This window comes from Cellulomonas telluris (assembly GCF_004886325.1).
In the GTDB taxonomy this organism is placed as follows: Bacteria; Actinomycetota; Actinomycetes; order Actinomycetales; family Cellulomonadaceae; genus Cellulomonas; species Cellulomonas telluris.
Genome location: NZ_QXFN01000001.1, coordinates 744,498 through 799,811 on the forward strand (window position 1 = coordinate 744,498; position 55,314 = coordinate 799,811).

General features: G+C 76.0%; 56 protein-coding genes, 1 tRNA gene and 1 other RNA gene (2 of these 58 running past the window's edge). 34 read left to right on the forward strand and 24 right to left on the reverse strand.

The genetic code is table 11. From position 1 onward, the window contains the following. From FB586_RS03555 to cspE, 4 genes are all read right to left on the reverse strand, one after another. Window positions 1–412, reverse strand: the 5' portion of a protein-coding gene (locus FB586_RS03555; RefSeq protein ID WP_136517913.1) for a hypothetical protein. Its footprint begins 332 nt before the window's first position; 412 of the gene's 744 nt are visible here — the first part of the coding sequence; its start codon is at window positions 410–412; the stop codon falls past the left edge of the window. Window positions 413–468: 56 nt separating this feature from the next. After that, window positions 469–1,218, reverse strand: a complete 750-nt coding sequence (locus FB586_RS19690) for a hypothetical protein (RefSeq protein WP_187697835.1) — start codon at window positions 1,216–1,218, stop codon at window positions 469–471. Then, window positions 1,215–1,598, reverse strand: a complete 384-nt coding sequence (locus tag FB586_RS03565) for a PadR family transcriptional regulator (protein ID WP_246036394.1) — start codon at window positions 1,596–1,598, stop codon at window positions 1,215–1,217. The genes FB586_RS19690 and FB586_RS03565 overlap by 4 nt, the downstream gene beginning before the upstream one ends. A gap of 147 nt (window positions 1,599–1,745) precedes the next feature. After that, on the reverse strand, window positions 1,746–1,949 hold the full coding sequence (gene cspE / locus FB586_RS03570; RefSeq protein WP_136517914.1) for a transcription antiterminator/RNA stability regulator CspE: 204 nt from the start codon (window positions 1,947–1,949) through the stop codon (window positions 1,746–1,748). Window positions 1,950–2,207: 258 nt separating this feature from the next. Between cspE and FB586_RS03575 the strand changes: the two genes are divergently transcribed. Next, window positions 2,208–3,209: a P1 family peptidase gene (locus FB586_RS03575; RefSeq protein WP_136517915.1), complete on the forward strand. Its 1,002-nt coding sequence runs from the start codon at window positions 2,208–2,210 to the stop codon at window positions 3,207–3,209. 4 nt (window positions 3,210–3,213) lie between these two features. On the opposite strand, the gene FB586_RS03580 is transcribed toward FB586_RS03575, so the two are convergent. Further along, window positions 3,214–3,723, reverse strand: coding sequence for a mycothiol transferase (locus FB586_RS03580; protein ID WP_136517916.1), 510 nt, complete (start codon window positions 3,721–3,723; stop codon window positions 3,214–3,216). 153 nt (window positions 3,724–3,876) lie between these two features. Between FB586_RS03580 and FB586_RS03585 the strand changes: the two genes are divergently transcribed. Further along, complete coding sequence (locus FB586_RS03585) at window positions 3,877–4,890, forward strand: CPBP family intramembrane glutamic endopeptidase (RefSeq protein WP_136517917.1); 1,014 nt, start codon at window positions 3,877–3,879, stop codon at window positions 4,888–4,890. Window positions 4,891–4,903: 13 nt separating this feature from the next. Here FB586_RS03585 and FB586_RS03590 read toward each other — a convergent pair whose 3' ends face one another. The 9 genes from FB586_RS03590 to FB586_RS03630 form a co-directional block, all read right to left on the reverse strand. Continuing rightward, on the reverse strand, window positions 4,904–5,761 hold the full coding sequence (locus FB586_RS03590; protein ID WP_136517918.1) for an SDR family NAD(P)-dependent oxidoreductase: 858 nt from the start codon (window positions 5,759–5,761) through the stop codon (window positions 4,904–4,906). Window positions 5,762–5,812: 51 nt separating this feature from the next. Then, window positions 5,813–6,256, reverse strand: coding sequence for a GNAT family N-acetyltransferase (locus tag FB586_RS03595; protein ID WP_136517919.1), 444 nt, complete (start codon window positions 6,254–6,256; stop codon window positions 5,813–5,815). Window position 6,257: 1 nt separating this feature from the next. After that, window positions 6,258–6,743 (reverse strand): hypothetical protein, encoded by a 486-nt coding sequence (locus FB586_RS03600; protein ID WP_136517920.1) that lies wholly within the window; start codon window positions 6,741–6,743, stop codon window positions 6,258–6,260. A 47-nt stretch (window positions 6,744–6,790) separates the two neighbouring features. Beyond that, on the reverse strand, window positions 6,791–7,081 hold the full coding sequence (locus FB586_RS03605) for a DUF1905 domain-containing protein (RefSeq protein WP_136517921.1): 291 nt from the start codon (window positions 7,079–7,081) through the stop codon (window positions 6,791–6,793). Between the two features lie 68 nt (window positions 7,082–7,149). Continuing rightward, window positions 7,150–7,797 (reverse strand): NADPH-dependent F420 reductase, encoded by a 648-nt coding sequence (locus FB586_RS03610; RefSeq protein ID WP_136517922.1) that lies wholly within the window; start codon window positions 7,795–7,797, stop codon window positions 7,150–7,152. Window positions 7,798–7,839: 42 nt separating this feature from the next. Further along, window positions 7,840–8,331, reverse strand: a complete 492-nt coding sequence (locus FB586_RS03615) for a GNAT family N-acetyltransferase (protein ID WP_136517923.1) — start codon at window positions 8,329–8,331, stop codon at window positions 7,840–7,842. Window positions 8,332–8,355: 24 nt separating this feature from the next. Further along, a complete protein-coding gene (locus tag FB586_RS03620) occupies window positions 8,356–9,801 on the reverse strand; it encodes an FtsX-like permease family protein (protein WP_136517924.1) in 1,446 nt (481 codons plus the stop codon). Then, window positions 9,795–10,535, reverse strand: coding sequence for an ABC transporter ATP-binding protein (locus FB586_RS03625; RefSeq protein WP_246036396.1), 741 nt, complete (start codon window positions 10,533–10,535; stop codon window positions 9,795–9,797). The genes FB586_RS03620 and FB586_RS03625 overlap by 7 nt, the downstream gene beginning before the upstream one ends. Next, window positions 10,532–11,131: a PadR family transcriptional regulator gene (locus FB586_RS03630; protein ID WP_136517925.1), complete on the reverse strand. Its 600-nt coding sequence runs from the start codon at window positions 11,129–11,131 to the stop codon at window positions 10,532–10,534. Before FB586_RS03630 ends, FB586_RS03625 begins: the two co-directional genes overlap by 4 nt. 166 nt (window positions 11,132–11,297) lie before the next feature. Here FB586_RS03630 and FB586_RS03635 point away from each other — a divergent pair, with 166 nt between their 5' ends. Beyond that, on the forward strand, window positions 11,298–13,160 hold the full coding sequence (locus FB586_RS03635) for a M48 family metallopeptidase (RefSeq protein ID WP_136517926.1): 1,863 nt from the start codon (window positions 11,298–11,300) through the stop codon (window positions 13,158–13,160). A gap of 74 nt (window positions 13,161–13,234) precedes the next feature. Continuing rightward, window positions 13,235–13,777 (forward strand): YcxB family protein, encoded by a 543-nt coding sequence (locus tag FB586_RS03640; RefSeq protein WP_136517927.1) that lies wholly within the window; start codon window positions 13,235–13,237, stop codon window positions 13,775–13,777. A gap of 10 nt (window positions 13,778–13,787) precedes the next feature. Here FB586_RS03640 and FB586_RS03645 read toward each other — a convergent pair whose 3' ends face one another. From FB586_RS03645 to FB586_RS03655, 3 genes are all read right to left on the reverse strand, one after another. Then, on the reverse strand, window positions 13,788–14,237 hold the full coding sequence (locus tag FB586_RS03645) for a ScoMcrA-related endonuclease (protein ID WP_136517928.1): 450 nt from the start codon (window positions 14,235–14,237) through the stop codon (window positions 13,788–13,790). Between the two features lie 46 nt (window positions 14,238–14,283). Then, on the reverse strand, window positions 14,284–14,973 hold the full coding sequence (locus FB586_RS03650) for an NUDIX hydrolase (RefSeq protein ID WP_136517929.1): 690 nt from the start codon (window positions 14,971–14,973) through the stop codon (window positions 14,284–14,286). A 91-nt stretch (window positions 14,974–15,064) separates the two neighbouring features. Further along, window positions 15,065–15,149, reverse strand: a tRNA-Ser gene (locus tag FB586_RS03655). Between the two features lie 238 nt (window positions 15,150–15,387). Between FB586_RS03655 and FB586_RS03660 the strand changes: the two genes are divergently transcribed. The 8 genes from FB586_RS03660 (at window position 15,388) to FB586_RS03695 (ending at window position 26,100) form a co-directional block, all read left to right on the forward strand. After that, entirely contained in the window at window positions 15,388–17,277 is a 1,890-nt protein-coding gene (locus FB586_RS03660; RefSeq protein WP_136517930.1) for an alkaline phosphatase, read from the forward strand. Between the two features lie 103 nt (window positions 17,278–17,380). Beyond that, window positions 17,381–18,508, forward strand: a complete 1,128-nt coding sequence (locus FB586_RS03665; RefSeq protein ID WP_136517931.1) for a hypothetical protein — start codon at window positions 17,381–17,383, stop codon at window positions 18,506–18,508. A 60-nt stretch (window positions 18,509–18,568) separates the two neighbouring features. Beyond that, the gene (locus FB586_RS03670; protein ID WP_246036399.1) at window positions 18,569–19,384 is read left to right on the forward strand and encodes an AAA family ATPase; all 816 of its coding nucleotides are present in this window, start codon (window positions 18,569–18,571) and stop codon (window positions 19,382–19,384) included. Window positions 19,385–19,432: 48 nt separating this feature from the next. Beyond that, window positions 19,433–20,626, forward strand: coding sequence for a hypothetical protein (locus FB586_RS03675; protein WP_136517932.1), 1,194 nt, complete (start codon window positions 19,433–19,435; stop codon window positions 20,624–20,626). Between the two features lie 258 nt (window positions 20,627–20,884). Then, an RNA gene (gene ffs / locus FB586_RS03680) (signal recognition particle sRNA small type) lies at window positions 20,885–20,981 on the forward strand. Window positions 20,982–21,138: 157 nt separating this feature from the next. Beyond that, a complete protein-coding gene (locus FB586_RS03685; RefSeq protein ID WP_136517933.1) occupies window positions 21,139–21,978 on the forward strand; it encodes an ABC transporter ATP-binding protein in 840 nt (279 codons plus the stop codon). Further along, on the forward strand, window positions 21,975–23,330 hold the full coding sequence (locus FB586_RS03690; protein ID WP_136517934.1) for an ABC transporter permease family protein: 1,356 nt from the start codon (window positions 21,975–21,977) through the stop codon (window positions 23,328–23,330). The genes FB586_RS03685 and FB586_RS03690 overlap by 4 nt, the downstream gene beginning before the upstream one ends. Window positions 23,331–23,439: 109 nt before the next feature. Then, window positions 23,440–26,100: a DNA polymerase III subunit gamma and tau gene (locus FB586_RS03695; RefSeq protein ID WP_136517935.1), complete on the forward strand. Its 2,661-nt coding sequence runs from the start codon at window positions 23,440–23,442 to the stop codon at window positions 26,098–26,100. A 52-nt stretch (window positions 26,101–26,152) separates the two neighbouring features. Here FB586_RS03695 and FB586_RS03700 read toward each other — a convergent pair whose 3' ends face one another. After that, window positions 26,153–26,530 (reverse strand): VOC family protein, encoded by a 378-nt coding sequence (locus FB586_RS03700; RefSeq protein ID WP_136517936.1) that lies wholly within the window; start codon window positions 26,528–26,530, stop codon window positions 26,153–26,155. 78 nt (window positions 26,531–26,608) lie between these two features. Here FB586_RS03700 and FB586_RS03705 point away from each other — a divergent pair, with 78 nt between their 5' ends. Genes FB586_RS03705 through FB586_RS03715 form a run of 3 tightly spaced genes read left to right on the forward strand, consistent with a single transcriptional unit; the run spans window position 26,609 to window position 28,616 of the window. After that, window positions 26,609–27,361: a TetR/AcrR family transcriptional regulator gene (locus tag FB586_RS03705; RefSeq protein ID WP_136517937.1), complete on the forward strand. Its 753-nt coding sequence runs from the start codon at window positions 26,609–26,611 to the stop codon at window positions 27,359–27,361. Window positions 27,362–27,370: 9 nt separating this feature from the next. Continuing rightward, the gene (recR, locus tag FB586_RS03710) at window positions 27,371–27,970 is read left to right on the forward strand and encodes a recombination mediator RecR (RefSeq protein WP_136517938.1); all 600 of its coding nucleotides are present in this window, start codon (window positions 27,371–27,373) and stop codon (window positions 27,968–27,970) included. A 37-nt stretch (window positions 27,971–28,007) separates the two neighbouring features. Then, window positions 28,008–28,616: a DUF5063 domain-containing protein gene (locus tag FB586_RS03715; protein WP_136517939.1), complete on the forward strand. Its 609-nt coding sequence runs from the start codon at window positions 28,008–28,010 to the stop codon at window positions 28,614–28,616. A gap of 63 nt (window positions 28,617–28,679) precedes the next feature. Here the strand turns inward: FB586_RS03715 and FB586_RS03720 are convergent, their stop codons facing one another. From FB586_RS03720 to FB586_RS03730, 3 genes are all read right to left on the reverse strand, one after another. Continuing rightward, on the reverse strand, window positions 28,680–29,846 hold the full coding sequence (locus FB586_RS03720) for an ABC transporter permease (protein WP_246036400.1): 1,167 nt from the start codon (window positions 29,844–29,846) through the stop codon (window positions 28,680–28,682). Window positions 29,847–29,851: 5 nt separating this feature from the next. Further along, a complete protein-coding gene (locus tag FB586_RS03725) occupies window positions 29,852–30,832 on the reverse strand; it encodes an ABC transporter ATP-binding protein (protein WP_136517940.1) in 981 nt (326 codons plus the stop codon). Window positions 30,833–30,988: 156 nt separating this feature from the next. Continuing rightward, window positions 30,989–32,386, reverse strand: a complete 1,398-nt coding sequence (locus tag FB586_RS03730) for a cellulose binding domain-containing protein (RefSeq protein WP_136517941.1) — start codon at window positions 32,384–32,386, stop codon at window positions 30,989–30,991. Between the two features lie 240 nt (window positions 32,387–32,626). Here FB586_RS03730 and FB586_RS03735 point away from each other — a divergent pair, with 240 nt between their 5' ends. Together FB586_RS03735 and FB586_RS03740 are read left to right on the forward strand one after the other, a co-directional pair. Continuing rightward, entirely contained in the window at window positions 32,627–33,904 is a 1,278-nt protein-coding gene (locus FB586_RS03735) for an aspartate kinase (protein WP_136517942.1), read from the forward strand. Between the two features lie 3 nt (window positions 33,905–33,907). Continuing rightward, a complete protein-coding gene (locus FB586_RS03740; protein WP_136517943.1) occupies window positions 33,908–34,966 on the forward strand; it encodes an aspartate-semialdehyde dehydrogenase in 1,059 nt (352 codons plus the stop codon). A 376-nt stretch (window positions 34,967–35,342) separates the two neighbouring features. Here FB586_RS03740 and FB586_RS03745 read toward each other — a convergent pair whose 3' ends face one another. Further along, a complete protein-coding gene (locus FB586_RS03745) occupies window positions 35,343–36,197 on the reverse strand; it encodes a cutinase family protein (protein ID WP_136517944.1) in 855 nt (284 codons plus the stop codon). A gap of 341 nt (window positions 36,198–36,538) precedes the next feature. Between FB586_RS03745 and FB586_RS03750 the strand changes: the two genes are divergently transcribed. Both FB586_RS03750 and FB586_RS03755 read left to right on the forward strand, forming a co-directional pair. After that, complete coding sequence (locus tag FB586_RS03750; protein WP_136517945.1) at window positions 36,539–38,239, forward strand: sodium:solute symporter family protein; 1,701 nt, start codon at window positions 36,539–36,541, stop codon at window positions 38,237–38,239. A gap of 14 nt (window positions 38,240–38,253) precedes the next feature. Next, window positions 38,254–38,532 (forward strand): hypothetical protein, encoded by a 279-nt coding sequence (locus FB586_RS03755; protein ID WP_136517946.1) that lies wholly within the window; start codon window positions 38,254–38,256, stop codon window positions 38,530–38,532. A gap of 101 nt (window positions 38,533–38,633) precedes the next feature. Here FB586_RS03755 and FB586_RS03760 read toward each other — a convergent pair whose 3' ends face one another. Next, window positions 38,634–40,898 (reverse strand): LLM class flavin-dependent oxidoreductase, encoded by a 2,265-nt coding sequence (locus tag FB586_RS03760; protein WP_136517947.1) that lies wholly within the window; start codon window positions 40,896–40,898, stop codon window positions 38,634–38,636. Window positions 40,899–40,977: 79 nt separating this feature from the next. Between FB586_RS03760 and FB586_RS03765 the strand changes: the two genes are divergently transcribed. The 3 genes from FB586_RS03765 (at window position 40,978) to FB586_RS03775 (ending at window position 42,169) form a co-directional block, all read left to right on the forward strand. Beyond that, window positions 40,978–41,436, forward strand: coding sequence for a MarR family winged helix-turn-helix transcriptional regulator (locus FB586_RS03765; protein WP_136517948.1), 459 nt, complete (start codon window positions 40,978–40,980; stop codon window positions 41,434–41,436). A gap of 74 nt (window positions 41,437–41,510) precedes the next feature. Further along, entirely contained in the window at window positions 41,511–41,756 is a 246-nt protein-coding gene (locus FB586_RS03770) for a type II toxin-antitoxin system prevent-host-death family antitoxin (RefSeq protein ID WP_136517949.1), read from the forward strand. Beyond that, entirely contained in the window at window positions 41,753–42,169 is a 417-nt protein-coding gene (locus FB586_RS03775; RefSeq protein WP_136517950.1) for a type II toxin-antitoxin system VapC family toxin, read from the forward strand. The genes FB586_RS03770 and FB586_RS03775 overlap by 4 nt, the downstream gene beginning before the upstream one ends. A 9-nt stretch (window positions 42,170–42,178) precedes the next feature. Here the strand turns inward: FB586_RS03775 and FB586_RS03780 are convergent, their stop codons facing one another. Further along, entirely contained in the window at window positions 42,179–42,826 is a 648-nt protein-coding gene (locus tag FB586_RS03780; protein WP_136517951.1) for a maleylpyruvate isomerase family mycothiol-dependent enzyme, read from the reverse strand. Between the two features lie 115 nt (window positions 42,827–42,941). Between FB586_RS03780 and FB586_RS03785 the strand changes: the two genes are divergently transcribed. The 12 genes from FB586_RS03785 to FB586_RS03840 form a co-directional block, all read left to right on the forward strand. Next, the gene (locus FB586_RS03785; RefSeq protein ID WP_136517952.1) at window positions 42,942–43,193 is read left to right on the forward strand and encodes a DUF1905 domain-containing protein; all 252 of its coding nucleotides are present in this window, start codon (window positions 42,942–42,944) and stop codon (window positions 43,191–43,193) included. Between the two features lie 44 nt (window positions 43,194–43,237). After that, on the forward strand, window positions 43,238–44,032 hold the full coding sequence (locus FB586_RS20365) for a GTP pyrophosphokinase (RefSeq protein ID WP_246036402.1): 795 nt from the start codon (window positions 43,238–43,240) through the stop codon (window positions 44,030–44,032). A gap of 115 nt (window positions 44,033–44,147) precedes the next feature. Next, complete coding sequence (locus FB586_RS03795) at window positions 44,148–44,912, forward strand: SDR family NAD(P)-dependent oxidoreductase (protein WP_136517953.1); 765 nt, start codon at window positions 44,148–44,150, stop codon at window positions 44,910–44,912. A 113-nt stretch (window positions 44,913–45,025) separates the two neighbouring features. After that, window positions 45,026–45,865 (forward strand): helix-turn-helix transcriptional regulator, encoded by an 840-nt coding sequence (locus tag FB586_RS03800; RefSeq protein ID WP_136517954.1) that lies wholly within the window; start codon window positions 45,026–45,028, stop codon window positions 45,863–45,865. 232 nt (window positions 45,866–46,097) lie between these two features. Further along, window positions 46,098–46,505 carry a GntR family transcriptional regulator gene (locus FB586_RS03805; protein ID WP_136517955.1) on the forward strand — a complete coding sequence of 136 codons (408 nt, stop codon included), beginning with the start codon at window positions 46,098–46,100 and terminating at the stop codon, window positions 46,503–46,505. Then, the gene (locus FB586_RS03810; protein ID WP_136517956.1) at window positions 46,502–47,431 is read left to right on the forward strand and encodes an ABC transporter ATP-binding protein; all 930 of its coding nucleotides are present in this window, start codon (window positions 46,502–46,504) and stop codon (window positions 47,429–47,431) included. Before FB586_RS03805 ends, FB586_RS03810 begins: the two co-directional genes overlap by 4 nt. Beyond that, window positions 47,428–48,183 (forward strand): hypothetical protein, encoded by a 756-nt coding sequence (locus FB586_RS03815; RefSeq protein WP_136517957.1) that lies wholly within the window; start codon window positions 47,428–47,430, stop codon window positions 48,181–48,183. The genes FB586_RS03810 and FB586_RS03815 overlap by 4 nt, the downstream gene beginning before the upstream one ends. A 95-nt stretch (window positions 48,184–48,278) precedes the next feature. Then, complete coding sequence (locus FB586_RS03820) at window positions 48,279–49,025, forward strand: hypothetical protein (protein ID WP_136517958.1); 747 nt, start codon at window positions 48,279–48,281, stop codon at window positions 49,023–49,025. Between the two features lie 132 nt (window positions 49,026–49,157). Next, window positions 49,158–50,132, forward strand: coding sequence for an ABC transporter ATP-binding protein (locus FB586_RS03825; RefSeq protein WP_136517959.1), 975 nt, complete (start codon window positions 49,158–49,160; stop codon window positions 50,130–50,132). A gap of 1 nt (window position 50,133) precedes the next feature. Then, the gene (locus tag FB586_RS03830; RefSeq protein ID WP_136517960.1) at window positions 50,134–50,931 is read left to right on the forward strand and encodes an ABC transporter permease; all 798 of its coding nucleotides are present in this window, start codon (window positions 50,134–50,136) and stop codon (window positions 50,929–50,931) included. A gap of 338 nt (window positions 50,932–51,269) precedes the next feature. Continuing rightward, window positions 51,270–53,795 carry a glycoside hydrolase family 48 protein gene (locus FB586_RS03835; RefSeq protein ID WP_136517961.1) on the forward strand — a complete coding sequence of 842 codons (2,526 nt, stop codon included), beginning with the start codon at window positions 51,270–51,272 and terminating at the stop codon, window positions 53,793–53,795. Between the two features lie 196 nt (window positions 53,796–53,991). Further along, window positions 53,992–55,314, forward strand: the 5' portion of a protein-coding gene (locus tag FB586_RS03840) for a sensor histidine kinase (protein ID WP_136517962.1). It continues 75 nt past the right edge of the window; 1,323 of the gene's 1,398 nt are visible here — the first part of the coding sequence; its start codon is at window positions 53,992–53,994; its stop codon lies off the right edge, out of view.

Below are 55,314 nucleotides of genomic sequence, written 5' to 3' on the forward strand. Positions count from 1 at the left end.
GGACGACCGTCCCGGGCGCGGCGGCCACGGCGGCGGCGAGGGCCGTCGCCACGAGCACGGTGGTGGCCGCGCCCGCCGTGAGCGAGAGCTCCTCCCCCCGCAGCCACGGCGGCACGGACCAGACCGTCGCGACGACGCCACCGACCTGCACGAGCGCCCCGACCCCGTCCCGCAGCGGGCTGCGGCGGGGCGCCGGCACGGCGACCGCCTCCGCCAGCGTCGCCGCGTACGCCGCGGGGTCGCCGAACGCCGTCGCGGCGTCCTGCCCGGAGTCCCGGCAGTGCGCCTCGACGTCGGCGAGCGCACCGCCGATGGTCGTGCCGGGGACGTCCCGCAGCCGCAGCTCGAGCACGAGGCGCTCGCGCCAGGCCGGGTCGACGTGCGGGGCGATGGCGCGGGGGTCGCTGGTCATCGGGGCCTCCGGGGTGGGCGACGAGGGGAGGTGAGGAGGGTGACGCGCGCGCCGGGTCAGGGGCGCGGCGCGACGCTGAGGGCGACCACCAGGACGGCGGTCACGAGCCACGCGCCCCACAGGTGCGCGTACGCGAGCAGGCGGAACCACCACGGCGTCGGCCCGGACGCGTCCGCGCCGTCGGGGGAGCGCACGGGGTCCCCGGAGAGGCTCTCCTGGAGCGTCACCGTGAGGACCGTGCCGGTGACGAGCAGCGCGAGGCCGAGCCCGGTCAGCGGTGGCGCGGGCAGGGCGACCGACGCGTCCCGCGCGAGGAGCGCCACGCCGACCGCCAGGCCGGGGACGAGGAGGGACACGAGGACCACGCGCCACACCGAGGCGTCGAACAGGTACCGCAGCACGGGCGTCGGCCACCGCGTGATCGCGACCATCACGGCGCCGAGCAGGACCACGACCACGACCGCGGACAGGTGCACGTCCGCCGTCTCGCCCCGCAGCCAGGCGACCGCACCGGTGGTGGTCGCCACCATGCCCAGGGTCTCCACGGCCGCCGGCACGACGGTGCGCACCGGCACCGGCTCGTCGTCGCGCCGGCCCGCCGCCTCGGCGAGCGCGACGCCGTACGCGCGGGCGTCGCCGAACGCCTCCTGCGCGCTCTGCCCGGAGTCGAGGCAGTACGCCTCGACCTCGGCGAGGGCGGCGCCGATCGCGTCGCCCGGCACGTCGTGCAGGCGCAGCTCGAGGACCAGGTCCTCACGCCAGGCGGCGTCGACGTGGGGGGCGAAGGTCGCGGGGTCCTGGCTCATCGGGGCACCTCCGTGCCGGTCACGAACGCGCGGGTCAGGTCGGCGAAGCGGGCCCACTCGGCGGCGTCGCGGCCGAGCCGGGCGCGGCCGTCGTCGGTGAGCTCGTAGTACTTGCGTCCGGGGCCGCCCTCGCCGGGGCGCCACTCCTCGAGCACGAGGCCGGCGGTGTGCAGGCGGCCGAGCAGCGGGTAGAGCGTGCCGCCCTTGACCTCGCCGAGGCCGGCGGCGTCGAGCCGCTGGGCGATGTCGTAGCCGTAGGTGGGGCCGTCGGCCAGGACCCGCAGCACGCAGAGCGTGAGGACGCCGCGCAGCCACTCGCCCGGCCAGTCGGCCGTGGGCACGCCGCCGGGGGCGGGGGCGGTGGGGCGGGTCGTGGGCACGGCTAGACAGTACGCCTGACTAGATCGCCGCACAACCTAGGTGTGCGCGTGGGGCTGCGGACCTGCTGCGCCGTGGCGCGGTGCCGGAACGCCACGAGGGCGCCCCGGCCGAAGCCGGGACGCCCTCGTGATGAGCTGTGGTGTCGCTCAGACAGGCTGCACGTTCGACGCCTGCGGGCCCTTCGGGCCCTGCTGCACGTCGAACTGCACGCGCTGGTTCTCCTCGAGCGAGCGGTAGCCGCTCGACTGGATGGCCGAGTAGTGGACGAAGACGTCAGCGCCGCCGTCCTCGGGGGCGATGAAGCCGAAGCCCTTCTCGGCGTTGAACCACTTCACGATGCCAGTGGGCATGGTGTTCTCCTCATGCGGGTTGGTACGACCCCGACGACCGGGACCGGTGAATCACGGCGTCGTCGTCCGCTCCGGAGAACGAGAGACCCCACGGCGGTACCGTCGGGCCGACAAGCGATGCACTGCGACTACGGCGACCACCCTAGCCGCCCCGGCGGCGCGGAGCGAGTGAGAAATCGGTCATCTTCGCCGCGGACGGTGCACGTCGGGGTGAACGGGGCGTCCGCCGGCCCCCGACGGCGTGCCACGCTGAGGCCCATGGACGAGCCCGCACAGGCACCCTCCGGATCCGTCGGCGACGTCCCGGGCGTCCGGGTCGGGCACGCGCAGCGCGTCGGGGAGGGGTGGCTCACGGGCGTCACCGTCGTGCTGCCCCCGCCGGGGACCGTGGGCGGCGTGGACGTCCGCGGCGGAGGTCCCGGGACGCACGAGACCGACGCCCTCGACCCGCGGACGCTGGTCCCCACGGTCGACGCGGTGGTGCTCACCGGCGGCAGCGCGTTCGGTCTGGTCGCCGCCCACGGTGCGCAGCGGTGGCTCGCGGAGCAGGGGCGCGGGTTCCCCGTGTCGGACGTGCCGGGCGAGGTCGTGCCGATCGTGCCCGCGGCGGCCGTGTTCGACCTGGGCCGCGGGGGCGTCTTCGGCCACCACCCGGACGTCGCCATGGGCTGGGCGGCGGCCGCGGCGGCCGGTGCCGCGGAGCCGGGTGCGGACGTCACCCGGGGCACGGTCGGTGCCGGGACGGGCGCCGCGCTGGCGGGCGGGCGCTGGAAGGGCGGCGTGGGGACGGCGTCCGTGCGCCTGGACGAGCTCGGGGTGGTCGTCGGCGCGCTCGTCGTGGTGAACGCGGCAGGGGCGCCGCTCGGGCTCGGCGCACCGGCGTCGGCACCCGGCGGCCCGCTGGGGCCGGACGGTGCACCGCGCGTGACCGCGCTGCCCGGGGAGGCGCTGAACACGACGCTCGCCGTGGTGGCCACCGACGCCGCGCTCGACCCCGCGGAGACGTCACGCACGGCCACCGCCGCCCACGACGGCTTCGCGCGCGCCCTCGACCCCGTGCACACGCTCGCGGACGGCGACACGGTGTTCTCGCTCGCCACGGGCGCCGTCGCGCTGCCCGCCGAGCGCCCCGCCCGCGTCGCCGCGCTCGTGGCGGTGCAGGCCGCGGCGGCGACGGCCGTGCGCGCCGCGGTCGAGGACGCGGTGCGGTCCGCGTCCGGCGTCCGGACGTCCGCCGTGCACCTGCCGTCGTGGTGCTGAGGCCTCAGCCCGCCCGGTCCAGGAGCCCGCGCACGTAGGCCGCCTGCCCGACGTGCTGCAGGTCGTCCGCCAGGATGCTCACGAGCCGGACGCCGAGCGTGACGGGCGGGTCCCAGTCCTCGTCGACGACGACGTCGAGGTCGTCGTCGGTGAGCCGCTCGAGGTAGGCGAGCGTCGCCGCGGTCGCGGCGTCGAGGTAGCCGAGCAGCAGGTCGGCGGGTGCCCGCACCTGCCCGACCTCCTCCGGCGACTGCCCGTACCCGGTCGCCGCGTCCTCGAACGGCAGGCCGAGGCGCTCCGCCCAGCCCTGGGAGGTCCAGACCTCCTCGACGCCGGCGAGCGGGGCGACCTGCGCGTCCTGGACGCGCGCGAGGTGCCACACGAGCCACGCGAGCGTGTTCGCCCGCGGGTCCGGCCGGCGGGTCAGCAGCTCCTCGTCCGCGCCGTCGAGCACGGCCCGTACCTCGTCGCCGATCCGCCCGAACCCGTCCGCCAGCAGCTGTGCCGAGCGCATCGCGCCTCCCGCGTGTCGTCCCCTCCCCGCCGTCGCGGGGTGCTCCTCGACGCTACGGAGCGGGACCCGGCCGTGCACCCCGAGCGACGACTGTTTGATAACATCTATAACAAGCGCTGGGATGCGCGACGGACCGACCCCCGGGAGCCCGCCATGACCGACCCCGCCCACGTCCCACCGGCGCAGCACGCCGTGGCCCCGGCCGCCGCTGCCCCCGCCGCTGCCCCGGCCGACCCCTGGCCCACGCGTGTGCCCCGGGCCGCCGTCACGACGTTCGTGCTGGTCGCGTGCGCCCTGGCCTGGCTCGTCGCGCTGCCGCTGTGGACGGGCGACGGCCTGGCGTCCCCGCTGTTCCCGGTGCTCGCCGTCCTGGTGATGTGGACGCCGGCCGCCGCGGTCCTCGTCGTCACGCTCGTGCAGAAGGTGCCCGCCCGCGACCGGCTGCGCGCGCTCGGCGTGCGGCCGCTGCGGCCGCTGCGGCGGACGCTCGGGCTCACGGCGCTCGGCCTCGTCGCGCCCGTCGTGCTCGTCGCCGCGGTGACCCTGCTGGCCGGCGCCCTCGGTCTCGTGCGGCTGGACCTCACCGGGTTCTCCGGGTTCGCCGAGCAGGTCGAGGGGACGCTGCCCGCGGGGGCCGAGCTGCCGCCCGTGGGCGTGCTCGTCGCCGCCCAGCTCGTCGCGATCCCGTTCGGCGCCCTCGTCAACAGCCTCGCCGCGCTCGGCGAGGAGGTCGGCTGGCGCGGGTGGCTGCTGCCGGCGCTGCTGCCGCTCGGCACGTGGCCGGCCCTGCTCGTCTCCGGCGCGGTGTGGGGTCTGTGGCACGCGCCGCTGATCCTGCTCGGCTACAACTTCGGGCGCCCCGACGTCGTCGGCGTGCTGCTCATGGTCGGCGGCTGCGTCGCCTGGGGCGTGCTGCTCGGGTGGCTGCGCCTGCGCAGCGGGTCGCTGTGGCCGCCCGTCGTGGCGCACGGTGCGCTCAACGCCGTCGCCGGGCTGGTGGCGGTCCTCGTCGCCGCGGGCGAGACGCCCGACATGGCGGTCGTCGGGCCGCTCGGGCTGGTCGCGTGGGGCGTCCTCGCGGTCGTCGCCGTCGTCCTCGTCGCGACCGGGCAGCTCGCGCGGCGACCCGCCGGGGGCACCGTGCGCACGACGGCGCCCACGCGCTGAGGGCGCCCGGACGTCAGGCGACCAGGTGCTCGCTGCGCTCCCACAGGACGCGCGCGAGCACCGGGTCGTCCGCCCGGCGGTTCACGCGGGCGATGCGGCCGTCGGCCCAGTACTGCCCCGAGGGCCAGTCGACCCTCGGCCGTCCGTCGGCCAGGCGCACGAGGTCGCGCGCGCCCACCTCGGGCGTGCGCAGGAGGCGCTTGCCCAGCGACGAGCGGTAGAACCAGCCGAACAGGTCCGTCGACGTCCCGGCGAAGCTCGTGGCGACGCCGCCGGGGTGCACCGCCGCCGACGCGAGCCCGGCGCCGTGGTACCGGCGGTGCAGCTCGCGCGTGAACAGGACGTTCGCGAGCTTGGCGTCGCCGTAGGCGCGGAACGGCACGTAGCGGCGCGTGTCCGCCGGGCCGCCGAGGACGGCCGCCTCGTCCACGGTCAGGCGCGAGGTCTTGTGCGCCGTGCTCGACGTCGTGACGACCGCACCGCCCACGGACAGCAGCCGGTCGAGCAGCAGGCGGGTGAGCAGGAACGGCGCCAGGTGGTCGACCTGGAACGTCGTCTCGAGCCCGTCCTCCGTGAGGACGCGCTCCGGGAAGAGGCCGCCGGCGTTGTTCACCAGCACGTCGATGCGCGGGTGCGCCGCGAGCAGGCGGTCGGCGAGGTCGCGCACCTGGTCCAGGTGCGCGAAGTCCGCGAGGTACGCGGGCCCGCCGACCTCGTCGGCCACGCGCCGCGTGCGCTCCGGGTCCCGGCCGACGACGACGACGTCGTGACCGCGGGCGGCGAGGGCGCCCGCCGCCGCGGCGCCGATCCCGTCGCTCGCACCCGTGACCACGACCGTGCGCCGTCCGGGGTGCTGCGCGTCCTGGGTCATGCCTGCTCCTCGGTGCGGTGGTGCCGCGCGGCGGCGCCGGCGCTCGTGACGCTACGGAGCGGTGCGCGTCCCCGCGACCCGGGCGGGACGCACCAGGGCCGTGGCGTCGGGCGGGGCGAAGCCGAACCGCTCGTACAGGCCGTGCGCGTCCTGGGTGAACAGGACCCAGCGCAGGCGGGCACCCGGTCCCTCGTCGATCATCCGGCGCACCAGACGCTTGCCCAGGCCGTGACCGCGGTGCCCCGCCACGACGAACACGTCGGCGAGGTACGCGAAGCGCACGCCGTCGGACACGGCGCGCGCGAAGCCGACCTGCGTCCCGTCGGGCGCGTACGCGCCGACCACGCGCCACGCGACGCGGACCTGCTCCTCGACCTCCGCACGTGTGCGGTCCCGGCCCCAGTACGCCTCCTGCGAGAGGAACGCCCAGACGACGTCGAGGTCGAGGCGGGCCGGGTCGTCGTCGACCACGTACCCGTCGTCGGCCGGCTCCACGTCAGGCGACGGAGGCGAGCAGCCGGATCCGCTCGCCCAGCGCCACGTCGTCGACGCGCGGGGTGACCCCGCGGCCGGCGGGCAGGAACGACGTGACGAGCGGGCCCAGGCGGTCGAGGTCGACGTCGACGAGCGTGGCACCGCCCTCCGAGCGGGCCGTCGCGACGCCGCCGGGCAGCTTCGCGAGCTGGTTGCGCACGGCGTCCGTGACGAACGACGAGAGGTCCATGCGCAGCGTCGGGTGCTGCGCCACCACGGCGACCTGCCACGTGCGTCCGGTGACGCCACGGTCCTCCACCCGCACGTCCACCGGGCCGGCGAGGCGGGTGGCCATGCGCACGGCCCCCGGCACGCCCGGGAGCTCGTGCACGGCCACCGAGGCCTGCACGGTGCTGCCGGACCCGCGCACGTCCCGTACGGCCGCGGGCAGGACGTCGGCGGCGCGGGCGAGGACGAGGGCCTCGTCGAGGGCGAGGGAGAGCTCCATGCGCCCCAGGCTACGGGCGTGGACGGGCGCCCACCTGCGGGGGCCGCTCAGACGTCGAGCAGGCGGACGGCGACCGGCACGGTGTCGCCCGGGCCGACGCCCGCCGCGGTCCGCACGGCCTTCTTCACGGGGAGCACGAACGTCCCGCGGGTCTTGTCGGGGAAGAAGGAGGTCCGCCACGTGGTCGGGCCCAGCGTCACCTCGACCCGCACGGAGCCGAAGCCGCCCTGCCGCCCGCGCGTGAGCTCGTCGACCTCGTCGGCCACGTCGAACGGCACGGCGGCGAACACCCAGGCGTTCTCCTGGAAGAGCGGGGCGTCGAACGCGAACTCGGCCACGCGCGGACGCTAGCGCGCCGGGCCGACACCGCGGTGCCGGCCCGGCGGGCGTGCCCGGGACGGGCTCGTCACATGTCGCGGTAGCGGCGGGCGGCGGCGAGGTCGGCGCGCAGCTCCTCGGCGGTGCGGCGCGCGCCGTAGCCGGGGGTGTCGCGCTGGATGCGCCACCCCTCCGACAGCGGGCTCAGCTCGACGGCGTCGAAGCCGAGCTCGTCCAGCAGGGCCACGACACGGGCCCGGGCGGCGTCGTCGTCCGCGGCGACGACGAGGGCACGGCGGCCCGGCGTGCCCGCGGGGGAGCCGTCCGTCGTCAGCTCGGCCGCGAGGATGTGGTTGAACGCCTTGACGACGTGGGACTGCGGCAGGTGCCGCTGGAGCAGCTCCGCGGTCGTCGTCGACTCGTCGTCGAGCTCCGCGATCTGCCCGTCGCGCTGCGGGTAGTAGTTGTTGGTGTCGATGACGACCTTGCCGGCGAGCGGCTCGACCGGGACCGTGTCGATCGCCTTGAGCGGGATGGTGACGACGACGAGGTCGCCCGCCTCCGCCGCCTCCTGCGGCGTGCCCGCCCGCGCCCGGTCGCCGAGCTCGGCGACGAGGTCGACGAGGGTGTGCGGTCCGCGGGAGTTGCTCACCACCACGTCGTAGCCGTGCCGCACCGCGAGACGCGCGAGCTGCGAGCCGATGTTGCCTGCACCGATGAGTCCGATGGTCGTCATGTCGGCCTGCAACACGTCACCGGGTCCCCGGTGTTCCGGCCCTCACCCGGACACGCGGGACGCCGCCGCGTCCGCGGCGGCGGGGCGCAGCATCGTCACGTGCGGGATGCCGTCCTCGGAGTAGACGTCCGAGGCCTCCGTGAAGCCGAACCGGGCGTACCAGCGGGCCAGGTGCGCCTGCGCGTCGAGCACCTGCTCGCGCTCGCCCGCCGTCGCGACCGCCACCCGCATGAGCCGCGACGCGAGGCCCTCGTTGCGCGCCGACTGCGCCACGCACACGCGCCCGATGCGGGCGCGCGCGGGCGACGACTCGGTCGCCCCGTCCTCGAGCAGCCGCAGGTAGCCGACGAGCCGGCCGCCCCGCGTGGCCAGCAGGTGCTGCGTGCCGGGCTCCAGGTCGCGCCCGTCGATCTCCGGGTACGGGCACCGCTGCTCCACCACGAACACGTCGACGCGCAGGCGCAGGACGTCGTAGGCCTGCACCGGCGTGAGGTCGTCCCACGCCGACCAGGTCAGGGCGATCGCGTCGGTCACCGGCGGATCCTCCCACGGCCGGCGTCAGTCGGCCGTGGGCCGTCCGTCGGCGGAGGGCTGCGGCAGGAGCGCGGCGGCGGCCGTGACGACGAGCGGCAGCAGGACGAGCAGGGCGGCGACGGCGCCGACGGGTGCGACGAGGTGGTGCGTGACGGGGCCGCCGGACGTCGGGGCGTACCGGTAGGCCGTCACCAGCAGCGCGCCGAGCGCGAGCCCGGCGGGCACGCCGGTCCACGCGCCCACGGTCGCCACCAGGCCCGCCTGCCCGGCCGCGATCCGCCGCCGCGTGCGGCGGTCGACCCCCACGGCGTCGAGGGTCGCGAGGTCCGCCGCGCTCTCCTGCGCGGCCAGCGCGGCGGTCGCCCACGTCGCGAGCAGGACGACGGCGACGGCCGCGACGACGAGCGCCGCGTCGGCCACCGGGTCGTCGAGCATCGTGGGGCCGGGTGCCAGGTGGGTGGCGCCGTCGCGGGTGTCGACCACCACCGAGAGCGCGCCCGAGCGCTCGAGACCGGACCAGTCCGCCTGCTGGCCGTGCGAGGACCACGTGTAGACGAGTGCGGCCGTGGCACCGGCCACGACGGTCGCGGAGGCGGCGACGGCGGCGAGGGCGCGGAGGCGATGGCGTGCGGCGTCCCGCAGGACGAACCGGGACGCCACGCCGCGGACGGGCAGGCGGTCCAGCGTGCCCAGCAGCGCGCCGAGCAGGACGACCAGGCCGACGTGCGCGGCGGCGGCGGCGCCGACGACGACGAGCGCGTACGCCTCCCGAGCGGCCCAGCCCGCCAGGGCGCCGCCGCCGGCGGTCAGCGCGAACCCGGCCGCTCCCAGGAGCGCGGTCCGACGGGGCGCGGGCGCGGCGGCGAGGGCTTCGGGCCGGAGCACCAGCCGGCGCGCGGGGAGCCACGCCGCGGCGGTCGCGGCGACCACCGTGACGACGCCTGCCGAGGTGGTCGCCAGCAGCCCCACCAGCACGTCGAGGAGGCCCTCCGGGCGCATCGTGCGCAGGGTGACGGCGAGCGCCGCCGTGCAGCCCAGGACGGCGCCGGTCGCGGCGACGAGGGCGGCGGGGGCCACGACGACGCGGCGCAGGTCGGCCCGCGTCGCTCCCACCGCCGCGAGCGCGCCGAGCTCGCGCAGCCGGCGGTGCAGGCCGACGAGGTGCGCGGGTGCCACGAGGACGACCACCAGGACGACGGCGAGCGCGGCGGCCGTCGCCATCGTGCCGACGGCCGCGGGGTCCACGTAGTGCAGGACGCCGCCTCGGCCGCCGGCCGGGCCCAGGGGGGAGGCGAGGACGAGCGCCCGCGCGGTCGTCGTCGCGACCAGTGCGGACATCGCCGCCGCGACCGTGACGGGGACGAGCACGAGCCCCGTGCGGACGCGGTGGCGGGCGGCGTCCCGGCGGGCCAGCAGCAGGGCCGGGCGCCACGCGGCGGCGCGCGGCACGTCGACCGTCCCGCTCACCACGACGCCTCCCGCGGTGTCCCGAGCAGCAGGTCCGTGGGGTCGCCCGGCTCGGCGACGTCCGTGACGACGCCGTCGCGCAGGAAGACCGTCCGGTCGGCCCATGCCGCGACGCGGGCGTCGTGCGTGACGACGACGGCCGCGGCGCCCGCGTCGACCCGGGCGCGCAGGAGGCGGACGACCTCGTCGCCGGTCGTCGAGTCGAGCGCGCCCGTCGGCTCGTCGGCGAGCACGACGCGGCGCTCCCCGACCAGTGCCCGCGCGAGGGCGACCAGCTGCTGCTGCCCGCCGGACAGGTCGCGCGGGAAGCGGTCGGCCAGGTCGGCGACGCCGAGGTCCGCCAGCGCCCCCAGCGCCGCCGCGCGTGCCGAGCGGGGGCGGATGCCGTCGAGCTCGAGCGGCAGCGCGACGTTCTCCGCCGCGGTGAGCAGCGGCACGAGGTTGAGCTGCTGGAAGACGTAGCCGACGGTGCGCCGGCGCACCCGGGCGCGGTCGTCCGGGCCCAGCTCCGACAGGTCCTGCCCCGCGACGGTGACGCGTCCGGACGTGGGCACGTCGAGCCCGCCGAGCAGGCGCAGCAGCGACGTCTTGCCGGAGCCCGACGGGCCCATGACGGCGACGAGCTCGCCCGCGCGGACGGCCAGGTCGACCCCGGCGACCGCGCGGACCTGCGAGGGTCCCTCCCCGTGCACGCGCGTGAGGCCGCGCGCGGTGACGAGCACCGGGCCGCGCGTCACCGGCGGGCCGCCGTCTCGTCGTCGGCCGGTGCGGTGGCCGGACGTGGCGCGGGCGCCGGCGGTCGTGCGTCACGGGTGGCCGCGGCGCGGGCGACGCGTGCCTCGACGTGGTCCAGCCACCGGATCTCGGCCTCGGCCGCGAAGACGAGGTTGTCGACGACGAGCGACCACGCCAGGTCGGCGTCCGCCCCGGCCGCGCCCTCGACCCGCAGGCGGTGCAGCGCCTGCATCGCCCGCATCGTCTCGGTGCGCTGCACCTGGACCAGCCGGCGCACGTCGACCCCGGGCGTGCTGACCGCGAGCGCGAGCTTGATGGCCAGCTCGTCGCGGGCGGGTGCGGTGCGCGCCACGGGCGCCGCCCACCAGTCCCGCAGCGCGTCGTGCCCGGCGGGGGACAGCGTCCAGCGCGGGACGTCGCCGTCGGCGTCCGCGGGCGCGACGAGGCCGTCGCGCACGAGCCGGTCGAGCGTCGTGGAGACCTGGCCCATGTTGAGCGGCCACGTGCCGCCGGTGCGTCGCTCGAACTCCTGCCGCAGCTGGTAGGCGCCCGCCGGTCGTTCGGCGAGCAGGGCCAGCAGGCCGTGGCGGACGGACATGGCACCTCCTCGGGTTACCGAGGAACGTTACTGAGTAACCGCCGGCGGAGCAAGGCGCCCGTCCGCTGGGTGAAGAGGGTGCCGAAACCCGCCCGGGGCGCTGCTGCCCGCCGCTACGCTCCCCGCGCACCACTGCCGCCGACGGCGGGTGCGGAAGGGACCCGGCATGGTCACCACGCTGCGCGCAGCGCTGTCCGTCCTCCTGCTCGCGGGCTTCTACCTGGTCGCGGCCGGGTTCGTCGCCGGGCTGGTGTGGCTCACGGTCCGGGCGTTCGACCTCGGGATCGGCTCCGCCGCCGGCAAGCTCGCCCTCGTCGCCGTGGTGGTGGTCGTCGCCCTCGTCCGCGCGCTGTGGCGGGTCGCCCGCGCCAAGCCCGGGCCGGAGCCCGGCGTCGAGGTCGCCCCGGCCGCGGCACCCGAGCTGTGGGCGACCGTGCGCGAGCTCGCCGACGTCGCGAGCACCCGCGTCCCCGACGAGATCCGCCTCGTGCCCGAGGTCAACGCCGCCGTCGCCGAGGACGCGCGGCTGCTCGGCCTGGTCGGGGGCCGGCGGCGGCTCTACCTCGGGGTGCCGCTCCTGCAGGCGCTCGACGTCGCACAGCTGCGGTCGGTCCTCGCGCACGAGCTCGGCCACTACTCGCGCAACCACACGCGCCTCGGCGCGGTCGCGTACCGCGGCCGTGCCGTGATCCTCACGACCGTCGGGCAGCTGTCGGGCGTCGCGGGCTGGCTGCTGCGCGGCTACGCGCGGCTGTACCTGGTCGTGTCGGCGTCGGTGAGCCGCCGGCAGGAGCTCGAGGCCGACGAGCTGTCGGTGCGCGTCGCCGGGCGTGCGGTCGCGCAGGCGACGCTCCGCGAGGTCCCCGTCGTGGACGCCGCCTGGTCCTTCTACACGAGCGCGTACCTCGCGGAGGGCTGGGAGTCGGGCCTCGCCCCGACCGCACGCGGGTTCTTCGGCGGGTTCGGCGAGCTGCTCGCGGCCCGCGGCGACGAGCTCGCACGCGTCCGGGCGGAGGCGCCGCCGCAGGAGCAGTCGGTGTGGGACAGCCACCCCTCGGTCGCCGCCCGCGTCGCGGCCATGGAGCGGATGCCGTCGGCCGAGCTCCCGCGGGACACGCGTCCCGCGACCGCCCTCGTCCCCGGCTTCGCCGACGCCGCGACGGCCGTCGCGGAGGTCGCCGTGCAGTTCGGCGACCGCGAGCGCCTCGAGTGGGACGACCTGACCGCCCGCTCCCTCGGCACGGCTGAGCAGCGCACCGCCGACTCGGTGTACCGGGCAGCGGCGCGCGTCGCCGGCGTGGGGCGCGCCACGCTCGGCACGGTGCTCGACCTCGTCTCGGACGGGCGCGGTGACGTGCTCGCACGCGAGCTCGGGTTCGGGGCGACGCCCCACGACGGGGAGGGGCACCCGCTGGCCGGGACGCTCACCGTCGTGGTCCGCGCCGCCGCCGTGCAGGGCGGGGCCGCCCGCTGGCGCCACTCGTGGAGCGGGCCCGCCGTGCTGGTCGGGCGCGACGGTGCGCGGTTCCCGGTGGACGAGATCGTCGACACCGCCCTGCGCCCCGGATCGGCGCCGTCGGTGCGCACGGGCCTGCTGACGCTGGGGCTCGACCCGGACGCCGTCGGCCAGGTGGGCGAGCGCGCCACCGCGCACGGCGCCGAGGTGCTCGGCGGCATCGCGAACATGCAGGTCGCCAAGGTCCAGCACGACGTGGTGGTCCTCGACAACGGGCTGCTGCTCGTGCGCTGCCCGAAGAAGACCGAGGGCGGCAAGCACCGCATCGCGGCGCTGCTGCGCTCGGCGCCGCTGGTCGAGCTGGCCGCGCAGCACCGGTTCCTGCCCTACGAGGAGGTCGCCTCGGCGGAGGTGCTGCGGCACACGCCCGTGCGGGTCGCGTTCACGCTCCGCGACGGCACGACCCTCGAGCTCAAGGAGCTGTGGACGGGCGAGCGGCTGACGAAGAACAGCCACGAGGTGCTGGTGGGGGTGGCGCAGCACCTGGCCCCGGTGGGGGCCGTCGCCGGCTGACGGGGGGACGCCGTGCGGGACGTGCTCCGGACGGCGGTCGTCGCGGCGCCCCGCCGCGCGTACGGTCTGCCCTCGTGACCAGCACGGACGGACCGGACGGCCCTGCGCCGCAGGAGGACGCGACGCCGTCGGGTGCCCGCACCTGGACCGTCGACGACGGCTACGCGGGGCGTGCCGCGGCCGTCGTCGTCCGCCTCCAGCTCTGGCGGTTCGTCGTGCTGGCGCTGCTCGCCCTCGCCGTCGTCGCGCTCCTGCAGGTCGGCAGGCCCGTCGACCGCCACGACGCGGTCGGCCTGGTGGCCGGCGCCGTGACGGTGCTGGTCGCGGTCGTCCTCGTCGCGCTGCACGCACGCCGACGCGCACGGCAGCAGATCGCGCGGATCTCGCCGGCGGGGTCCACCGTCGCGGCGGCCCTCGGTCCGGACGGGTTGTGGCTCAAGACCTCGCTCGGGTCGGGCACGACGCGGTACGCGGCGTTCCGCCGGGTGGACGAGCGCGACGGCGTCGTCCTGCTGCGCCAGCACGCGCGGGCCCTCGTCCTCCTGCCGGTGCAGGTCCTGCCGCCCGACGGGGTGACCGAGCTACGGCGGCGGGTCGAGGCTCCGTCCGGTCCGTGACGGGCGCCCGTCAGCTGCAGTTGTCGCAGACGCCCGTCGCGGGCAGCGCCTGGAAGCACGTGGGGCAGATCGCGAGCGGCCGCTCCTCGCGCGTGGGCGTCCGCGTCGAGGCGCGCGGCGTCGTCGTGCGGGGAGCGCGCGGGGTCGACGCCCGCACGGCACGGGCCGGGGACGGCACGGCGGCCGTCGGGGCGCTCACCTCGAAGCCGCGCCGGCGCAGGAGCGACACGGCGCCGTCCATGCCGTGGAAGTCGTCGGCCGTGGCCATGCGCCCCGTCGCCACCCGGTGCGCCACCCCGAGCACGGCGCGCGCGTCGTAGGTCCGGCCCTCGTGGACCAGCACGTACGCGGGCAGAGGCTCGAAGTTGTACAGCGCGAGGAACGCGTCCCCGCCACGGGCGTCGTGCTCGACCATCGCCTGGAGGATGTGCTGCCGGGTCACGGAGGAGAAGGTCGCCACGATGAACCAGGGTACGTCCCTGCGGTCGCGGTCTCGCAGGACCCGTCTACCGGCCGCCGACCTCGAGCCGCTCCAGGGCCTCCTGGACGCTCTCGGGACGGGTCTGCCACGGGACGACCTGCCGGACGCGCACGCCCGGGCCGAACCACGTCGGGTCGTCGACCTCGATGCCCAGCTCGTGCAGATGGGCGACGAGGAGCCCGCGGTCGAACCGGTCCCTGATCCTGCGGGCGCCGTACCGGGCCACGTCCTCGAACGGCAGCGGTCGCCCGGACTCGTACCAGGACCACCGGCCGTCCTGACGGGTGGCGGCGAGCGTGCGCTCGTGCAGGAGCGGAGGCTCCCCGTCGGGCCCACTCACCCACATCTGCGTCGACGCGTGCCCGGGCCCGTGCGGCGGCGAGTGCATCGCGATCACGCAGCGCGTCCCGAGCTGCCGCGCCAGCTCCCCGGCCGCGGCGCTGGGGTCGCCCCCGTTCTTGTCGTTGTTCAGGTAGGCGGTCCACCGGCCGCAGTCGATCACCAGCTCCGTGGTCCACGGCGCCTCCAGCGGCTCCAGGAGGGACAGGCACGCGGGGAACGGCGTCGGGGGCGAGACCTCGAGTCGCTGCCCGAGGCCCCGGCGCCAGCCGAGGTCCGCCTCGAGGACGTCCACCGCGGGAGCCTGGACGAAGGCCACGACCCAGCCGACCGGGCTCCGGGTCCTGCCGAGCAGGGGCGGTTCGGTGACGGGCACGCGCGCATCCTGCCGGACGCAGGAGCGTCGCGGGAGGGCCGCGGACGACCGAGGGCCCGTCACCGGTAGTCGGTGACAGGCCCTCGTGCTGCGGAGGATGGGGGATTCGAACCCCCGAGGGCGTGAACCCAACACGCTTTCCAAGCGTGCGCCATAGGCCACTAGGCGAATCCTCCTGGCGGCGGCAGCCGGTCGGGACCGACGAGCCGCGCGGAGAGTCTACCGGAGCCGACGCCCCGCCCCGCACCACCGGCGCCCCCGGCGTGACGGGACCGGACGGATCAGCGCGAACCGGACCGACGGGAACAGGTCGTGCGAACGGCACCGCATCGTCATGAATCGTTCAACCCCGCTGGGGAGGGTCGTGCTCGGTCGGGACACCCCCGGCCGTCCACGATCCGTAGAGGACCACAGATGCGCCGCAGCAGGACCCCTGCCCGCCGCGCCGGGATCGCCGCCGCGACCCTGGCCACGTCCGCCCTCGTCGTCGTCCCCGCCACCGGGGCCGTCGCGAACCCCGAGGCGCCCGCCGGCGCTCCGAAGAACGTCATCGTGCTCATCGGTGACGGCATGGGCTACAACACGGTCGACCTCGCCAGCGCCTACCAGCACGGCACGACGTACCACCAGGTGGTCGTGAACCCGTCGACGGGTTCCGTCACCCCGGTGCCGGGCACGCCGTCCCAGGTGTTCCAGCAGTTCCCCGTCCAGGTGGGTCAGTCGAACCACTCCGCGAACGGCCGCGCCGAGTACGACCCGCAGGCCGCGTGGAGCGACTTCGACTGGATCAAGGAGGGCGCGACCGACTCGGCCGCCGCCGCCACGGCGCTCGCCACGGGCGTCAAGACGAACAACGGCGTGCTGGGCATCGCCCCCGACGGCACGGTGCTCGAGAACCTCACGCAGCGTGCCGACCGGCTCGGCAAGGCGACGGGCGTCGTCTCGTCCGTGCCGTTCAGCCACGCGACGCCGGCGGGCTTCGCCGCGCACAACGCGAACCGCAACGACCTGTCCGGCGTCACGCACGAGTACCTCGAGGCCGACTACCTCGACGTGGTCATCGGCGCGGGTCACCCGTACTACGACGACAGCCACCGGCTGCTGACGACGCCGAGCTTCGGCTACGTCACGCAGTCCGACTGGCAGCGCCTGCAGGACGGGCAGACCGGCTTCACGCTCCTGGAGGAGAAGGACCAGTTCGAGGCGCTCGCCGCCGGCACCGACGTGCCCGAGCGCGTCTTCGGCGCCGTGCAGGTCGGCTCGACGCTGCAGCAGGGCCGCTCGACGGTCGGCGAGACGCCGTTCGCGGGCGCGATGAACGACGTCCCCGACCTGCCGACGCTCACGCAGGGCGCGCTCAACGTGCTCGAGCGCGAGGAGGACGGCTTCTTCGTCATGGTCGAGGGCGGCGCCATCGACTGGGCCGGCCACGCGAACTCCGACGTGACGACGATCGAGGAGACCGTCGACTTCAACCGCGCGGTCGACACGGCCGTGCAGTGGGTCGAGGAGAACAGCAGCTGGGACGAGACGCTCGTGATCGTCACGTCGGACCACGAGACCGGCTACCTCGCCGGTGCGGGCGCCGACCCGACGTGGACGAGCCTCGTCCCCGGTGCCGCCGAGCAGGTCGCCGGCCACTCGTGGCACTCGGGCAACCACACCAACCAGCTCGTGCCGGTCTACGCCAAGGGCCCGGGTGCGGACGCGATCGCGGCCCGTGCGACCGGCACCGACCCGGTGCGCGGCGCCTACCTCGACAACACCGACCTGGCGAACGTCTTCCTCGACGAGCTGTGGGACTACGTGCCCAGCGAGGAGACGGACGGCATCGAGGTGACGGCCACGCTGCCCGAGCAGGCCCCGGCCGGCAGCCTCGCGCTGACCGTCGCGGACGACGCGCTCGACCTCGGCGACGCGGAGAACCTCGGCGACCGGCTGCGGCTGCAGGCCGCGCTGCCCACGGTCGCGGTGACCGACTCCCGCGCCGACGCCGCCGGCTGGTCCGTCTCGGGCCAGGCCACGGACCTGCTGTCCGACGGTGCGCGGCTGCGCGCCGGCCACCTCGGCTGGGACCCGGTCGTCCTGACGCAGCGCGACGGCGTCGCGGCCGGCGACGAGGTCGAGGGCGTCCTCGACGGCGGTGCCGGCCTGGCGGCCCCGGCGGCGCTCGCGACGGCGAGCGGCGAGGGCCGCACGGGCTCGACCGAGCTGTCGGCCGACCTGCGCCTCGACGTCCCCGTCGACGCGAAGGCGGGCACGTACCGCGGCACGGTCACGCTCAGCCTGTTCGCGCAGGACTGACCCGCACGGCACCGGTGGCGGGGCGCCCGTCCCGCCACCGGTGCCACCGGTGCCCCGCACCCACCTGGCTCCTGCCCGCTGCTCGCTCCCCGGAAGGCCCTCCGTGCTCCACCTCCGCACCCGCGCCGTGCTCGCCCCGGTCCTCGTCGCGCTCGTCGCCGGCCTCGCCGCCGGGCCCGCCGCCGCGGCCTCCGCCGGTCTCGCCGACCCCGACGCGCCGACCGCCGTGCCGACGCACGACCCCGCGCTCGACGTCGACCGCGGCGGGGTCAGCGACCCGCAGGCCGCGACGACGACGTGGTCGCTCGTCCCCGCGTCCCCGGAGGGGCCGGACGGACGGGTGTCGCTGCGGCACGAGGTCGACCCCGGCGCCCAGGTCACCGAGCACCTCGCGCTCACGAACCACACGGACGCCCCGCAGACGTTCGCCCTCGCGGCCGGTGACGGCGTCGTCACGTCCGCCGGCGACTTCGACCTGCCGCCCACGGGCACCGCGCCGCGCGCGGCCGGCGCCTGGCTGGACGTCCCGGCCGAGGTCGAGGTCGGGCCGCGCGCGACCGTCGTGGTGCCCGTGACGCTGACCGTCCCCGCGGACGCCCGCCCGGGCGACCACCCCGCCGGCGTCGTCGCGTCGCTGGCCACGGCGGTCGCCGGCGACGACGGCACGAGCGTCGTGCTGGACTCCCGGGTCGGCGTGCGCCTGCACCTGCGCGTGACGGGGGACGTCGCCGCGGCGCTCGCCGTGACCGACGTCGCCGCCCGCTACGTGCCGTCGTGGAACCCGTTCGCACCCGGCGCCGTCGAGGTGTCGTACGTCGTGGAGAACGCGGGCGACGTGCGCCTCGGCGCCGCGTCGTCCGTCGTGGTCGACCCGTGGCTCGGTGGCGCCGCGGAGGCCGTGGGCGACCCCGTCCGGGAGGTGCTGCCGGGCGGCTCCGTCGCGCGGTCTGTCGTCCTGGAGGGCGTCTGGCCGGGCGTGCGCGCGGGCGTCGACGTGACGGCGGACCCGTCGGTCGTCGGCGAGGACGTCGTGCCCGTGGACCCCGCGGCGGCCGCCGCGTCCGCGACGGTGTGGACGCCGCCGCTCGCGCAGGCCGGTCTCGTCCTCGTCCTGCTCGCGCTCGTGCTGGGCGTGCGGGCCGCACGCCGCCGGGCCGCGGCGCGCATGGAGACGGCGGTCGCGCGGGCCCGCAGCGAGGCCCTCGCGGCGGCCGGCGCGACGACCGGCTGACGCTCCCCGGACGGGCCCGCACCGGGCACCCGTGTCGGGGGCGTGTGGTGGGCTGTCCCCGTGGCGCGGGTGAGCGGGCAGGGGATGCGGAGCGGCCTGCCGGTGTGGCGCGTCGAGGCGGGCGGGACGGACCTGGACGCGGCCGCGGACCTGGTCCCCGGCGAGGACGTCGGCCGCGGACCCGCCCTCGACCGCGACCTCGAGCCCGGGACGGCCGACGACTGGTACCACCGCGTCCCGGCGGTCGGGCAGATCCTCGCCGAAGGGTGGGACCTGTCCGCCGCCACCGTGCTCGTGGGCGAGAACGGCGCCGGCAAGTCGACCGTCGTCGAGGCCGTCGCCGCCGCCTACGGCATGGGCCCCGAGGGCGGCTCCCGCGGCTCGCGGCACCGCACCCGGCGCACCGAGTCCGGCCTCGCCCGCGAGCTGCGGCTGCTGCGGGGGGTCGGCGCCGGCCGGCGCGGGTTCTTCCTGCGCGCCGAGACGATGCACTCCTTCTACACGTACCTCGAGGAGAACCCGGGCGGGACGGACCCGGCGTTCCACGAGATGTCGCACGGGGAGTCGTTCCTCGCCCTGATCGGCGACCGCATGATGTACCCCGGCCTGTACGTCCTGGACGAGCCCGAGTCGGCCCTGTCGTTCACCGGCTGCCTCGCGCTGCTGCAGCACCTGCACGACCTCGTCCGCAACGGCTCGCAGGTGCTCCTGTCCACGCACTCGCCGCTGCTCGCTGCACTGCCCGGGGCCGCGATCTGGGAGGTCGGGGAGTGGGGCCTGCGCCGCAGCGAGTGGGCGGACCTCGACCTCGTGCAGCGCTGGCGCGGTTTCCTCGACGACCCCCGCCGCTACCTCCGGCACGTGCTGGACGACTGACCGGCCCGACCCGGACGAACCGGGCGCGAGTGGGTAGCGTGGGGACGCATGGACCAGACCACCCCTCCCACCGGCGCCCAGCCGTACGTGCACCCGGAGCCGTGGGCCGACGAGCAGTGGCGTGCCCCGCTCCTCGGCTCGGCGATCGCCCTGCTGACGCTCCCCGCCGCCGCGAGCGTGCTCGTCGGGCTGCTCGTGCTCGCCGTCCAGGGGCGCGCCACGTGGCTGCTGGTCGCGCTGTCGGCCCTGGTGACCGCCGCGATCGGCGCCTACGCCGCGGCCATCGCGTTCCGCCGCCGCGACCGGCGTCCCGTCCGCCTGCTCGCCGCGATCGCCGCGGCGTGGGGAGTCGTCACGATCGTCGCGGGCGTCGTCGTGGGGCTCGAGCTCGAGAGCTCCGAGCGCGTCGCCCTCGCGGTCATGCTGGTGGTCGGTGGCGCGTGGACCGCGCTGTTCGGCCTGCTCCTCGGCGTCGCGTGGTGGCTCCTGCCGCCGGGTGCGTCCGACGCGCGTCCGTCGGGACGCGACGACGACGACTCGCCCGTCGCGTCCGCCGACGAGCCCGCCGCGGCGGCGTCCGCCGCGACCGGCTCCCCCGCGACCGCATCCGGCGCCACCACGACCGCCGCCGCGGGGCGCTCGACCCGCCGGGCCCCCGGCGTGACGTCCCCGGGGCCGGCGACCACGCCCGACGCGCCCGCCACCGGTGCGCAGGCCACCGGTGCGCAGGCCGACGCCGACGACGCCGCGCTCGCCGAGTGGCCCGAGTGGGGCGCACCCGGTGCGCCCCGCGGCCCCGCCGGCGGCGAGGCCGGGACGGGCCCGGCGCCCGCCGACGTCGACCCCGTCGCGTCCGCCCTCGCACGCGCACCGGAGCCCGCACCGGCGCCGCAGCCCGCACCCGCGCCGCAGCCCGCATCGGCACCGCAGCAGGCACCGGCACCTCAGCAGTCACCGGCACACCAGCCCGCGCCCGCCGAGCCGGCCCCGCCCCGAGCCCCGGGCCGCACGGCGTCCTCGGCGACCCCGCCGCCGTCGTCCGCGGACGACACGATGGTCGTCGCGGGCCCTCTCCTGGACGACGACGACCTCGACGAGCCGCAGGCGCCCGCGCCCGAGCGGCGCAGCGTCACCTCGACCCCCGTCCGCGGTCGCCGCGGGCCCGACCCGTCCCAGCGGCGCTCCGGCCGCGCACCCGAGGCGGGCCCGCCGACGCAGCGGCTCCCGCACGTCGACCGCTGACGCGGTCCCCCGCGCCCGCGGGCCCGGCCTGGCCACGGCGCCCGGGGGTCCGGCACCCTTCCCGCGCGCGTACGCCCCGTGTACGCACACCGGGCGTACGCCTGCGGCGGACCTGCCGGCACCCCGGGCCGGCGCGCGCCTCGTCCCGCGTCCCGCCGCCCGCGGCCGGACTGCGGCCACCCCGACCGACGCGCCCTGCGGCGCAGGCGGTGGAGCTGGGGGCGGTCCGTCGTTCGCCGCGTCTGCGTTAGGCTGTGGTCAGACCCCTCGTGCGGCGTCATCTCGCTGAACCCCCCCAGGGCCGGAAGGCAGCAAGGGCAGGCGAGCTCTGGCGGGTGTGCGGGGGGTCCTCGCATGTCCGGGCACCGACCGTCGCCGTGCGGGTGCAGGGCGACCGCGGCGCCGTCGTCCCCGCGTCCACCCCCGGGTCCGCCCCCGGTCGGACGAACCGGCCCGGCCGTCGAGACCTCGGACCCACGACGCGCCCCGGGGACGCGGCGCAGGATCGTCGTATGGCCCCTGCGACGCCCCCTCCCACCCCGCCCGCCGCCACGCCGCCGGCTCCCGGCGCGCTGCCGGGCACCGGCCCGGGCACGTCCGCCTGGACGTCCGACGTGCCGCGCCTGGCGGCCCGCGGCCTCGTCAAGCGCTTCGGGGACACCACGGCGCTCGCGGGCGTGGACGTCGCGATCCCCGACGGCGGGTCCCTCGCGGTCATGGGCCCGTCCGGGTCCGGCAAGTCGACGCTCCTGCACTGCCTCGCGGGCATCCACACCCCCGACGCGGGCGTCGTCGCGCTGCAGGGCCGCGAGATCCAGGGGCTGTCGGAGAAGGAGCGGTCGCTGCTGCGGCGCAGCCGGTACGGGTTCGTGTTCCAGTTCGGGCAGCTGCTGTCGGAGCTGTCGGCACTCGAGAACGTGGCGCTGCCGGCGATGCTCACGGGGGCGTCCCGGGTCGAGGCGGAGACGGCCGCGCAGCAGTGGCTCGCGGCGCTCGGCCTCGCGGGCACGGAGGGGCGGCGGCCCGGTGAGCTCTCCGGGGGTCAGGCGCAGCGCGTCGCGGTCGCCCGGGCGCTCATCACGCGCCCCGCCGTCGTCTTCGCCGACGAGCCCACCGGCTCGCTCGACCAGAGCACCGGCCACGACGTCATGCGGGTGCTCGTCGAGTCGACCCGCGCCGTCGGGGCGTCGCTGGTCGTCGTCACCCACGACGCGCAGGTGGCGGCCTGGTGCGACGCCCGCATCGACATGCTCGACGGCCGGGTCGTGCCGGCGGGCACGACGACGGGCGCGGGCGTCGGTCCCCGCGAGGGCGAGCTCGAGGCGATCCGCGCCGCGGCGGTCGGACGATGAACCCGGTCCTCGCGCTCGCGCCGCGCCTGCAGCGCGCCGCCGGCCACGACGGGCGTACGACGACGCTGCTCGCGGTGACCGCGTTCGCGGTGTCGACCGCGCTCGCGCTGAGCGTCGTCGGCGGCCTGCTCGGCTTCGTCGAGCGTGCCGCCCACCCCGCCGACGCGTACCAGCGCGAGTACGGCTCGTTCTACGTCACGCTCGCCACGGCCGCCCTGATCCTGCTGATCGTCCCCGTCGTGACGCTCGCCGGCGCCGCCGCCCGCCTCGGCGTCGCGCGCCGCGACGCCCGGCTGGCGAACCTGCGCCTGCTCGGTGCGACGCCGCGCGAGGTGCTGGGACTGACCGTCGTCGAGACGGCGCTGCAGGGGCTCGTCGGGGCCGTCGCGGGGTCCGCGCTGTACGGGCTGCTGCTGCTCGTGTGGTCGCAGGTGCCGTTCCAGGGGGAGCCGTTCACCGTCGGCGAGCTGTGGGTCGGCGTACCCGTGCTGCTGCTCGCGTGGCTCGCGGTGCCGCTCGTCGCGGTGGTCAGCGGCATGGTGTCGCTGCGCCGCGTCGTCGTCTCGCCGCTCGGCGTGGCCCAGCGCGTGCAGCGTCCCGGGCTGAAGGCGGTCCGCCTGCTCGTCGCGCTCGTCGGGCTCGGGGTCTTCATGGCGCTGTCCGCGCTGGGCGGCGCGCTCGGGGCGGCGCTCGTCGCGTTCCTGCTCGGCGGGCTGCTCGTGGCCTTCGCGACGATGAACGCGGTCGGACCCTGGGTGGTCGGGCGGATCGGCCGCATCCAGCTCAAGCACGCCAAGACCCCCGCGCAGCTGCTCGCCGCGCGGCGCCTGCTCGACGACCCGCGCGCGGTGTGGCGCGTCGTCGGGGGGCTGGGGCTCGCGTCGTTCGTCGCCGGGTGCCTCGCCGTCGTGCCGGTGATGGCCACCGGCGTCGGCAACGACCCGGACATGGTGATGCAGATGTCGGACATCCTCACCGGGGCGCTGCTCACGCTCGGCATCGCGTTCCTCCTGGCTGCCGCGTCCGCGGGCATCGCGCAGGCCGCGCAGGTGCTGGACCGGCGGCGCGAGTACGCCCTCGCCACCCTCGCGGGCGTCCCCGCCGAGCTGTTCGACGAGGTGCGCCGCCGCGAGGTGCTCGTGCCCGTCCTCTACGTCTCCGTCGGCTCGGCCGTGGCCGCGCTGGTGATGTTCTTCCCGCTGTTCGGGTACGCCGCGGTCACCGCACCGCAGGGGCTGCTCCTGCTCCTGGGGAGCCTGACCGTCGGCACGGCGCTCGTCCTGGGCGCCACCGAGTCGGCCCGCCCGCTGCTGCGGCGCGTGCTCGCCGACACCGTGGTCCGCGCCGACTGACGGGGCGCGGCCCGACCGGCACCGGCGCGTGGAGGGCGCGCCGGTGCCGGTCCACACCCCTGACGTCGGCGCTTGTCGCCCTGTGGGTGGCGCCGCGTAGGGTCGGCGCGTGACGACAGCCCTGTACCGGCGCTACCGGCCCGAGTCCTTCGCCGAGGTCATCGGGCAGGACCACGTCACCGCGCCGCTGCGGCAGGCGCTGCGCTCGGGCCAGACCAACCACGCGTACCTGTTCTCCGGTCCGCGCGGGTGCGGCAAGACGACGAGCGCGCGCATCCTCGCGCGCTGCCTCAACTGCGCGCAGGGCCCCACCGACACCCCGTGCGGCGTGTGCCCGTCGTGCGTCGAGCTCGCCCGCGGCGGCCCCGGCAGCCTCGACGTCGTCGAGATCGACGCGGCCAGCCACGGCGGTGTCGACGACGCCCGTGAGCTGCGGGAGCGCGCGACGTTCGCGCCCGCGCGCGACCGGTACAAGATCTTCATCCTCGACGAGGCGCACATGGTCTCGCCGCAGGGCTTCAACGCGCTGCTGAAGATCGTCGAGGAGCCGCCGCCGCACGTGAAGTTCGTGTTCGCGACGACGGAGCCGGACAAGGTCATCGGCACGATCCGCTCGCGCACGCACCACTACCCGTTCCGGCTCATCCCGCCGGACGTGCTCGTGCCGTACCTCGAGGAGCTGTGCGCGAACGAGGGCATCCGCGTCGGCGCCGGCGTGCTGTCGCTCGTCGTGCGCGCGGGCGGTGGGTCGGCGCGCGACACGCTGTCGGTGCTCGACCAGCTCATCGCGGGCGCCGGCGACGAGGGCCTGGAGTACGAGAGCGCGGTCGCGCTGCTCGGCTACACCCACTCCTCGCTGCTGGACGACCTGGTCGAGGCGATCGCCGCGCGCGACGGCGCCTCGGCGTTCCGGGTGGTCGAGCGCGTCGTCGCGACCGGCCACGAGCCGCGCCGGTTCGTGGAGGACCTGCTCGAGCGGCTGCGTGACCTCATCGTCATCGCCGCGTCCGGCGACGCCGCGGGCGCCGTGCTGCGCGACCTGCCGCCGGACCAGCTGGAGCGGATGCGCACGCAGGCCGCGCACCTCGGCATGTCCGAGCTCTCGCGGTCCGCGGACCTCGCGAACACCGCGCTGACCGAGATGGTCGGCGCGACGTCCCCGCGCCTGCACCTCGAGCTGCTCATGGCCCGCCTGCTGCTGCCCGCGGCGGACGACTCGCGCGCCGGGCTCGGTGCGCGGCTCGACCGGCTCGAGCGCGGGCTGCCGGCGGGCGGTGCCGCGCCGCTGGCGAGCGCCCCGGCACCGGTGCGCGCGGAGCCCGTGGCCGCGCCGACGGCGCCGGTCGACGTGGCCCCGGGCCGCGCGACGGTCCCCGTCGGGCGGGACGACGACGCGGAGCAGCGGCAGGCGCCGACGGCGGAGCGACCCGTGGCGCCGGTGGCGCAGCGACTCGTGGCGCCGGCGGCGGAGGAGCGGCTGACGCCCGCCACCGCGGAGCGGCCGGCGCCGCACGCCACGGAGGATCGGCCGACGCCCGCGGCCGACCGCCCGGCGCCGGCCGCCACCGAGCGTCCGACGCCGGCCTCGCCCGAGCGCCCGGCGCCCGCGGACGCCGAGCCGCCTGTGCGCGCGCCCGCCGCGGCGGCGCAGCCGGTCCCGTCGGCCGAGCCGGCACCCGTCCCGGCGGCTGAGCCCGCACCCGTCCCGTCGGCCGACCCCGTCCCGCCGGCCGAGCCTGCACCCGCGGCCCAGCCCGCACCTGCGGCCCAGCCGGCGGCGCCCGTCCCCGGGGCGGCCGCGGTCGCCGCCGACACCGAGATGCTGCGGCGCCGCTGGCCCGACGTGCTGACGACGCTGCGCCGCCTGCGGCTGCCCTCGTGGGCCCTGGTGAACCAGCACGCCCAGGTGCTGGAGCTCGATGCGACGACGCTCCGGCTGGGCTTCCTGCAGCCCGGGCTCGTGACGACGTTCCGCAACAGCGCGCACGGTGACGTCGTGGCGCGGGCGCTGCACGAGACGCTCGGCGTGGGCGTGCGGGTCGAGGCCGTGCTGCACGAGCCGGGCGCGGCGCCCGCCCAGCCCGCGGCGGCCGCCTCGCCGGCCGTGCCGGACGTGCCCGCCGTCATCTCCCGCGAGCGGGCCGCGGCCTCCTGGGACCTGCCGGCGTCGCCCGCCCCCGCGCCGCAGGCGCCCCCGGCGGACCCCTCCGGCGGGGCCGGCGCGCGACCGCCGGCCGGTGCGGGACGCGGCGACGCGCCGCAGCGGCCCGGCGCTCGGGACGCTGTCGGCACACGGTCCGCAGGCCCGGCCGCACCGTCCGCAGGCGCACCCGACGCAGGGGCCGCCGCCGGGGACGCCGCCGCCCCGGTGGGCGCGCCCGACGACGACATCCCGCCCGGCGAGGAGCCGGAGGACCCCTGGGCGACGCCGCCGGACGACGCCGGGCGCCGGCCCCCGGCCGCACCGGGGCGCCCCGCGGCCGACGCCCCTGCCCGTCCCGCCGCCGGCCCGGGCGCACCCGTGCCCGCGGCACCGGCGCCCGCGACACCCCCGGCCGCGACACCCTCGGCCGCCGCGCCGCCGTCGGCACGCGAGCGCGGCATGGCCGCCGCCCGCGCCGCGCAGAGCCAGTTCCGCGCCGCGGAGCCGGACGAGCCCAGCCCGGACGACCCGACGATCGCGTCCTCCGGGCTCGTCGGCGCGCCGCTGGTCATGCAGGTGCTGGGCGGTCGCGTCATCGACGAGCAGGTCGAGGGCGAAGGACTGTGACGCGGTCCGGCGCCCGGCCGCGCACCGGGCCGGCCGCCGGACGCTCAGCCGGTCACACCCACTGGACGAGCTGCCAGACGATCCCGTTGGGGTCGACGAACTGGCAGTACCGCTCGCCCCAGGGCTCGGTCTCGGGCGGGGTGACCACCTGCGCACCGGCGGCCCGGATGCGCTCGAACTCGGCGTCGAGGTCGTCGACCACGAACGCGAGCAGCAGCCCCTGCCCCGCCGGCCCGGCGTGGGACGCGGGGCGGAACGACGACAACCCGGTCCGCAGCAGCGCGATGTGCGCGTGCGCGTCGGGGTGCTCGATCGCGACGAACCCGTCGGCGGACATCCCGCGGACGAAGCCGAGGTGCTCGGTGGCGAAGCGGGCGGACGCCTCCACGTCCGGGACGTTGAGGGACACGGCCATGGCACTGGTACGCACGGGACCTCCCGAGGTCGATGAACTACGTACGTTGTACAACGTTCTGCTCCCGCAGATGTTCCCGCTCCCGGGGGTGAGATGGCGCGCGACCTGATCGACCTGCTCTGGCGCGACCACCCGGACGCCCCCCGGGGCGGCTCCCGCGGTCCCCGCGCCCGCGTCACCACGACCGAGGCGGTGGACGCGGCCGTCGCGCTCGCCGACGCCGAGGGGCTCGACGCGGTCACCGTGCGCCGGCTCGCGGCCGACCTCGGCATCTCCGCCATGGCGCTGTACACGCACGTCGGCAGCCGCGACGACCTGCTCGTCCTCATGGCCGACGCCGCCCACGCCGCGATGCCGCGGCCCCCGCACGCGGAGGCGGACTGGCGGGCGTCCGTCCGGGCCGTCGCCGACGCCAACCTCGCACTCCTCACCGACCACGCCTGGCTGCTCGACGTCACCGACCAGCGCACGGCCCTGGGCCCCGGGACGATCGCGAAGTACGACCACGAGCTGGCCGCCCTCGACGCCCTCGCCCTGGGCGACGTCGACCGCGACGCCGCGCTGACGTTCGTCCTGGACTTCGTCCGGGGCGCCGCGCGGGCCCGCCGGCCCGACCCGCACGGGGCCGCGATGGCGGCGTCGTGGGACGTGTGGGGGCCGCGGCTGGCGGCCTACCTGGGCGACGCGCACCCTCTCGCGCAGCGCGTGGGCGCGGCGGCCGGGGCGGAGCTGGGCGCCGCCTACAGCCCCGATCACGCCTGGCACTTCGGCCTCGACCGGGTCCTCGACGCGCTCGCCGCCCTCGCGCCCGCCACCGGAGGGCTCGACGGGCTCGCGAGCGCCTAGGCTGGCGGGGTGTACGAGGGCGCGATCCAGGACCTGGTCGACGAGCTCGGGCGGCTGCCCGGCGTCGGCCCCAAGAGCGCCCAGCGCATCGCGTTCCACATCCTGGCGGCGGACCCCGCGGACGTGCGGCGCCTCGCGGACGCCCTGACCGAGGTGAAGGCGCGCGTGCAGTTCTGCGAGGTGTGCGGCAACGTCGCGCAGGAGCCGCAGTGCCGCATCTGCCGCGACCCGCGCCGGTCGCCCGCGTTGATCTGCGTGGTCGAGGAGCCCAAGGACGTCGTGGCGATCGAGCGGACCCGCGAGTTCCGCGGCCGGTACCACGTGCTCGGCGGGGCCATCAACCCGATCGCGGGCGTCGGCCCCGACGACCTGCGCATCGCGCAGCTCATGACCCGGCTGGCCGACGGCACCGTCACCGAGGTCATCCTCGCCACCGACCCGAACGTCGAGGGCGAGGCGACGGCCACCTACCTGGCCCGCCTGCTCGTGCCCATGGGCCTGACGGTGAGCCGCCTCGCGTCGGGCCTGCCCGTCGGCGGCGACCTGGAGTACGCGGACGAGGTGACGCTCGGCCGGGCGTTCGAGGGCCGGCGACGGCTCAGCGCGTGACGCCGCGGACCCGCGGCGACGACGGGAGGGGGAGGACATGAGCGACGACGTGCGTGCCGCGGCCGGGCGGGCCGACGACGAGCGGCCCCTGGCGGCGGCCGACCTGCGCGAGATCGGCGAGGCGGTCGCGAACGAGTCGCGCAGCTTCCTGGCGACCGTCACGGAGGTGGCCGCCGGCTCCGCCCCGGAGGCGTCGATGCCGCTGCTGCTGCTCGCGGTCTCCGACCTGCTCGCCGCGGGTGCGCGGCTCGGCGCGACGACCGACGTCGTGCCGCCGTCCCGCTTCGAGCCGGACGTCGGCCCCGACGCCGACCTCGAGCCGCTGCGCGCGAACCTCGCGAACCTGTTCGACGGCATCGACGAGTACGTCGAGGTCATCGACCCCATCCTCGGCCCCGAGATCGAGGAGTCCACGATCTCGGGCGACCTCGTCGCGATCGTCGGCGCGCTCACGCAGGGCCTCGCCCACCACGACCGCGGGCACGTCCTCGAGGCGCTGTGGTGGTGGCAGTTCAGCTACCTGTCCGACTGGGGCGAGCGCGCGGCGAGCACGCTGCGCGCGCTGCAGACGATCCTCGCCCACGTCCGTCTGGACGTGGACGACGACGTCGCCGCCGAGGCGGAGTACGACGCGCTGCAGCCCTGACGACGACGGCCGCGCCCCCCGGTCCGGTGAGGGGCGCGGCCGTCGTGCCGTCCGGGCGGACGGTCAGGCGACCCGCGTGCCGCGGGGGAGCGTGCGCTGCGGGATGCGCAGGCGCCGGACCGCGACGACGAACCCGACGACGCCGAGCAGCAGGTTCGCGGCGAGGCCGTACGGCCAGACCGCGCCGGCGGTGGGGAGCTCGACGGCGGAGCCGTCCTCGATCCAGCACTCCTCCTGCACGTCCGGCGGGCCGGCCCGCAGGAAGCGCACACCCTCGCTGACCGTGCCCAGCGGGTCGAACCGGTTGGCCGCGGCGTCCATCCCGGCGCCGGGGGACGTGCCGGCGGCGTCCGCGACCACGACGAACGGGTTCAGCGCGAGCAGCCACCACGTGCGCTCGGTGTGCGTGACCTCGCGCTCCTCGGTGTAGGTCTCGCACGTCGCGTTCGCCGGTGCGCCGTTCTCGAGCTCCAGGCCGTCGAGGTCCTGCCACTGCTCGGGCGAGATGCCGTGGACCGTCACCGTCTCCGTCTGCGTCACGGCGGGGAACGCGATCCCGAAGAACACGGGCGTGAAGACCGCGAGCCCCGCGACCGTGAGGAACGTCAGCACCGTCGACCCGGCCGGGCGCGCGGCCACCGTCGACCAGCCCAGGCCGATCCCGCAGACCGCCACGAGCAGCAGCGCGACGACGACGACCACGCGCGGCAGCGCCGCGACCGGCACGTCACCGAGCGCGAGGGCGACGCCGAGGAACGGCACGCTGGCGACGAGGAACGCGAGCGCGGCGGACCAGGCGGCCAGCAGCTTGCCGAGCGCGATCTCCGCGGGGGACAGGAGCGTCACCTGGAGCGTCGCGAGGGTGCCAGCGGCGCGGTCCCCGTTGACGGCCGTCGAGGTGAGCGTCGGCGTCACGAGCAGGCCGAGCCCGAGGACCAGCACCGTCACGATCGCGAACAGCAGCGGCCCGCGGGACGGCGGGTCGCTCTCGGTCCGGCTCAGCGCGGCGAGCGCCCCCGACGACAGCAGCGTGATCGCGCCGACCGCGACGACCCACACGACGAGCGCCGTCTTCCACCGCGACGAGCGCACCCGCTGGCGCAGCTCGAGCGCCGCGACCGTCCGCACGCCGTGCCACGTCACGCCGCGTGCCTCGTCCACTCCCGTGGAGCCCGCGTCCGTCCGTGTCGACCCGTCCACCGTCACCACGTCCTCCGTCCGCCCGCCCATGCCGGTCACCGCCGTTCCTCGTCGAGCGCCAGGTACGCCTGCTCGAGCGCGCCGCCGGCGGGCGCGAGGGAGACGACCGGCACGCCGGCGGTCACCGCGTCGCGCACCAGGGCGGCCGCGCCCGCGTCGCCCTCGACGTCGAGCAGCACCGCCCCGTCGGCGGCGTCGGCGTCGGCGCGCCACACGACGCCCGACGCGTCGAGCCACGCGACCAGCGCCGCGCGGTCCAGCGCCCGCAGCCGCCACGTCCGGCGGGCCGCGGCGGCGTCGTCGCCCAGGTGCCCGGCGACCGTGCGGCCGCGGGAGAGGAAGACGGCGTCGTCGGCCATCTCCTCGAGCTCGGACAGCACGTGGCTGGAGACGAGGACCGTGCGGCCCTCGTCCGCGAGGCGGCGCAGCAGCACGCGCAGCTCGACGCGGGAGCGCGGGTCGAGGCCGCTCGCCGGCTCGTCCAGCAGCAGCACCTGCGGGTCGTGCACGAGCGCGCGGGCCAGGCCGAGGCGCTGCTTCTGCCCGCGGGACAGGACGGCCGCGGGCCGGTCCGCGTACTCGGACAGGTGCACGGTGGCGAGCAGGTCCTCGACGCGGCCCGGGATCGCCGCCGGTGCGACCCGGTACGCGTCGGCGAACGTCGTGAGCACTTCACGAGCCGTGAGGGAGTCCCACGTGCCGAACGCGTCGGGCATCCACCCGGTGCGGGCACGGGCGGCGCGCGACTGCGTCACCGGGTCGACACCGGCGACCCGGACCTCGCCCGCGTCGGGGACGAGCAGCCCGGCCAGCACGAGCAGCAGGGTGGTCTTGCCCGAGCCGTTGGGCCCGACGAGCGCCGTGACCGCGCCGGCGCGCGCGACCAGGTCCACGCCGTCGAGGGCCTGCACGGTGCCGAAGGCGCGGCGCAGGCCGCGGACGTCGATGCCGGGCGCGGTCGCCACGGCTGTTCCGGTGCCGCCGGGCGGCAGGTCGGGGGCGGGGGAGTCGGCCATGCCGCGAACGGTAGGGCGTGCCTCCGCGGCGGCGGGTCCTCCTGTGGGCGGACATCCCGGCGCCCCCGCTGCGACCGGGGGCGCGGCGCCCGGCGGCCGCCGGCCCCGCCGGGCGGCCGCGGTCCTGGACGCGGCCGCCCGGCGGGACGTGCGAGGTCAGCAGCCCGTGCGCTGCGTCCCGGTGACGACGTCGTCGAACCACAGGGTGTCCGCGCCGTCGCCGTAGCTCTCCCAGCCGAGCTTGAGGTCGGTCAGCCGCGGCGCCCACTGCTTGGCGTACCACTGCCGGTCGACGTCGTGCGTGGGTGTGCCGTCGGCGACGAGCCCCGGCACCTCCGTGCCGTCGAGCCAGGTGGTCAGGCGCCCGGAGGCGGAGTCGACGAGCGCCTCGACGCAGTGCCACTGCTGCGTCGGCAGCGGCCGGGACAGGGCGACGCCCGCCGGGCTCTGCTCGGGCAGGGTCGCGTCGTCGGACGAGCGGTTCCACTGCAGCGCGCCGTTCTGGCCGCCCATGCGCAGGTCCTTCCCGCCGTCGTTGGCGTCCCGCATGGCCAGGAACGTCACGTGCGACGTCGGCAGGGCGGTCGTGTGCCGCACCCAGAAGCGCAGGTAGGTCGTGGGCGAGGGGGTGGCGCCCGCGGGCTGCGCGCCGGCCTGCGCCTGCACGAACACGTGGTTGCAGTAGCCGACGGCGCCGTCGACCCGCAGCGAGCGGCTGCCGGTGCGGACGACGGAGGAGTCGATGCTCGCGCGGCCCGTGCCGGAGCAGTCGGGGTGGACGACGGTCCACGGGGCCGACGGGGTGCTGGACGTCTGCGTCTCGAAGCCGTCGCAGAAGGAGCCCGTGCAGGCCCCGGGGTCGCGGGTGGGCGTCGGCTGCGGGGTCGGCGAGGGCGGCGTGGTCAGGGTCGGCGTCGGCGCCGGCGCCGGCGGCAGCGTGGGCGCGGTCGGGGTCGGGGTCGGGGTGGGCGTGGGCGTGCTCGTCGGCGTCGGCGTGGGTGTGGGCGTGGGTGTGGGCGTCGGGTTCCAGGTCCGGGTCGGCGTCGGCGTCGGCGTCGTCGGCGGGCCGCCCCAGCCCTCGGGCGCGATCGGGTAGCCCGTGCACAGCTCGCCGTTGAGCCGCACGTTCATCGGCTCCCGCGGCGTGCTCGTCGCCGTGCCCTGGAACCCGAACTCGAGAGCGCCGCCCGCGGGCACCGACCCGTTCCAGGCGAGGTAGCGCGCCGAGTACGCCGCTCCGGAGTACTCGGTGCCCTGCTGCGGGGTGGCGGTCACGGTCGCGTTCCAGGCGTGGGTCGGCCGTGTCCCGGGCACGACGTCCATCCAGTCGACGACCCACCCGCCGGTCAGCGCGCTCGCCGTGGTCACCCGGACCTGGGTGACGAAACCGCCGGACCAGCTCTGCGTCGTGAAGGTGGCGCTGCACCGCGCGGGCGACAGGCCCATCGCGCTGCCGTGCAGGGCCGCGGTCGTCAGCCCGACGGCGACGAGCACCGCCGCGGCCAGGGCGGCGAGGACCGCGCGGGTGCGCGCGGCGAGGTGGGTGGTGGTCATGGTTCTCCCCGGGCGGGCGCCGGCGGTGCGGCGCGGCATCACGACGGCAGCCCGGGGGCGGGGCGTCGTCGCACTCGACCCCGCGAGCGTGCGCCCGCGGCGCCGGTCGCCGGTAGGGACCGGAACGCTTCACCTGCGCCGACGTCACAGTCCGCGATGCGAAATCGGCACCGTCCGCATCCTGGTCCCGACCTACACTCGCGGGGTCCCCCGACCGACCTGACGGGAAGCGTTCCGACAGTGGCCCTCATCGTGCAGAAGTACGGCGGCTCGTCCGTCGCCGACGCCACCAGCATCAAGCGCGTCGCGAAGCGGGTCACGGAGGCCAAGAAGGCCGGCCACGACGTCGTCGTCGTGGTCTCGGCGATGGGTGACACGACGGACGAGCTCATCGACCTCGCGCAGCAGGTCACGCCCCTGCCGCCGCAGCGCGAGATGGACATCCTGCTCACCGCCGGCGAGCGCATCTCGATGTCGCTGCTCGCGATGGCGATCCACAACCTGGGCGTCGAGGCGAAGTCGTTCACGGGCCAGCAGGCGGGCGTCATCACCGACGAGGTCTACGGCAAGGCCCGTATCATCGACGTGACCCCCAGCCGGATCCGCGACACCATCGCGCGCGGCGAGGTGGCGATCGTCGCCGGCTTCCAGGGCGTCAACCCCACGACGAACGACGTGACGACGCTCGGCCGCGGCGGCTCCGACACGACCGCGGTCGCGCTCGCGGCCTCGCTCAAGGCCGACGTCTGCGAGATCTACACCGACGTCGACGGCGTGTTCACGGCCGACCCCCGCATCGTGCCCAGCGCCCGCAAGCTCGACCGGATCAGCTACGACGAGATGCTCGAGATGGCAGCCAGCGGCGCCAAGATCCTCATGCTGCGCTGCGTGGAGTACGCGCGCCGGTACGAGGTGCCCGTGCACGTGCGCTCGTCGTTCTCGACGCACACCGGCACGCTCGTGACGAACGAGCCCGACCCGAGCAAGGACACGACCATGGAGCAGCCGATCATCGCCGGCGTCGCGCACGACCGCAGCGAGGCCAAGATCACCGTCGTCGGGGTGCCGGACGTGCCGGGCAAGGCCGCGCGCATCTTCGAGGTCGTCGCCGGCGCGGGCGTGAACATCGACATGATCGTGCAGAACGTGTCGGCCGCCGCGACCGGGCTCACGGACATCTCGTTCACGCTGCCCGCGACGGACGGTGCGACGGCGACGCAGGCGCTCACGGCGCACCAGCCCGACATCGGCTTCCAGTCGCTGCAGTACGACGACGCGATCGGCAAGCTCTCGCTCATCGGCGCGGGCATGAAGTCGCACCCGGGCGTCTCGGCGCGGCTGTTCGCGGCGCTGTCCGAGGCCGGGATCAACATCGAGATGATCTCCACGTCCGAGATCCGCATCTCCGTGGTGACGCGGGCGGACTCGCTGGACGACGCGGTGCGCGCCGTGCACACCGCCTTCGAGCTGGACTCCGAGCAGGACGAGGCCGTCGTGTACGGCGGGACGGGGCGCTGAGCCATGGCTGAGCAGGGACTGCGCGTCGCGGTCGTCGGCGCGACCGGCCAGGTCGGCGCCGTCATGCGGCGCCTGCTGGAGGAGCGCGACTTCCCGGTCGCGTCGATCCGCTACTTCGCGTCGGCGCGCTCCGCCGGCACGACGCTGCCGTGGCGCGGCGAGGACGTCGTCGTCGAGGACGTCGCGACGGCCGACCTGTCGGGCATCGACCTCGCGCTGTTCTCGGCGGGCGGGTCCACGTCGAAGGAGCACGCCCCGCGGTTCGCCGAGGCGGGCGCGATCGTCGTCGACAACTCCTCCGCCTGGCGCCGCGACCCGCGCGTGCCGCTCGTGGTGTCCGAGGTGAACCCGGGCGCCCTGGACGAGATCCCGATCGGGATCGTCGCGAACCCGAACTGCACGACGATGGCCGCGATGCCGGTGCTCAAGGTTTTGCACGAGGAGGCCGGCCTGCGCCGCCTCGTCGTCTCCACGTACCAGGCGGTGTCCGGGTCCGGGCTGGCGGGTGCGCAGGAGCTGGACCGCCAGGTCCGCGCCGCCGTCGAGCAGGACACCCTCGCGCTCGTGCACGACGGCGGTGCGGTCGCGTTCCCGTCGCCGGAGAAGTACGTCGCGCCGATCGCGTTCGACGTCATCCCGCTCGCGGGGTCGATCGTCGAGGACGGCCTGCACGAGACCGACGAGGAGCAGAAGCTGCGGCACGAGTCGCGCAAGATCCTCGACATCCCCGACCTGCTCGTGTCCGGCACGTGCGTGCGCGTCCCGGTGTTCACGGGCCACTCCCTGTCGGTCAACGCGGAGTTCGAGCGGCCGCTGTCCGTCGAGCGCGCGACCGAGCTGCTGTCGACCGCGCCGGGCGTGCAGCTCGCTGACGTCCCGACGCCGCTCGTCGCTGCCGGGCAGGACCCGTCGTTCGTCGGCCGCATCCGCCAGGACGAGGGTGCCCCCGAGGGCCGCGGCCTCGCGCTGTTCATCAGTAACGACAACCTGCGCAAGGGCGCCGCGCTCAACGCCGTGCAGATCGCGGAGGTCCTGGCGTCCCGCCGGTTCGCCCTGGCCTGACGCGCACCCGCACGACGCGACGAGGCCCGGACCGCTAAACGGTCCGGGCCTCGCGCGCGCCCTGCGACGGCCGCCGCCCCCACCTCGTCCGCCGAGTTCGCCAGTCGGGCTCGAGTTCGCCACGTCGGCCTGGCGAACTCGAGCCGGCCTGGCGAACTCGCCGCCCGTGCCACCCCGAGCCGACGGATGGGTCCTGTCCACGTCACCGCTGCGCGCTCCTGGCGCCGGCACGCCGCCCTCGTCGGTCGGGGCCGACCTCGTCCGGTAGGGGTGACGAGGTCGGCGCCGGAGTGACGAGGTCGGCTCCCGGGGCCGACGTTTCCGGGTGCCGTGGGTCAGCAGGTGGGGACGCGGTCCCAGCCGTCGGCCGTCTGGGTCAGGGACACCTGGGTGCGGCTCGAGTAGTAGCCCAGGGCGTCTCGGGTGCCGCGGGCGTACGTGCGCAGGCCGACGCGGACGGCGCGGTCCGCCGCGACGTGCTCGCGGGTGCTGGCCGTGACGCACGTGGCCGGCTGGCCGGGCGTGGTGGGCGCCGGCGTGGGCGCCGGGGTCGTCGGTGCCGGCGTCGGGTCGCCCGGCCGACGAGCGCCGCGGCGAAGCGCGCGCCCTCGCCCACCGTGCCGTTCGAGACGTACGTGAGGTGTGCGGCGAAGCTGCCGCCGCCGCGCTGGCACACCGGGTCGCCGCTGTTGCAGAACTCCTTGGCCTTCGGGCCGTAGGTCGGGCTGGCCTCGGCGATCGTGCGGCCGCTGAGACCCAGCGGGTTGCCGTACACGACGACGGCGGCGACCCGGCCGGCGAGGTCCGCGGGGATCGACTCGCCCCGCGTCGTGCCGGTGCGGATGCCGATCGCGATGTCGGTGACGGTCGCCCCCTGGGAGTACCCGCCGATGACGAACCGCGTGCCGGGGCAGGCGGCTGCGCGCTCGACCACGCGGCGGGTCATGTCGGTGGCGCCGGGGCCTGCGCTCGTCTGGGCGCTGTTGGCGGCGTAGTCGACGGCGTAGGACGACACCGTGCGGCCGGGCAGCTCGGCCTGGATCGCGCGGACGAGCGGCGTGCCGACGACGCCGAGGCCGGCGCGCTCGCCGGTGCCGCGGGCGAAGACGACCTCGACGTCGGTGCAGCCGGTGGCGGCGGTGGCGGACGCGGCGGTGACGACGCCGCCGGTGACGGTCGTGGCCAGCGCCAGGGCGGCGACGAGGGCGCGACGAAGACGGTAGGGACGCATGCAGGAGCCTCGCAGGAGCATCGGGGGACGGGCCGCGCCGGGACGCGGCAACCCGTGGCCCGGAGGGTTCGGGCCGCTCAGGAGGATGTCCGAATCGTCCGAATCATGTGAACCCTCTCATCGAAGGTGCGCCCGATCGGGTGAAGCGCTTCGAGAGCGCGCGACGCGGCCCGAGAGCCAGGTCAGCAGGGCCGCCGTCGCCGGTGTGGCGCACGAGACGCCCCGCCTCCCGCGCTCGGCGCGCGCGCCGGCACCCCCGGCCCTAGCGTGTCCGTCGCCCCGCCCCCGGGAGGACGTCGCCGTCCACCGCCGGGCGACCGTACGACGACGAGGGAGCACCCGTGGACCAGGCCAGTGACGTCCTCCGCCTCGACGCGAACGCGGTCGACTACGCGCTCGTCGCCGTCTACTTCGTGTTCGTGCTCGGCATCGGGCTGCTCGCCCGGCGGCAGGTCTCGACGAGCCTCGACTTCTTCCTGTCCGGGCGCGCGCTGCCCGCGTGGGTGACCGGGCTGGCCTTCATCTCCGCCAACCTCGGTGCGGTCGAGGTCATGGGCATGTCCGCCAACGGTGCCGAGATCGGCATGGCGACCATGCACTACTACTGGATCGGCGCGATCCCCGCGATGCTCTTCCTCGGCATCGTGATGATGCCGTTCTACTACGGCTCCAAGGTCCGCTCGGTGCCCGAGTTCATGCGCCGGCGGTTCGGCACCGGCGCGCACCTGGTGAACGCGCTGAGCTTCGCGCTCGCGCAGCTGCTCATCGCCGGCGTGAACCTCTACCTGCTCGCGACGATCGTCAACGTGCTGCTCGGCTGGCCGCTGTGGGTGTCGCTCGTCATCGCCGCGGCGGTCGTGCTCAGCTACACCGCGCTCGGCGGCCTGTCCGCGGCGATCTACAACGAGGTGCTGCAGTTCTTCGTCATCGTCGCGGCGCTGCTGCCGCTGACGCTCGTCGGCCTGCACCGCGTCGGCGGCGTCGACGGGCTGGTCGAGCGCGTCACGGCCGGTCCGGGCGGCACCGAGGAGCTGTCGTCGTGGCCGGGGCAGGCGCTGACGGGCTTCGACTCCCCGGTCCTGTCGGTGATCGGCATCGTCTTCGGGCTGGGCTTCGTGCTGTCGTTCGGCTACTGGACGACGAACTTCGTCGAGGTGCAGCGCGCGATGGCGTCGGAGTCGATGTCCGCGGCGCGGCGGGCGCCCGTGATCGGCGCGTTCCCGAAGATGTTCGTGCCGTTCATCATCATCATCCCGGGCATCATCGCGAGCGTCCTGTCCCCGGAGATCGTCGCGCTCAAGGAGGGGCAGGGCGGCGGCGACATCCAGTACAACGACGCCCTGCTGCTGCTCATGCGCGACCTGCTGCCCAACGGCATGCTCGGCATCGCGATCGCCGGTCTGCTGGCGGCGTTCATGGCCGGCATGGCGGCGAACATCTCCGCGTTCAACACGGTCTTCAGCTACGACCTGTGGCAGCAGTACGTCGTCAAGGACAAGCCGGACGGCTACTACACGACCGTCGGGCGCGTCGCGACGCTCGCCGCGACCGTCGTCGCGATCTTCACCGCGCTGCTGGCCTCCGGCTACAGCAACCTCATGGACTACCTGCAGACGCTGTTCGGCTTCTTCAACGCGCCGCTGTTCGCCACGTTCATCCTCGGCATGTTCTGGAAGCGCATGACGGCGACCGCCGGGTGGGCCGGCCTCGCGAGCGGCACGCTGGCCGCGATCCTCGTGGCGGTGCTCAGCGAGGACGCCCTCGGCCCGCTCAGCGTCGGGGTCCTGCCGCTGTCCGGGCAGGGCGCGAGCTTCGCCGCCGCGGGCGCCGCGTTCGTCGTCGACATCCTCGTCAGCGTCGCCGTCACCGCGGTGACCCGGCCGAAGCCCGAGGGGGAGCTGCGCGGCCTCGTGTACTCCCTGACGCCGCGGGAGCTGCGGACCGACCCCGACGAGCACACGCTGCCCTGGTACCAGCGCCCGACGCGCCTCGCCGCAATCGCGCTCGTGCTCGTCGTCGGCCTCAACGTCGTCTTCCACTGAGACAGGAGCCGGACATGACCTCTCAGGACGAGGCGCGGGTGGTCCGCGCGTTCGACATCCGCACGATCATCGGTGCCCTGCTCGGCATCTACGGCCTGGTCATCACGGTCGTCGGGCTGTTCTTCACGTCCGAGGAGGACCTGGCGAAGGCCGACGGCGCCAACGTGAACCTGTGGACGGGCCTCGGGCTGCTCGTCGTCGCCGCCGGTTTCCTGCTGTGGGTGCGGCTGCGCCCGCTCGTCGTCACCCGGGACACCGGCACCGACCCGGAGGACCCGATGCGCCCGGAGTGACCGGACGGAACACCCCACGCCCCCGCGACGAGCGCAACCTGGCGCACGTCGGCGACGGTGCGTCGGTGCGTCAGGTTGCGCTCGCCGGGGGCGTCGGTCGGTCAGACGCGGGGGTCGATCGGGAAGTTCTGGTCGAAGACGTGGTCCGGGTCGTACGCGCGCTTGAGGGCGCGCAGCCGGGTCAGCGTCGCCGGGGGGAACGCGTCGAGCAGGCGCTCGGGGCGCGGGTCGGTCTCGAACGACAGGTACAGGCCGTCCATGTGCGGGTACGCGAGGCGGTCCCAGACGCCGTCGAGCCCCGCGCGCCCGGCGCGGCCGGCGAAGGCGGTCGCAGAGAACGCCGCGTGCCGGTGCGCGTACGCGGTGGCGTCGGGCGGGACGTCGTTCGCGGCGCCGCCCGTCGCGCGCAGCTGGACCAGCATCGCCTCCCCGGACTCCAGCACGCGGCCCAGGTCGGCGGCGGCGTCGGTCGTCATGGTCGTCAGCAGCCCGGACCGCGAGACGGGCGGTGCGCCCCCGTCGTGGTGCTTGGCGACGGGCCCGACGATCCCCGGGTAGGGCGTCAGCTGCGCACGCTGGTCGAGCACGGGCGCGACGCCGAGCATCGGCTCGAGCGCCTCGACGGCCGCCTGCGCGTCGTCGTCCGCCCACACCGTCATGGCCTGCGCGATCGGGCCGCGGCCGGGTGACGACGCCTGCATGTGCAGGAAGCTCGTGAGCTGCCGCGGCGCCTCCTCCACGAGCCGGCCCCAGCGCTCCAGCAGCACGGCGGGCTCGGACGCGTCGAAGACCATCTGCGCGAACACGACGTCCGGCACCTGCGCGGCCTCGACCTCGACCCACGTCACCACGCCGAGGTTGCCCCCGGCGCCGCGCAGGCCCCAGAACAGCTCGGGCTCGTGCTCGGCGTCCACGCGGTGCACGGCGCCGTCGGCGGTGACGACCTCGGCGGCGACGACGTGGTCGATCGTCAGGCCGTACGACCGCCCGAGCAGGCCGATGCCGCCCGTCGTCGCGAGGCCGCCGACGCCCACGCCGCCGTAGTCCCCGGACGAGATCGCCCAGCCGCGCGGCGCGAGCGCGGCGGCGACCGCACCCCACGTCGCCCCGGCGCCGAGCCGCACGCGACGCGTGGCGGCGTCGACCACCTCGATCTGGTCCAGCCGCCCGACGTCCAGCACGACGCCGCCGTCGTTCGTCGACCGGCCGCTGATGCCGTGGCCGCCCGACCGCACCGCGAGCGGCCCGCGCTGGCGCCGCGCGTACGCGAGCCCGTCGACGACCTCCTCGACGGTCCGCGGCAGCAGCACGAGCCCGGGCTCGCCGCGGCGCATGTAGGTGGAGCGCACGGACGCGTACCGCCGGTCGCCCGGCTCGACGGCGTCGAGACCCGCGGGGACCGCGTCGTAGTCGATGCCCTCCGCCCGCCTCGCCAGCTGGGCGGCCGAGCGCACAGGGCCCGTCTGCGTGCCGGCCGTCGCGCGTGCGGACGCGACCTGGTCGCGGACCGCCGGGGCCACCCGCTCGGCGAAGGTCCGGATGGTCCCCGGGTCGTCGGTGCCGAGGACGAACGTGCCGATGCCGTCCTCGAGCGCGAGGCGCACGAGGTCGTCCACCCACTGCTCGGGCGGGCCGACCAGGAGGCCGTCGGAGGCGGGGGAGAAGCGGCCGGTCAGGTTGAGCAGGCGGCGGATCTCGCGGGGGTCGCGGCCCGCGGCCGTCGCCGCCTCGTCGATCGCCGCGTTGCCGCGCACCAGGTCGCCCGGCTGCAGGTAGCCCATGGACGGCAGCCAGCCGTCGGCCTTCTCCGCGACGAGCCGCAGCATGCGCGGCTTGTACGCGCCGACCCAGATGCCGACGTCGTGCACGGGCGCGGGCCCGCGCTTCGCCCCGTTGACGTGGTGGTGCTCGCCGCCGGCGCGCAGCGGGCGCCGCTCGGAGGTGTCCCACAGGCCGCGGATGACGTCGATCGCCTCGCCCAGCGCCTCGACGCCCTGGCCGGGCGTCAGCCGCGGGACGCCCATCGCCTCGATCGCGTCCCAGAACGCCCCGGCGCCGAGTCCGAGCTCGGCACGCCCGTTCGAGAGCAGGTCCAGGCTTGCGACGGCCTTGGCGAGCACCGCCGGCGGGCGCAGCGGCAGGTTGTGCACGTTGCCCGCGAGGTGGACCCGCTCGGTGCGGGCGGCCACCCAGGTCAGCAGCGTCCACGTGTCGAGGAACGCGGGCTGGTACGGGTGGTCCTGGAACGTCACGAGGTCGAGGCCGACCTCCTCGGTGAGCACCGCGAGCGCCACCGGCGCCTGCGGGTCGGCGGCCTGCGGGGTGAGGAACGTGCCGAACGTGAGCTCGTGGCCGTAGTCGGTCATCGCGGTGCGTCTCCTGTCGTCTGCGGCCACGATCGTATGCATGGCAGACGATCTGTGTCACCGCCGGTACGCTGAGGGCATGAGCACACCCGACGGCGACCTCGGCTGGCAGCTCGGCACGCTGCTCGGCCGCTGGCGCGCGGCCGTCGAGCACGCGCTCGCCGACGTCCCGTCCGGCCCGCGCGGGTGGCACGTGCTCGCCGCCGTCGTCGACGGCGCCCCGCCGACCCAGGCCGCGCTCGCGGGCCGGCTCGGCATCGACCGCACCGTCATGACGTACCTCGTCGACAAGCTCGTCGGCTGCGGGCTCGTCGAGCGGCAGCCCGACCCCGCCGACCGGCGCGTGCGGCGGATCGCCCCCACCGCGGCCGGGCGCGCGGCCCACGCGGACCTCGCCGCCCGCGTCACGGCGGCCGAGGACGCCGTCCTGGCCGCCCTCGACCCGGCGGACCGCAGCGCCCTGCGGCTGCTCCTCGCCCGCGTCACCGGTGCCCCGGCGCACGGCGAGGACGTGTGCCGGGCGGTGGGTGCCGTCTGAGGACGTGCTCCGCGGCCCTTCCTCGCCGGGCTCGAGGTGCGTAACGTAGGTACGTACCTACGAGGAGGCCGGCCATGCCGCACCTGACGTCCCGCCAGTTCAACCACGACGTCTCTGCCGCGAAGCGAGCCGCGAAGGACGGCCCGGTCGTCATCACGGACCGCGGTCAGCCATCGCACGTCCTGCTGACCTACGCCGACTTCCAGCGCATGACGCGCCGCGCCGCGCGACCGCCGCTGTCCGAGACCCTCCGCATGGAGGAGGACCTCGACTTCGAGCCGGGCAGGGTGTCGTTCGACGTCCGACCTGTCGACCTGTGAGCTACGTCCTCGACACCAACGTCCTGTCCGAGCTGCGGCGGCGTGCGCCGGACGTCCGGGTCGCCGCGTGGGTCGACGGACAGGACCCCGAGGCGCTGCACCTCTCGGTGATGACCGTCTACGAGGTCGAGCTCGGAATCCGCTCGGTGGAGCGACGAGACCGGGCGCAGGCGGCCGCCCTGCGTGCGTGGTTCGCGACCCAGGTGCTGACGGAGTTCGCCGACCGGATCCTCCCCGTCGACACCGCCGTGGCCGTGCGCGCGGCCGCCCTCTCGGTTCCCGACCGCCGTCCGCAGAGCGACGGGCTCATCGCCGCGACGGCGCTCGTGCACGGCATGACGGTCGTGACCCGGAACGTGGCCGACTTCGCGGACGTGCCGGGCCTGGCGGTGCTCGACCCGTGGCGGCACTGACCCGGCTCGTCAGGACCGTGCGGTGCGCTCCCGCAACGTCGCCACGCCCGGCCCGTCGAGGTCGTCCAGGTAGGCGGTGCGCCCGGCCATCGCCATGGCGAGCGCGAGCGTCGTCCCGCGCACGGCCGGCCCGTCGCCGGCCCTGAACGGCCCGTCCGTCGCCTCGAGCCGCAGCCCGCGCACGGCGGACGCGCTGTGCACCGCGAAGTCGCGTCGCGCGAAGAACTCCGCCACGGCCGTGCTCGCCCCGATCGACGGCGTCGTCGCGATGCCGAGCGGACGGCGCACGTCCTGCGCGTGCACCACGACCTCCCCGAGCCACGCGGCGGCGTGCCCGGAGGGCGCGGTCGTGCGGTCGACCGCCGCGCGGAAGCGGGCCAGCGTCTCGGCGGGCGTCGCCCCGCGGTGCTCGGCGAGCCGGCGTGCGTTGTGCAGGTCCGCGTCGAACCGTGCGCCGACGATGCTCGCGAGCCACCGCAGCGGCGTCAGGTGCGCGGCGGAGGTCAGGTGCGCGACGACGTCCTCGACCGTCCAGCGGCCGCACAGCGACGGCGTCGCCCAGGCCGCAGCGTCCAGCGCCGCCAGGTCGTCCGCCAGGGCGCCGCGCTCCGCCCGGGTCGCGGCGGAGAGGTGGTCACGGGCGGAGCGGCGGGTCACGAGGGCCTCCGGAGGTGGCGGGCGCGGGGACGTGCACGCACGCTACGGCGGGGCACCGACGCCCATCCGGTCGCGCGCCCTGGCGCAGCGGGTGGTCCCCCGCCACACTCGCCGCATGGAGTACCGGACGACCATCCTCGCCACCGGCGGCACGACGACCGGCATCCCGGTGCCCGACGAGGTGATGACCGCTCTGGGAGGCGGCGGACGGCCCAAGGTCACCGTGACCGTCGGGTCGTACACCTTCACCACGACCGTGGGTTCGCGCGGCGGGCAGAAGCTCCTGCCGCTCAGCAGCGACCGGCGCAAGGAGTCCGGCCTGGCGGCGGGCGACGACGTCACGGTCTCGATCGCGCTCGCGGGCTGAGCCGCCGTCGGAACACCAGCGACCCCACGACCGTTCGACCGGTCGTGGACGAGGACGCGACGGCCGGCACCCACCCGCACCCGGACGGGCGCCCGTCCCGGGAGCCCGACGCCGACACCGGCGCGCAGGGACGGGTCCTCGCGCAGCTCGTGCACGCGCCGGCCACCCGGCTCGTCCGTCCCGGCGCCGACCCCGACGAGCTCGCCCGCCGCATCCGCGCGCTCCAGCGCGAGCTCACGCGCTTCCTCATGACGTACCAGTTCGGCATCGACGAGCTGCTGACGAAGGTGAACATCCTCCGCGAGGAGTTCGAGCAGACCCACGACCACAGCCCCATCGAGCACGTGCGCTCGCGGCTGAAGTCGATGGACTCCCTCGTGCAGAAGGTCCTGCGCACGGGCTGCGAGCCGACGCTGCCGGCCATCCGCGAGAACATCCGCGACGTCGCGGGCGTCCGGATCACGACGAGCTTCGTCTCGGACGCGTACTGGGTGGTGCGGATGCTCTCGCGCCAGCCCGACGTCGAGGTCGTCGAGGTCAAGGACTACATCGCGCACCCGAAGCCCAACGGCTACCGGTCCCTGCACGTCATCGTGCGCCTGCCCGTGTTCCTGTCCGACCGCACCGAGCACGTGTACGTCGAGCTGCAGGTGCGCACGATCGCCATGGACTTCTGGGCGAGCATCGAGCACCAGCTCTACTACAAGTACGACCGCGAGGTGCCGGTCGAGCTGCTGCACGAGCTCGAGGACGCCGCGCGCGTCGCGTCGGAGCTCGACGAGCGCATGGGGCGCCTGCGCGACGAGCTGCGGAACCTCTCCGCCCCGCGCGGCGGCTGAGCGGAGGGTGGGACCGCCGGTCCCCGGACCGGCACGTCCTTCCGCGGGCGGGTGGGGACGCGCAGCCTCGTCGTGACGGGCGCCCGCACGGGGCGGCCACGACGAGGAGGACACCATGACGGCACCCCGCATCGCCCTGGTCACCGGCGGCAACCGCGGACTCGGCCGGGCGGCCGTGCTGGCGCTCGCCGCGGACGGCGTGGACGTGGTCCTGACCTACCGGCAGCACGAGGACGAGGCGAGGGCGGTGGTGGACGAGGTGACCGCGACGGGCCGCCGGGCGGCCGCGCTGCGCCTCGACACGGGCGACACCGCGCAGGTCGACGCCTTCCCGGCGCGGCTCGCCGAGGCGCTCGCGGCCACGTGGGGGACGGACCGGTTCGACGTCCTGGTGAACAACGCCGGGCACGCCCTGCCGACGCCGCTCGGCGAGACCACCGCGGACGACCTGCAGAGCCTGTTCGACGTGCACGTGCGCGGCGTCTTCCTGCTCACGCAGGGCGTCGCGCCGATGCTGCGCGACGGCGGCCGCGTCGTGAACCTCTCCAGCGGCCTCGCGCGGTTCGTGCAGCCGGGCGGGCTCTCGGCGTACGGGGCGATGAAGGCCGCGGTCGAGGCCCTGACGCGGTACTGGGCCGTCGAGCTGGGGGAGCGGGGCGTCACCGTGAACGTCGTCGCGCCCGGGCCGGTCGCCACCGACTTCGGCGGCGGGCGGGTCCGCGACGCGGCCGAGGTGCGCGCGGCGCTGGGCACGCAGGCGGCGCTCGGGCGGGTCGGGGAGGCGGCGGACATCGGTCCGGTCGTCGCCGCGCTCGCCTCACCCGCGCTCGGCTGGGTGACGGGTCAGCGTCTCGAGGCGTCGGGCGGCACGCGCCTGTGACGGCCCGGGCGCGTCGCGGCACCGGGGCCGCACCCGCGTCCCCGGCGCCGTTGCCGCCGCGGGCCCGTCCGCGCACCCTTGCCCGCGGCCCTGCCCGGGCGAACACTGCGGGGGTGGACCGCGCCCAGCTCGCCGACTTCCTGCGCACGCGCCGCGAGGCCCTCCAGCCCGAGGACGTCGGCCTGCCCCGCGGCACCCGCCGGCGGGCTGCCGGGCTGCGCCGCGAGGAGGTGGCGCTGCTCTGCGGCATGTCGGTCGACTACTGGTCGCGGCTCGAGCAGGGCCGCGGCCCGCAGCCGTCCGACCAGATGCTCACGGCGGTCGCCCGCGGTCTGCGCCTCACGCTCGCCGAGCGCGACCACCTGTTCCGCCTCGCCGGGCACGCCGCACCCGAGCGCGTCGGCCGCGGCGAGCACGTCGCGCCCGGTCTCATGCGCGTCCTCGACCGCCTGCACGACACCCCGGCGCAGGTGATGACGGACCTGGGGGAGACCCTCGTGCAGAACGACGCCGCCGTCGCGCTGCTCGGGGACGCGTCGGCGCTGACGGGCCTCGACCGCGTGTCCGTGTACCGGTGGTTCACCGACCTCGATGCCCGTCGCGTCTACCCCGAGGACGACCACGACCTGCGCGGCCGCGTGTTCGTCGCCGAGCTGCGCACGGCGCTCGCGCGTCAGGGCGCCGGCTCGCGCGCCGAGCAGGTCGTCGACGCCCTGCTCGGGCGCAGCCCCGAGTTCGCCCGCGTCTGGGCGGAGCACGAGGTGGGGCTGGTCCACGGGCCGGTCAAGCGGCTCGTGCACCCCGAGCTCGGCGTGCTGACCCTCGAGTGCCAGAAGCTGCTCGACGTGGAGCAGTCCCAGGTGCTGCTGGTCTTCACGGCCACCCCGGGCTCGCCGGACGACGAGCGCCTGCGCCTGCTCGCGGCCCTCGGCCGCCAGCGCATCGGCGTCTGACTCCGCCGCCCCTGCCGCCCCCACCGCCGAGCGCGCCACTCGTCGGGCGAGCGCACCGGACACCTCTGGCGCGCCCGCCGGACGAGCGGCGCGCTCGAGCCGCGTCCAGCGGCCCGCGCACGGGTGGTGCGCGTGGGGTCCCCGATCCGACGAGGGAAGGCCCTTGCGGGATCTTCGGTTCAGTGGTTCATTAGTCATGTAACGAACCACTGAACAGGAACGGAGGACGCCCGTGTTCGACGGTCGTGACCCCGTGTACCTGCAGATCGCCGACCAGATCCGCCAGGACGTCCTCTCCGGGGCGCTGGCGGCCGAGGAGCAGGTCATGTCCACCACCCAGTACGCGACGACGTTCCGGATCAACCCGGCGACCGCCGCCAAGGCCTTCAACCAGCTCGTCGACGAGGGCGTGCTCTACAAGCGGCGGGGCGTCGGTATGTTCGTCGCCCCGGGCGCCCGCGAGCGTCTCGTCGCCGAGAGCCGCGAGAGCTTCTTCACCGACACCGTGGACCCCGTCGCCGAGGCGGCCCACGTGCTCAACATCCCCGTCGAGGACGTCGTCGCCCGCCTCCGTGCGCGCGCCGCCCACCTCGCCGCCACCACCGACACCACGACCACCGACACGGAGGCCGCACGATGACCGCCACCCCCGGCTACGGCGTCACCCTGCGCGGGGTCACGCAGCGCTTCGGCGACACCGTCGCCCTGGACGGCGTCGACCTCGAGATCCGCCCCGGCACCATCACCGGCCTGCTCGGCCGCAACGGGTCGGGCAAGACGACGCTCGGCTCGCTCGTCGCGGCGTTCCGGCGCCCGACGTCCGGGCAGGTGCTCGTCGACGGGGAGGACCCGTGGGAGAACGAGCGCACCGCCCCGGGCGTCTGCCTGGTCCGCGAGTCCGGGGACGTCCTCGACGAGGACCGTCTGCGCGACAACCTCGACTTCTTCGCCGGCGCACGCCCCACGTTCGACCGCGCGTTCGCCGCCGAGCTCATGGACCTGTTCGAGCTCGACCCGAAGAGCAAGCCCAGCAAGCTCTCGCGGGGCAAGAAGTCCGCGTTCGGCATCACGATCGGGCTCGCGAGCCGCGCGCCGCTGACGGTCCTCGACGAGGTGCACCTCGGCCTCGACGCCCCGAGCCGGTACGCGTTCTACGACGCGCTCCTCGCCGACTACCTCGCCCACCCGCGCACGATCGTGCTCTCCAGCCACCTGATCGAGGAGATCGAGCGGCTCCTGGAGGACGTCGTCGTGCTCGACCGCGGGCGGGTGCTCCTCACCCAGGACGCCGACTCGCTGCGGGCGGAGGGCGTCTCGGTCACCGGCCCGCAGGACGCGGTCGACGCGTTCGTCGCCGGTCGCACGGTCCTCGGGACGCAGCGCCTGGGCCGCACGGCGCAGGTCACCGTGCGCGGCGGCCTCACCGACGCCGACGTCGCCCGGGCCCGCGCGACGGGCCTCGATCTGGGCCCCGTCCCGCTCCAGGACCTGTTCGTCCACCTGACGGACCCGCGCCGGCGCGACGGCGCGGCACCGGCGCACGCCGAGAGCGAGGTGCTGCCATGAGCACCGCCACCGCCAGCCGCACCGTGGCCACCGGGCGGCGCACGTCGCCGCTCACGCACGCCCTGCGGCGCCAGCTGGGTGTCGCGGCGTACCTCGCGGGCTGGTACTGGGCGATCGCGCTGGTCGTGCTCCTCGTCGCGACGCTGATCGTCTGGCGCGTGAACGGCGCCGTGGACGTCTCGGTCGTCGCCTACGCACGGCAGTCGGCCATCTGGTTCCCGTTCTCCCAGGCGATCCTGCTCGTCGCCGCGCTGCTGCGCCCCCACCTCGCGGCCGGCATGACGCGCCGCACGTTCGTCCGCGCGTCGCTGGTCACGGCGGTCTCGACCGGGCTCGGCTACACGCTCGTGCTGAGCGCGCTGCTGCTGGTCGAGCGTGCGCTGCACACCGCGGTCGGCTGGGACGCCGAGATCCTCGAGCAGGGCTTCGAGCTGACCGGCCGGGACTTCCCCGCGATGGTCGCCGAGCTCGGACCCGCGCTCGTCCTGGCGAACCTCTGCGGCCTGCTCGTCGGCGTCGTCTACCACCGCTTCGGCGGGTGGTGGGGGACCGTCACGCTCCCGCTGACCGTCCTGCCGATCGTCGCCACCCTCGCGCTCGCGGGGGAGTGGTTCGGGTCGCTCCCCGCCCTCGACGGGGTGCTGTCCGGACCGGCCGACGCGCCGCTGCTCACGGGCGCCGTCCTCGTGGTCGTCACGGCCGGGGCGTACGCCGCCCTCACCCGCTCCACCCCGGTCCGCACCCCCCGCTGACCGAGGCACCACCGCCACCCCACCGCCCCCCCGCCCCACCGCCACCCCGCCCCACCTGCGCGCCGCCCGCGCCGGCCCCGAACCCGGAGGACCCGATGACCACCGCCACCGCCACCCGCCCCGGCACGCAGGCCTCGCCGACGCGGCACGCGCTGCGCGTCCTGCTGCGGGCCTTCCGCCCGCTGACGACGTGGTTCTGGGTGATCGTCGTCGTCGCCGCGGCCGCCGCCACACCGGTCGTGGCCGCCGTCAACGGCGAGGTCGAGATCTCCTTCGTCGGGCTCGCCCGGCAGGGCGGGATCTGGGTGCTCTTCGCGATGTCGATCGTGCTCGTCGCGGTGCACCTGTCGGCGAGCGTGGCGGCCGGCATGACCCGCCGCACCTTCGCCCGGGCGAGCCTCGTGGCCGCCGGCGGCACGGGCCTGCTCTGGGGCGTCCTGCTCACCGTGCTCGTGCTCGTCGAGCGCGCCGTGCACCGCGCGCTCGGCTGGGACACGCACCTCGCCGACGCGCTGCTGCCGGACCCGACCTCCTCCGTGTGGCTGCTCCTCGCCGAGCTCGTCCCCATGCACGTCGTCGGCGCCGTCACCGGGCTGCTCGTCGGGGTCGTCTACCAGCGCGTCGGCGGGTGGTGGGGCACCCTCGCCCTCCCGCTGACCTTCCTGCCCCTGGCCCTCGTGATCGGCACCGACGAGGCGCAGGTCGCCTTCGTCCCCGTCGACGGGGTGACGCCCGGGACGGCGGCCGCCGTGCACGTGCTCGGCGCGCTCCTCGTCACCGTGGCGGCCGCGGCCACCTACACCGCGGTCGCCCGCACCGTCGTCGTCCGCAGCACCACCTGACCCGGTGCGGGCACCGCCGCCCGCACCACCAGCAGCACCCACCGTCCCCACGGGACCGGCCCGGAGCCGGCCCCGCGGCACCCCACACCCTCGAGGCGCCTCCCGGCGCCCCACGAGCACCAGGAGGACGTCATGTCCAGCACCCCCGTCGTCCGCGCAGAGCACCTGCGCAAGGCCTACGGCAGCACGCTCGCCGTCGCGGACGTCAGCCTCACCGTCGAGCAGGGCGAGATCTACGGGATCCTCGGCCGCAACGGCGCCGGCAAGACGACGACGGTCGAGATGCTCGCCGGTCTGCGCACCCCCGACGCGGGCACCGTCCGCGTCCTCGGCCTCGACCCGACGCGCGACGCCGCCGCCCTGCACGAGCGGGTCGGGCTGCAGCTGCAGGAGAGCGCGCTGCCCGACCGGCTGCGGGTCCGCGAGGCGCTCGACCTGTACGCGTCGTTCTACGCCGACCCCGCCGACCCCGCCGACCTGCTCGACCTGCTCGGCCTGACCGCCAAGGCCGGCACGGCGTTCAAGGACCTGTCCGGCGGCCAGAAGCAGCGCCTGTCCGTCGCGCTCGCACTGGTCGGGCGCCCGCAGCTCGCGATCCTCGACGAGCTGACGACCGGCCTGGACCCGCACGCGCGCCGCGAGACGTGGGCCGTCGTCGAGGCGATCCGCGCGTCGGGCGTGACGATCGTCCTCGTCACCCACCTCATGGAGGAGGCCGAGCGCCTCTGCGACCGGATCGCGCTCATCGCGTCCGGCCGCGTCAGCGCCGTCGGGACCCCGGAGGAGATCGTCGCGCTCGCGCACGGCGAGCAGGTGCTGCGCGTGCGGCCCGACGGACGCGTCCCCGACGACGTCCTGCTCGGCGCGCTCGCGGGCGTGCCGGACGTGCGCGACGCGTCGGTCGCCGACCGCACGCTCGTCGTCCGCGGCGGCGGCACGCTCGTGCAGGACGTGCTGGTCGCGCTCGACCGGCACGGGGTGCGCACGTCCGACGTCCGTCTCGACCGCGCGTCCCTCGAGGACGCGTTCGTGTCCCTCACCGGCGACGGGGCCGACGCCTCCGCCGACGCCCGTCCGTCCGTCCCTGCGTCCGCCTCGGAGGTGTGACATGACCACGACCACCGCTCCCCGCCCGACCGCCCCGGCCCAGCGCCGCACGCTGGCCCGCATGGCCCTCGTCGAGGGCCGCCTGCTCCTGCGGGACCCCTCGGTGATGTTCTTCTCGCTGCTGTTCCCGGCCCTGCTCCTGACGGTGCTCGGGCTGGCGATGCCGTGGGCCGACCAGCCCTACGACGCCGAGGACCCGTTCCTGTCGCGGATCAGCGGCATCACGGGCTACACGCCGATCGTGCTGAGCCTGGCGATCGCCACGGTCGCGCTGTCCACGTACCCCGCGACGATCGCCACGTACCGGCAGCGCGGGGTGCTGCGCCGGCTGTCGACGACGCCGGTCGGCCCCGGCCGGCTGCTCGTCGCCCAGGTGCTGGTCAACCTGGTCGCCCTGCTCGCGGCGGCGGCGCTGGCCGTCGCCGTCGGGCTCGCCGTCCTCGACGTCTCGGCGCCGTCGCAGCCGCTGCTGCTCCTGGGCGTGTTCGTGCTGGCCGTGCTCGCGGTCTTCGCGATGGGCTCGCTCGTCGCGGCGCTCGCACCGACCGCGGCGGCGGCGAACGGGTGGGGCATGACGCTGTACTTCGTGTCGCTGTTCTTCGCAGGCGTCTGGCTGCCGCTGCCGATCATGCCGGACGTCGTGCAGGACATCGCCACCTACCTCCCGCTCGGCGCCGCCTCGCAGGCGATGACGGCGGCGTGGGTGGGGCAGCCGTTCCCGACGACCCAGGTGCTGGTGCTCGCGGCGTGGACGCTGCTGGCGACGCCGGTCGCGGCGCGGCTCTTCCGGTGGTCGTGACCGCCGGGGGCCGGCGCCGACCTGCGGGTCGGTGACCGGCCGGCGCGGGCCGGGCCGCGTGCACCGTCCAGGAGGGGACGGTGCACGGGCCCGGCCCGTCGTCGTTCGTGGGCGCGCTCCCACCAGTTGGCCCCGCTAATCGTTTCGCGACCTTCTCCCTCGCGGCGCGCGTCAGGAGAGTGAGCGCGTCCTGACCGCCGGGCCGGCGCACCGAGGCGCCCGCCCCGACGGTCCGTTCCTTCGTGCACCGCACCGGCGCGCGCGACCGCGCCCGCCGGGTCACCGGGACGCCCCGCACCGACGCGTACGTCCCGGACGCCGAGAAAGGTACGGAAACGATGTCCTCTACCACCCGACGGCGTGCCGTCAGGGCGGCCTGGGCCGTCCTGGCAGCGACGTCGCTCGTGGGCGTCGCGGGCGGGCAGTCCGCGTTCGCCCTCGCGGGCTCGACGGCGCAGGCCGCGCCCGTCGCCGCGGCAGCCGCGCCGGCCGACTCCGAGTACGCCCAGCGGTTCCTCGAGCAGTACGAGAAGATCAAGGACCCGGCCAACGGGTACTTCAGCGACCAGGGCATCCCGTACCACGCGGTCGAGACCCTCATGGTCGAGGCGCCCGACCACGGGCACATGACGACGTCCGAGGCCTACAGCTACTGGCTGTGGCTCGAGGCGCTGTACGGCCAGCACACGGGAGAGTGGGCCCCGCTGAACGAGGCGTGGGACACCATGGAGAAGTACATGATCCCGCAGGCGGCCGACCAGCCCACGAACTCGTTCTACAACCCGAGCAAGCCGGCCACGTACGCGGCGGAGTTCAATCACCCGAGCCAGTACCCCTCGCAGCTCAACACGAGCGGCACGGTCGGCGTCGACCCCCTCGCCAACGAGCTGAAGTCGACCTACGGCACGTCGGACATCTACCAGATGCACTGGCTCGCGGACGTCGACAACGTCTACGGCTTCGGCAACGCGCCCGGCGCGGGCTGCCAGCTCGGCCCGTCGTACGAGGGCACGTCCTACATCAACACGTTCCAGCGTGGCCCCCAGGAGTCGGTCTGGGAGACCATCCCGCAGCCCACCTGCGACGACTTCACGTTCGGCGGCCGCAACGGCTTCCTCGACATCTTCACGGGCGACGCGTCGTACGCGAAGCAGTGGAAGTACACGTCGGCGTCCGACGCCGACGCCCGTGCCGTCGAGGCCATCTACTGGGCCAACAAGTGGGCCACCGAGCAGGGCAAGGCGTCCGAGGTCGCGGGCACCGTGGCGAAGGCCGCCAAGCTCGGCGACTACCTGCGCTACACGCTGTTCGACAAGTACTTCAAGACCATCGGCTGCACCTCGCCGTCGTGCCCGGCCGGCACCGGCCGCGACAGCGCGCACTACCTGCTGTCCTGGTACATGGCGTGGGGCGGCGCGCAGGACCCGTCCGCGGGCTGGGCGTGGCGCATCAGCTCCTCCCACGCGCACATGGGCTACCAGAACCCGTTCGCGGCGTGGGCGCTGTCCAACGACGCCAAGCTGACGCCGAAGTCGCCGACGGCCAAGTCCGACTGGACGAAGGCCATGGACCGCCAGCTCGAGTTCTACACCTGGCTGCAGTCGAGCAACGGGCCGATCGCCGGTGGCGCCACCAACAGCTGGGACGGCGCGTACGCGGCGCACCCGGCCGGCACCCCGACGTTCTACGGCATGGGGTACACCGAGGCGCCGGTCTACCACGACCCGCCGTCGAACCAGTGGTTCGGCATGCAGGCGTGGGGTGTGCAGCGCGTCGCCGAGCTGTACTACGAGACGGGCAACGCGAAGGCGAAGCGCGTCCTCGACAAGTGGGTCCCGTGGGTCGTCGCGAACATCGAGGTCGACGGCGACGACTGGTCGGTGCCGAGCGAGCTCACGTGGTCCGGCAAGCCCGACACGTGGAACCCGACGAACCCCGGCTCGAACGCCGGCCTCACCGTCACGCTGAAGAGCTCCGGCCAGGACGTCGGCGTCGCCGGCGACACCGCCCGCGCGCTCCTCTTCTACGCCGCCCGCTCCGGCGACACCGCGGCCCGCGACAAGGCGAAGGCCCTGCTCGACGTCATCTGGGAGAACCACCAGGACGACCTGGGCGTGGCGACGCAGGAGACCCGCGGCGACTACCAGCGGTTCGACGACACCTACGTGGCCGGCGGCAACGGCGTCTACGTGCCGCCGAGCTACTCCGGCACGATGCCCAACGGCGACGTCATCAAGCCCGGCGTCTCCTTCCTCGACATCCGGTCCTTCTACAAGCAGGACCCGCAGTGGTCGAAGGTGGAGACCGCGCTGCGCACGGGCGTGAACCCCACGTTCACGTACCACCGGTTCTGGGCGCAGACGGCCATCGCCGGCGCGCTGTCGGACTACGCCCGCCTGTTCGAGGGCGGCGGCAGCACCCCGACCCCGACGCCGACGGTGACGCCCACGGCCACCCCGACGGTGACGCCCACCGTGACCCCGACCGTCACCCCCACGGTGACGCCGACGGTCACGCCGACCGCGACGCCGACGCAGAACCCCGGCGGGGCCTGCACGGTCCGGTACACCAGCAACGACTGGAACACCGGCTACACCGCCTCGGTGCGGATCACGAACACCGGCCGGACCGCGCTGAGCGGCTGGACCCTGCGGTTCGACCTGTCCAACGGGCAGCGCGTGCAGCAGGGCTGGAGCGCCCAGTGGGCGCAGTCCGGCTCGACCGTGACCGTGACGAACGCGGCCTGGAACGGCTCGCTCGCACCGGGCGCGTCGGTCGAGATCGGGTACAACGGCTCGCACTCGGGCCAGAACCCGAAGCCGACGGCGTTCACGCTGAACGGCGCCACCTGCGGCACCGCGTGACGCGCGGCGCCTGACGACCCCGCCACGACCCCATGCGTGGCGGTGAGGGGCCGGTCCCGGGACTCCCGGGGCCGGCCCTTCGTCGTGCCGTCCGGCGGCGCACGCCGGGAGCCGGACGAGGTAGGGCTGCCCCGACACCGCGCTCGGGGGTGGGCACCGGTGCGCGCGCCTCGCCGACGGCCGTACGTTCGTGGCCATGACCCACTCGTCCCCGCCCAGGCCCCCGGGCGCGGCACCGGGCGCCGCCCCGGGGGCACCGGACGTCGTCCCGCTGGCCGCCGACGTCCGCCTCGTGGCGCCCGCGGTCGCCGGCGGGCGGGCGCTCGCGCTCGCGCCCGTCCACCGCGCGACGTGGCGGGCCGTCGGACAGCTCGTGGTCGCCGCCTTCTGGACGCTCGCGGTCGCCGTCGTGCTGCTGGCGGGCGCGGCCGTCGGCGTCGGGCTCGTGCTGCTCGTCGTGGGCGTCCCCGTGCTCGTGGTGACGCTCCTGCTCGCGCGCGCGTACGGACGGGCCGAGCGCGCGCGCCTGGGCGCGCAGCTCGGCGCGCGGGTCCCGCCGCCGGCCCCGCCCGTGCGCCGGCGCGGGTTCCTCGGCTTCTGCATGCGCACCCTCGACGGGCACGCGTGGACCGCGGTGTCGCACGCGCTCGTCGTGATGCTCCTGACCTGGACCGCGCTCGCGGTCGTCGTGGCCCTCGCCGCCGTCGGGGGCGTGGCGGCGGTCGAGCTCGCGGTGCCCCCGGCCCGCACGGCCCTGCAGGTCGACCCGTGGTGGTGGGGCGTGATCGTCCTGCCCGTCGCGGTGTGGGGCGCCGCCGTCGTCGCGCAGGCCACGACGCTCCTCCAGCTGCGGCTCAGCCGCGCGATGCTCGGCGGGCGCTCCCGCGCCGAGGCCGACCGCGCCGCACGCGCCGCCGAGGAGCGGGCGGCCGTCGCGGAGGGCCGCGCCGTGCGGCTGCACGAGACCCGGGCCGCGGCCGTCGAGGCGGCCGACGCCGAGCGTCGGCGCATCGAGCGCGACCTGCACGACGGCGCCCAGCAGCGTCTCGTCGCGCTCGGGGTCGAGCTCGGGGTCGCCCGCCGGGCGGCCGCGCACGACCCGGAGGCGGCCGTGCGCGCCCTGGACTCCGCGCACACGGAGGTCAAGGAGGTCCTGGCGGAGCTGCGCGACCTGGTCCGCGGCGTCCACCCGGCCGTCCTCACCGACCGCGGCCTCGACGCCGCGCTGTCCGCGCTGGCGGCCCGCAGCCCCGTCCCCGTCGAGGTCGACGCCTCCGGGCTGGAGGGCGCGACCGCGCCGACCGCCCCCGCGCAGGCCGCCGCGTACTTCGTCGTCGCGGAGGCGCTGACCAACGTCGCGAAGCACGCCGGTGCCCGCTCCGCGACGGTGCGCGCCGACGTGGTGGGCACGGGCGCGGACGCACGGCTGCGCGTGCGCATCGGCGACGACGGGCGCGGCGGGGCCCTGGCCGGCCGCGGCAGCGGGCTCGACGGCCTGCGCCGGCGCGTGGAGGCCCTC

Bases quoted from the DNA above. Each gene is read 5' to 3' on its own strand.
- FB586_RS03785 (WP_136517952.1), top strand. From the start codon at position 42,942: ATGGAGTACCGGACGACCATCCTCGCCACCGGCGGCACGACGACCGGC.
- FB586_RS03720 (WP_246036400.1), bottom strand. From the start codon at position 29,846: ATGGGCGGGCGGACGGAGGACGTGGTGACGGTGGACGGGTCGACACGG.
- cspE (WP_136517914.1), bottom strand. From the start codon at position 1,949: ATGCCCACTGGCATCGTGAAGTGGTTCAACGCCGAGAAGGGCTTCGGC.
- FB586_RS03825 (WP_136517959.1), top strand. From the start codon at position 49,158: ATGTCCAGCACCCCCGTCGTCCGCGCAGAGCACCTGCGCAAGGCCTAC.
- FB586_RS03580 (WP_136517916.1), bottom strand. From the start codon at position 3,723: ATGCGCTCGGCACAGCTGCTGGCGGACGGGTTCGGGCGGATCGGCGAC.
- FB586_RS03600 (WP_136517920.1), bottom strand. From the start codon at position 6,743: ATGGAGCTCTCCCTCGCCCTCGACGAGGCCCTCGTCCTCGCCCGCGCC.
- FB586_RS03810 (WP_136517956.1), top strand. From the start codon at position 46,502: ATGACCGCCACCCCCGGCTACGGCGTCACCCTGCGCGGGGTCACGCAG.
- FB586_RS19690 (WP_187697835.1), bottom strand. From the start codon at position 1,218: ATGAGCCAGGACCCCGCGACCTTCGCCCCCCACGTCGACGCCGCCTGG.
- FB586_RS03705 (WP_136517937.1), top strand. From the start codon at position 26,609: ATGGCGCGCGACCTGATCGACCTGCTCTGGCGCGACCACCCGGACGCC.
- FB586_RS03630 (WP_136517925.1), bottom strand. From the start codon at position 11,131: ATGTCCGTCCGCCACGGCCTGCTGGCCCTGCTCGCCGAACGACCGGCG.
- FB586_RS03635 (WP_136517926.1), top strand. From the start codon at position 11,298: ATGGTCACCACGCTGCGCGCAGCGCTGTCCGTCCTCCTGCTCGCGGGC.
- FB586_RS03740 (WP_136517943.1), top strand. From the start codon at position 33,908: ATGGCTGAGCAGGGACTGCGCGTCGCGGTCGTCGGCGCGACCGGCCAG.
- FB586_RS03765 (WP_136517948.1), top strand. From the start codon at position 40,978: ATGAGCACACCCGACGGCGACCTCGGCTGGCAGCTCGGCACGCTGCTC.
- FB586_RS03590 (WP_136517918.1), bottom strand. From the start codon at position 5,761: ATGACCCAGGACGCGCAGCACCCCGGACGGCGCACGGTCGTGGTCACG.
- FB586_RS03730 (WP_136517941.1), bottom strand. From the start codon at position 32,386: ATGACCACCACCCACCTCGCCGCGCGCACCCGCGCGGTCCTCGCCGCC.
- FB586_RS03685 (WP_136517933.1), top strand. From the start codon at position 21,139: ATGGCCCCTGCGACGCCCCCTCCCACCCCGCCCGCCGCCACGCCGCCG.
- FB586_RS03755 (WP_136517946.1), top strand. From the start codon at position 38,254: ATGACCTCTCAGGACGAGGCGCGGGTGGTCCGCGCGTTCGACATCCGC.
- FB586_RS03835 (WP_136517961.1), top strand. From the start codon at position 51,270: ATGTCCTCTACCACCCGACGGCGTGCCGTCAGGGCGGCCTGGGCCGTC.
- FB586_RS03770 (WP_136517949.1), top strand. From the start codon at position 41,511: ATGCCGCACCTGACGTCCCGCCAGTTCAACCACGACGTCTCTGCCGCG.
- FB586_RS03610 (WP_136517922.1), bottom strand. From the start codon at position 7,797: ATGACGACCATCGGACTCATCGGTGCAGGCAACATCGGCTCGCAGCTC.
- FB586_RS03795 (WP_136517953.1), top strand. From the start codon at position 44,148: ATGACGGCACCCCGCATCGCCCTGGTCACCGGCGGCAACCGCGGACTC.
- FB586_RS03745 (WP_136517944.1), bottom strand. From the start codon at position 36,197: ATGCGTCCCTACCGTCTTCGTCGCGCCCTCGTCGCCGCCCTGGCGCTG.
- FB586_RS03715 (WP_136517939.1), top strand. From the start codon at position 28,008: ATGAGCGACGACGTGCGTGCCGCGGCCGGGCGGGCCGACGACGAGCGG.
- FB586_RS03690 (WP_136517934.1), top strand. From the start codon at position 21,975: ATGAACCCGGTCCTCGCGCTCGCGCCGCGCCTGCAGCGCGCCGCCGGC.
- FB586_RS03725 (WP_136517940.1), bottom strand. From the start codon at position 30,832: ATGGCCGACTCCCCCGCCCCCGACCTGCCGCCCGGCGGCACCGGAACA.
- FB586_RS03815 (WP_136517957.1), top strand. From the start codon at position 47,428: ATGAGCACCGCCACCGCCAGCCGCACCGTGGCCACCGGGCGGCGCACG.
- FB586_RS03830 (WP_136517960.1), top strand. From the start codon at position 50,134: ATGACCACGACCACCGCTCCCCGCCCGACCGCCCCGGCCCAGCGCCGC.
- FB586_RS03675 (WP_136517932.1), top strand. From the start codon at position 19,433: ATGGACCAGACCACCCCTCCCACCGGCGCCCAGCCGTACGTGCACCCG.
- FB586_RS03820 (WP_136517958.1), top strand. From the start codon at position 48,279: ATGACCACCGCCACCGCCACCCGCCCCGGCACGCAGGCCTCGCCGACG.
- FB586_RS03575 (WP_136517915.1), top strand. From the start codon at position 2,208: ATGGACGAGCCCGCACAGGCACCCTCCGGATCCGTCGGCGACGTCCCG.
- FB586_RS03660 (WP_136517930.1), top strand. From the start codon at position 15,388: ATGCGCCGCAGCAGGACCCCTGCCCGCCGCGCCGGGATCGCCGCCGCG.
- FB586_RS03585 (WP_136517917.1), top strand. From the start codon at position 3,877: ATGACCGACCCCGCCCACGTCCCACCGGCGCAGCACGCCGTGGCCCCG.
- FB586_RS03760 (WP_136517947.1), bottom strand. From the start codon at position 40,898: ATGACCGACTACGGCCACGAGCTCACGTTCGGCACGTTCCTCACCCCG.